Source organism: Neisseria sp. P0001.S007 (assembly GCF_051963655.1).
GTDB classification, from domain to species: domain Bacteria; phylum Pseudomonadota; class Gammaproteobacteria; order Burkholderiales; family Neisseriaceae; genus Neisseria; species Neisseria subflava_A.
The window spans coordinates 1-52,188 of the sequence record NZ_JBQCUB010000004.1; the positions used below are offsets into that span (position 1 = coordinate 1).

General features: G+C 48.8%; 47 protein-coding genes and 2 tRNA genes. 34 read left to right on the forward strand and 15 right to left on the reverse strand.

The window, feature by feature from the left end:
• Positions 1-16 precede the first annotated feature (16 nt).
• From ACTHRE_RS05160 to ACTHRE_RS05175, 4 genes are all read left to right on the forward strand, one after another.
• Entirely contained in the window at positions 17-3,112 is a 3,096-nt protein-coding gene (locus tag ACTHRE_RS05160; RefSeq protein WP_440345265.1) for a hypothetical protein, read from the forward strand.
• Between the two features lie 168 nt (positions 3,113-3,280).
• A complete protein-coding gene (locus tag ACTHRE_RS05165) occupies positions 3,281-4,543 on the forward strand; it encodes a TolC family protein (RefSeq protein ID WP_070645639.1) in 1,263 nt (420 codons plus the stop codon).
• A 27-nt stretch (positions 4,544-4,570) separates the two neighbouring features.
• Positions 4,571-6,769, forward strand: a complete 2,199-nt coding sequence (locus ACTHRE_RS05170; protein ID WP_377072637.1) for a type I secretion system permease/ATPase — start codon at positions 4,571-4,573, stop codon at positions 6,767-6,769.
• 1 nt (position 6,770) lies between these two features.
• A complete protein-coding gene (locus tag ACTHRE_RS05175) occupies positions 6,771-8,003 on the forward strand; it encodes an HlyD family type I secretion periplasmic adaptor subunit (RefSeq protein ID WP_070645637.1) in 1,233 nt (410 codons plus the stop codon).
• A 60-nt stretch (positions 8,004-8,063) separates the two neighbouring features.
• Here ACTHRE_RS05175 and ACTHRE_RS05180 read toward each other — a convergent pair whose 3' ends face one another.
• From ACTHRE_RS05180 to ACTHRE_RS05195, 4 genes are all read right to left on the reverse strand, one after another.
• Positions 8,064-9,317 (reverse strand): ABC transporter permease, encoded by a 1,254-nt coding sequence (locus ACTHRE_RS05180; RefSeq protein ID WP_377072635.1) that lies wholly within the window; start codon positions 9,315-9,317, stop codon positions 8,064-8,066.
• Positions 9,314-10,228 carry an ABC transporter ATP-binding protein gene (locus ACTHRE_RS05185; protein WP_377072633.1) on the reverse strand — a complete coding sequence of 305 codons (915 nt, stop codon included), beginning with the start codon at positions 10,226-10,228 and terminating at the stop codon, positions 9,314-9,316. Before ACTHRE_RS05185 ends, ACTHRE_RS05180 begins: the two co-directional genes overlap by 4 nt.
• A gap of 113 nt (positions 10,229-10,341) precedes the next feature.
• Positions 10,342-11,340: a BtrH N-terminal domain-containing protein gene (locus tag ACTHRE_RS05190; protein ID WP_377072631.1), complete on the reverse strand. Its 999-nt coding sequence runs from the start codon at positions 11,338-11,340 to the stop codon at positions 10,342-10,344.
• Positions 11,341-11,411: 71 nt separating this feature from the next.
• Positions 11,412-12,260: an RnfABCDGE type electron transport complex subunit B gene (locus tag ACTHRE_RS05195; RefSeq protein WP_377072642.1), complete on the reverse strand. Its 849-nt coding sequence runs from the start codon at positions 12,258-12,260 to the stop codon at positions 11,412-11,414.
• Between the two features lie 211 nt (positions 12,261-12,471).
• Between ACTHRE_RS05195 and ACTHRE_RS05200 the strand changes: the two genes are divergently transcribed.
• Positions 12,472-12,939: a YchJ family protein gene (locus ACTHRE_RS05200; protein ID WP_377072629.1), complete on the forward strand. Its 468-nt coding sequence runs from the start codon at positions 12,472-12,474 to the stop codon at positions 12,937-12,939.
• Between the two features lie 264 nt (positions 12,940-13,203).
• Here the strand turns inward: ACTHRE_RS05200 and ACTHRE_RS05205 are convergent, their stop codons facing one another.
• Positions 13,204-13,992, reverse strand: coding sequence for an inositol monophosphatase family protein (locus ACTHRE_RS05205; protein ID WP_003684681.1), 789 nt, complete (start codon positions 13,990-13,992; stop codon positions 13,204-13,206).
• Positions 13,993-14,156: 164 nt separating this feature from the next.
• On the opposite strand from ACTHRE_RS05205, the gene ACTHRE_RS05210 reads away from it, so the two are divergent.
• The 4 genes from ACTHRE_RS05210 (at position 14,157) to ACTHRE_RS05225 (ending at position 17,006) form a co-directional block, all read left to right on the forward strand.
• Complete coding sequence (locus ACTHRE_RS05210) at positions 14,157-14,882, forward strand: 16S rRNA (uracil(1498)-N(3))-methyltransferase (RefSeq protein ID WP_377072627.1); 726 nt, start codon at positions 14,157-14,159, stop codon at positions 14,880-14,882.
• Positions 14,883-14,989: 107 nt separating this feature from the next.
• Complete coding sequence (locus tag ACTHRE_RS05215; protein ID WP_063068421.1) at positions 14,990-15,280, forward strand: acyl carrier protein; 291 nt, start codon at positions 14,990-14,992, stop codon at positions 15,278-15,280.
• Complete coding sequence (locus ACTHRE_RS05220; RefSeq protein ID WP_070645622.1) at positions 15,277-16,335, forward strand: beta-ketoacyl synthase N-terminal-like domain-containing protein; 1,059 nt, start codon at positions 15,277-15,279, stop codon at positions 16,333-16,335. The genes ACTHRE_RS05215 and ACTHRE_RS05220 overlap by 4 nt, the downstream gene beginning before the upstream one ends.
• Complete coding sequence (locus ACTHRE_RS05225) at positions 16,317-17,006, forward strand: hypothetical protein (RefSeq protein ID WP_377072625.1); 690 nt, start codon at positions 16,317-16,319, stop codon at positions 17,004-17,006. Before ACTHRE_RS05220 ends, ACTHRE_RS05225 begins: the two co-directional genes overlap by 19 nt.
• A gap of 110 nt (positions 17,007-17,116) precedes the next feature.
• Here the strand turns inward: ACTHRE_RS05225 and ACTHRE_RS05230 are convergent, their stop codons facing one another.
• The 3 genes from ACTHRE_RS05230 to cyaY all read right to left on the reverse strand — a co-directional run bounded on the left by ACTHRE_RS05230 (position 17,117) and on the right by cyaY (position 19,499).
• Positions 17,117-18,430 carry a hypothetical protein gene (locus ACTHRE_RS05230; RefSeq protein WP_070645620.1) on the reverse strand — a complete coding sequence of 438 codons (1,314 nt, stop codon included), beginning with the start codon at positions 18,428-18,430 and terminating at the stop codon, positions 17,117-17,119.
• Positions 18,431-18,614: 184 nt separating this feature from the next.
• The gene (gene luxS, locus ACTHRE_RS05235) at positions 18,615-19,121 is read right to left on the reverse strand and encodes an S-ribosylhomocysteine lyase (RefSeq protein ID WP_377072623.1); all 507 of its coding nucleotides are present in this window, start codon (positions 19,119-19,121) and stop codon (positions 18,615-18,617) included.
• A gap of 54 nt (positions 19,122-19,175) precedes the next feature.
• Positions 19,176-19,499 (reverse strand): iron donor protein CyaY, encoded by a 324-nt coding sequence (gene cyaY, locus ACTHRE_RS05240; protein ID WP_070585221.1) that lies wholly within the window; start codon positions 19,497-19,499, stop codon positions 19,176-19,178.
• 50 nt (positions 19,500-19,549) lie between these two features.
• Here cyaY and lptM point away from each other — a divergent pair, with 50 nt between their 5' ends.
• Both lptM and lysA read left to right on the forward strand, forming a co-directional pair.
• Positions 19,550-19,741, forward strand: coding sequence for an LPS translocon maturation chaperone LptM (gene lptM, locus ACTHRE_RS05245; protein WP_003684659.1), 192 nt, complete (start codon positions 19,550-19,552; stop codon positions 19,739-19,741).
• A gap of 16 nt (positions 19,742-19,757) precedes the next feature.
• Positions 19,758-20,978 carry a diaminopimelate decarboxylase gene (gene lysA / locus ACTHRE_RS05250; protein WP_377072621.1) on the forward strand — a complete coding sequence of 407 codons (1,221 nt, stop codon included), beginning with the start codon at positions 19,758-19,760 and terminating at the stop codon, positions 20,976-20,978.
• A gap of 102 nt (positions 20,979-21,080) precedes the next feature.
• Here lysA and ACTHRE_RS05255 read toward each other — a convergent pair whose 3' ends face one another.
• Entirely contained in the window at positions 21,081-21,308 is a 228-nt protein-coding gene (locus tag ACTHRE_RS05255; protein WP_004518924.1) for a SlyX family protein, read from the reverse strand.
• A gap of 1 nt (position 21,309) precedes the next feature.
• Positions 21,310-22,683 (reverse strand): Na+/H+ antiporter family protein, encoded by a 1,374-nt coding sequence (locus tag ACTHRE_RS05260; RefSeq protein WP_377072619.1) that lies wholly within the window; start codon positions 22,681-22,683, stop codon positions 21,310-21,312.
• A 364-nt stretch (positions 22,684-23,047) separates the two neighbouring features.
• Between ACTHRE_RS05260 and ACTHRE_RS05265 the strand changes: the two genes are divergently transcribed.
• Both ACTHRE_RS05265 and adhE read left to right on the forward strand, forming a co-directional pair.
• The gene (locus tag ACTHRE_RS05265; RefSeq protein ID WP_377072617.1) at positions 23,048-24,367 is read left to right on the forward strand and encodes an MFS transporter; all 1,320 of its coding nucleotides are present in this window, start codon (positions 23,048-23,050) and stop codon (positions 24,365-24,367) included.
• Positions 24,368-24,684: 317 nt separating this feature from the next.
• Entirely contained in the window at positions 24,685-27,300 is a 2,616-nt protein-coding gene (adhE, locus tag ACTHRE_RS05270) for a bifunctional acetaldehyde-CoA/alcohol dehydrogenase (protein ID WP_377072615.1), read from the forward strand.
• A 262-nt stretch (positions 27,301-27,562) separates the two neighbouring features.
• Here adhE and leuS read toward each other — a convergent pair whose 3' ends face one another.
• The gene (leuS, locus tag ACTHRE_RS05275) at positions 27,563-30,193 is read right to left on the reverse strand and encodes a leucine--tRNA ligase (RefSeq protein ID WP_377072613.1); all 2,631 of its coding nucleotides are present in this window, start codon (positions 30,191-30,193) and stop codon (positions 27,563-27,565) included.
• 469 nt (positions 30,194-30,662) lie between these two features.
• Between leuS and dnaJ the strand changes: the two genes are divergently transcribed.
• From dnaJ to ACTHRE_RS05290, 3 genes are all read left to right on the forward strand, one after another.
• Positions 30,663-31,820 (forward strand): molecular chaperone DnaJ, encoded by a 1,158-nt coding sequence (dnaJ, locus tag ACTHRE_RS05280; RefSeq protein ID WP_107868007.1) that lies wholly within the window; start codon positions 30,663-30,665, stop codon positions 31,818-31,820.
• A 296-nt stretch (positions 31,821-32,116) separates the two neighbouring features.
• The gene (locus ACTHRE_RS05285) at positions 32,117-32,695 is read left to right on the forward strand and encodes a TMEM165/GDT1 family protein (protein WP_070843317.1); all 579 of its coding nucleotides are present in this window, start codon (positions 32,117-32,119) and stop codon (positions 32,693-32,695) included.
• Position 32,696: 1 nt separating this feature from the next.
• The gene (locus tag ACTHRE_RS05290; RefSeq protein WP_293203811.1) at positions 32,697-33,347 is read left to right on the forward strand and encodes a TIGR01621 family pseudouridine synthase; all 651 of its coding nucleotides are present in this window, start codon (positions 32,697-32,699) and stop codon (positions 33,345-33,347) included.
• Positions 33,348-33,422: 75 nt separating this feature from the next.
• Here ACTHRE_RS05290 and ACTHRE_RS05295 read toward each other — a convergent pair whose 3' ends face one another.
• Positions 33,423-34,349, reverse strand: a complete 927-nt coding sequence (locus ACTHRE_RS05295; protein WP_070504237.1) for a LysR family transcriptional regulator — start codon at positions 34,347-34,349, stop codon at positions 33,423-33,425.
• A 175-nt stretch (positions 34,350-34,524) separates the two neighbouring features.
• Here ACTHRE_RS05295 and ACTHRE_RS05300 point away from each other — a divergent pair, with 175 nt between their 5' ends.
• The 6 genes from ACTHRE_RS05300 to ACTHRE_RS05325 all read left to right on the forward strand — a co-directional run bounded on the left by ACTHRE_RS05300 (position 34,525) and on the right by ACTHRE_RS05325 (position 39,555).
• Positions 34,525-35,274 (forward strand): Nif3-like dinuclear metal center hexameric protein, encoded by a 750-nt coding sequence (locus ACTHRE_RS05300; protein ID WP_377072609.1) that lies wholly within the window; start codon positions 34,525-34,527, stop codon positions 35,272-35,274.
• Between the two features lie 122 nt (positions 35,275-35,396).
• Positions 35,397-35,978 (forward strand): ubiquinol-cytochrome c reductase iron-sulfur subunit, encoded by a 582-nt coding sequence (gene petA / locus ACTHRE_RS05305; protein WP_070459589.1) that lies wholly within the window; start codon positions 35,397-35,399, stop codon positions 35,976-35,978.
• 18 nt (positions 35,979-35,996) lie between these two features.
• Positions 35,997-37,520: a cytochrome b gene (locus ACTHRE_RS05310; protein WP_168167158.1), complete on the forward strand. Its 1,524-nt coding sequence runs from the start codon at positions 35,997-35,999 to the stop codon at positions 37,518-37,520.
• A gap of 14 nt (positions 37,521-37,534) precedes the next feature.
• The gene (locus ACTHRE_RS05315; protein WP_039864285.1) at positions 37,535-38,320 is read left to right on the forward strand and encodes a cytochrome c1; all 786 of its coding nucleotides are present in this window, start codon (positions 37,535-37,537) and stop codon (positions 38,318-38,320) included.
• 213 nt (positions 38,321-38,533) lie between these two features.
• Positions 38,534-39,139: a glutathione S-transferase N-terminal domain-containing protein gene (locus tag ACTHRE_RS05320; RefSeq protein ID WP_039861850.1), complete on the forward strand. Its 606-nt coding sequence runs from the start codon at positions 38,534-38,536 to the stop codon at positions 39,137-39,139.
• Positions 39,140-39,150: 11 nt separating this feature from the next.
• Complete coding sequence (locus ACTHRE_RS05325) at positions 39,151-39,555, forward strand: ClpXP protease specificity-enhancing factor (protein ID WP_377072606.1); 405 nt, start codon at positions 39,151-39,153, stop codon at positions 39,553-39,555.
• 140 nt (positions 39,556-39,695) lie between these two features.
• On the opposite strand, the gene ACTHRE_RS05330 is transcribed toward ACTHRE_RS05325, so the two are convergent.
• The 3 genes from ACTHRE_RS05330 to ACTHRE_RS05340 all read right to left on the reverse strand — a co-directional run bounded on the left by ACTHRE_RS05330 (position 39,696) and on the right by ACTHRE_RS05340 (position 41,112).
• Positions 39,696-39,771, reverse strand: a tRNA-Ala gene (locus ACTHRE_RS05330).
• Between the two features lie 6 nt (positions 39,772-39,777).
• Positions 39,778-39,854: transfer RNA gene (locus ACTHRE_RS05335), tRNA-Met, on the reverse strand.
• 106 nt (positions 39,855-39,960) lie between these two features.
• Positions 39,961-41,112, reverse strand: a complete 1,152-nt coding sequence (locus ACTHRE_RS05340; RefSeq protein WP_440344906.1) for a class I SAM-dependent methyltransferase — start codon at positions 41,110-41,112, stop codon at positions 39,961-39,963.
• Between the two features lie 402 nt (positions 41,113-41,514).
• Between ACTHRE_RS05340 and mraZ the strand changes: the two genes are divergently transcribed.
• The 12 genes from mraZ to ACTHRE_RS05400 form a co-directional block, all read left to right on the forward strand.
• On the forward strand, positions 41,515-41,970 hold the full coding sequence (mraZ, locus tag ACTHRE_RS05345; protein WP_003748265.1) for a division/cell wall cluster transcriptional repressor MraZ: 456 nt from the start codon (positions 41,515-41,517) through the stop codon (positions 41,968-41,970).
• On the forward strand, positions 41,967-42,929 hold the full coding sequence (gene rsmH, locus ACTHRE_RS05350) for a 16S rRNA (cytosine(1402)-N(4))-methyltransferase RsmH (RefSeq protein WP_070585193.1): 963 nt from the start codon (positions 41,967-41,969) through the stop codon (positions 42,927-42,929). The genes mraZ and rsmH overlap by 4 nt, the downstream gene beginning before the upstream one ends.
• 63 nt (positions 42,930-42,992) lie before the next feature.
• Positions 42,993-43,256, forward strand: a complete 264-nt coding sequence (gene ftsL, locus ACTHRE_RS05355) for a cell division protein FtsL (protein WP_003681879.1) — start codon at positions 42,993-42,995, stop codon at positions 43,254-43,256.
• 78 nt (positions 43,257-43,334) lie between these two features.
• Entirely contained in the window at positions 43,335-45,083 is a 1,749-nt protein-coding gene (locus ACTHRE_RS05360) for a peptidoglycan D,D-transpeptidase FtsI family protein (protein WP_440344905.1), read from the forward strand.
• 26 nt (positions 45,084-45,109) lie between these two features.
• Positions 45,110-46,588 carry a UDP-N-acetylmuramoyl-L-alanyl-D-glutamate--2,6-diaminopimelate ligase gene (locus ACTHRE_RS05365; protein ID WP_440344904.1) on the forward strand — a complete coding sequence of 493 codons (1,479 nt, stop codon included), beginning with the start codon at positions 45,110-45,112 and terminating at the stop codon, positions 46,586-46,588.
• Between the two features lie 180 nt (positions 46,589-46,768).
• Positions 46,769-47,290, forward strand: coding sequence for a M23 family metallopeptidase (locus tag ACTHRE_RS05370; RefSeq protein WP_440344908.1), 522 nt, complete (start codon positions 46,769-46,771; stop codon positions 47,288-47,290).
• A gap of 191 nt (positions 47,291-47,481) precedes the next feature.
• The gene (locus ACTHRE_RS05375; protein ID WP_440344903.1) at positions 47,482-48,213 is read left to right on the forward strand and encodes a hypothetical protein; all 732 of its coding nucleotides are present in this window, start codon (positions 47,482-47,484) and stop codon (positions 48,211-48,213) included.
• A gap of 50 nt (positions 48,214-48,263) precedes the next feature.
• Positions 48,264-49,628: a UDP-N-acetylmuramoyl-tripeptide--D-alanyl-D-alanine ligase gene (locus ACTHRE_RS05380; RefSeq protein ID WP_440344902.1), complete on the forward strand. Its 1,365-nt coding sequence runs from the start codon at positions 48,264-48,266 to the stop codon at positions 49,626-49,628.
• A 15-nt stretch (positions 49,629-49,643) separates the two neighbouring features.
• Positions 49,644-49,793: a hypothetical protein gene (locus ACTHRE_RS05385; RefSeq protein WP_049335337.1), complete on the forward strand. Its 150-nt coding sequence runs from the start codon at positions 49,644-49,646 to the stop codon at positions 49,791-49,793.
• A 101-nt stretch (positions 49,794-49,894) separates the two neighbouring features.
• The gene (gene mraY / locus ACTHRE_RS05390; RefSeq protein ID WP_004518887.1) at positions 49,895-50,977 is read left to right on the forward strand and encodes a phospho-N-acetylmuramoyl-pentapeptide-transferase; all 1,083 of its coding nucleotides are present in this window, start codon (positions 49,895-49,897) and stop codon (positions 50,975-50,977) included.
• 115 nt (positions 50,978-51,092) lie between these two features.
• Entirely contained in the window at positions 51,093-51,581 is a 489-nt protein-coding gene (locus ACTHRE_RS05395; RefSeq protein ID WP_070459561.1) for a group II truncated hemoglobin, read from the forward strand.
• A 61-nt stretch (positions 51,582-51,642) separates the two neighbouring features.
• Positions 51,643-52,188, forward strand: a 546-nt coding sequence (locus ACTHRE_RS05400) for a tetratricopeptide repeat protein (protein WP_440344901.1), incomplete at its 3' end; no start/stop codon positions are given.

Consider the following 52,188-nt stretch of genomic DNA (forward strand, 5'->3'; position numbering starts at 1 on the left):
TGACACCCCAGAAAAAGTGACCTTGACCAAACAGGCAGACGGCAGCTGGACATCAGACAAACCTGAAACAGTGCCAAACGTTGAAGCAGGCAAAGACAGCACCACTATTCCACAAGATAAAGTGAAAGATGGTTCTGAAGTGACTGCACAGGCGAAAGATCCGTCTGGTAACGACAGTGCACCGATAACAGCTCAAGCGGGTGAAAATGCAGATAAAACTGCACCTGGTAAACCAACTATTGAAGCGAAAATTAATGGTACTGTTGAAATTACCCCTCCAGCAGATGAAGATACTAAATCTGTTGAGGTGAACTACATCGATGAAGAGGGTAATCCACAAACAGTAACTATTATTAAAGATGCTAATGAGGGTTGGATACCATCTGAACCATTTGATCTCTTGACCAATCCAGATGTTATCTTGCCAGATTCAGAGACCGGCAAAATAACACTTCCAGCAGATAAAGTGAAAGATGGCTCTCTAGTGAAAGCCTCAGCAACTGATAATGCAGGAAACAAAGGCGAAGAAGCTACTGAACATGCGGTTAGTAATCCGGATCTTCCGCCAGGCATGCCGGAAGCGGAGGCATTAGAAGATCGTTCTGTAAGAGTAACAATGCCAAATGACGCTGAAGTTGGAGATTTTGTTGTAATTGAACGAAGAATTTATAAAGGTGATGGTTTTGAACCAGATACTGAGGCTTCTGCTGAGACTTTAGCTACTTTGACTAAACAACAGGACGGTAGCTGGATTTCAGATAAACCAGAGAATGTGCCGAGTGTTGATGTAGGTAATAATACTACTATTATTCCAGCTAATAAGCTTAAAGGATTTGCTGATGTACATGTTCAGGCGAAAGATCCTGCAGGTAATGAAAGCGCAGTACCGTTAGTTTATCTTTCTCCAGAAATGCCAGAAGTAACCGCAAAAACAGATGGTTCTGTAGAAATTACTCCTCCTGCAGCTCCATACGTTAAGTCTATGAAAGTACGTTATATCGATGAAGCAGGTAAACCAAAAACTGCAACCTTAACGAAAGGTGAAGATGGTACTTGGACTTCGGACAACCCAGATGTTGTGGTAGAGTCAGCAACTGGTAAAGCAACTATCCCAGCGGATAAAGTACAAGATGGCTCTGAGGTGGGAGCTAATGCAGCTAATGGTCGGGGTGTAGGCAGTAGAGAAAGCAAAGCTAATGCAGGTAACAACCCTGATACGACTGCACCGGATAAACCGACTGTTGAAGCAAAAGACAACGGTTCAGTAGAAGTGACTCCTCCTGCAGATGAGGATACCAAGTCTGTAGAGGTGAGCTACACTGATGAAGCGGGTACACCGAAAACTGTAACCATTACTAAAGGTACAGACGGCACTTGGACTTCGAATAACCCAGATGTTGCGGTAGAGCCAGCAACTGGTAAAGCGACGATTCCAGCAGATAAAGTGCAAGATGGTTCGCCAGTAAAAGCGAAAGCAACTGATAATGCAGGTAACATTAGTAATGAAGGTACGGCTAATGCAGGTAATAACCCTGATACTACTGCACCAAGTGCACCAGAGGTCACCCCATCTACAGAAGATGGTTCAGTCACTGTGAAAGTACCAAGCGATGCAGAAGTAGGTGATACTGTAGAAGTGACAGTCACTCCTGAAGGTTCTGATACGCCTGAAAAAGTGACTTTAACCAAAAACACAGATGGCAGCTGGACTTCAAGCAACCCTACAACGTTACCAAATGTTGAAGCAGGTCAGAGCAGCACAACCATTCCACAAGACAAAGTGAAAGATGGTTCTAATGTGACGGCTCAGGCGAAAGACCCTGCAGGCAACGAAAGTGCGGTTGTGACTCAACCGGCAGGTAACAATAAGGTTGTTAAACTTGAACTATCATTAGCTCAAGATACCGGTGCGTCTAATAACGATAACTATACTAGAAATGGTCAAGTTAACGTGTCTGGTATTCCATCAGGTTCTGAATGGGAATACAGTACAGACGGCGGTCAAACTTGGAATTCTGGTTCTGGTAACTCGTTTACCTTACCAAACAACACCAAAGTGGGTGGTATTGCATACAGCTTACAAGCTCGTGTGAAAGGTAATGCGGCATCAGCCAGCGACACCTTAAATATGACGCTTGACCAAAAAGCAGGTGAATTCCATGCGATTATTGATGGTAGTATGAATTTAATCGGAACAGCTGAGAAAAATTCAACAATTTCTATCAATAATAGAAGTGGTAAAGCAAATGCCAATGGTGAGTTTGAGTTTGCTACGGGTATTGCTTCAGGTGCAACAGCGAAGAAAGTACATTACTCTGTAGTTGAAACAGACTTAGCGGGTAACTCTGTGTCTAAGGATGTTGCTTACACTTACTACCGTCGTGTTGCTGGTGGTTCCCATGAAACTTACGGTAACGAAAATGATGTTATCTTAATTGGTACTAAAGGTGGTACTGGTGACTTGGGTGCGTTGATTAGATCTAGCCTAACTACTGGTAGCGGTGATGATTCTGTCTATGCAACTGGGGTTCAATACCGTAGCAATACACTTGATATGGGGGACGGTAATGACTTCGCGAGTTTCCAAAACATTGCTGGTACTATAAACATGGGGGCTGGTAATGATATCCTTGAAGCTCGTCAGACAGGCAATGGGTTCTTCTATTTAGCTGGTGGTAATCCAACAATCAATATGGGGGCTGGTGATGACATCGTGAGAACATCTAGTACGATTAATACCAGAGCATCTATTGATGGAGGCAGTGATTTCGATACACTTCAATTTGTGAACCGAGATGGCAAAGCGATTACAACCACTATTTCAATGATCTCTAATTTTGAGAAAATTGATATTACCGGCACGTCAAACAACTCAGTTACTATCAGCGCAAGCGATGTTGATAGAAACCACAGTGCTAAAGCAACTGTTGATGCAAGTGGTAAATCTCATAACAACGTGTTAATTGTTGATGGTGATGCGGGCGATAAAGTGACCTTAAGTGGTATTAGCAAAGCTGCAAGCTCACAAGTTACTCATGAAGGCAATACTTATAATGTTTACAACACTGGTTCTAATGAACTTTGGGTTGATTCAGATATCACCATTGCTTAATTTGTAACATCTATTAGAAAAACGCACCTTCGGGTGCGTTTTTTTATCTGCTTTACACATTGAGGCCGTCTGAAAACCTTGTATTTTGTACTTTATTTAACTAATTTGATTTATAATTTCTAGAGTGAAAAAGTCTTATTTTCTGCACTAAAAAAGAGAAATTTGTTTATGAAAAATCCCCATCAGAAGTTTATTGCATTGCTACTGTATGGCATTTTGCAATCACCTTCAGCTTTCGCAGTGGAATTGGTCGATATACTTCGTTATTCGCTGCAAAACGACCCGACATTACAGGAAGCTAATGCCAATACAGAGGGTGCCTATAATGACATGAAAGCCTCAAAGGCCGGGCATTACCCGACTTTTTCTTTAACAGGGCAAAATGTTTTGGCTCAGCGGCATACTTCAGACAATTCCAAAATGCGCGATGATTTAGGGATTAAATCGCGCTTGAATTTGTATGCTTGGGGCGGTATTCAGGCTGCTGTCGAACGCGACAAGCATAAAATGGCGTATTACCAATATAAATATTATGAGACCCGAGAGGAGTTAGCCAATACAATCAGTACGCTTTATCTGACTGCATTACGTGCGAAAGAGTCAATAGCGATTGCTAAGAGAAACATCAAACGCCATGAAAAATTTTTGGCTGACTTACGTATTATTAGTAAATATGATCCAGGTCGCCGTTCGGAAAAGACGCAAGCAGAATCGCGCTATTTGCAGGCTTTGTCTAATGAAGCTAATTTACAAAAAACTTTATCGGTAGCATTAAGTAAGCTGAATAAATACAGTGCTAAGATTTTGACAGAGAAAGATATTGTCGATCCATTTGGTAAACAGAATGCGGATCAGTTGATTGCTTCTTTTGATAAGGCGCAGGCAAAAGAACATCCAAGCGTGAAAGCGCAGGAGTCAGAATACAACAGCGCATTATCTGATATTAAGGTAAACAAGGCCTCAAGATATCCCTCTATTAATTTGGAAGGCAGTGCGACGCATCGCGATAGAAGTATTGCTGTAACAATGAGTTGGGATTTTTATAACAAATCTTCTGATTATGCTGTCAAAAAAAGCCATGCGGTGGCACTGTCGGCAAAATCGCGTTCAGATGAATTGTTACGAGATATTCAAGAGCGTGCAGAAACGGCAAAAGTGGATATGAAGCAGAATGAACATCGTGCCAAAATTGCGAAACTATTGATTGCAACTCAATCCAAAGTAGCCAAAGACTATGAGCAACAGTTTTATATTGCAAATCGAACATTGTTGGATGTCTTGGGTTCGTATGCTGAACTGGCGGCAACTGAAACCAACTATGTTGAGGCGCAAAACGACTACCGTGATGCAGCAGTTGCGTATCTGCTTGCCAAAGCTAGTTTGGCCAAGTGGGCTAAAGTGCCAGATTTTAATGCAAACGGCCGTTTTTGATTTGTCGTTATTTTGTAGATAGATTTTATGAATTCAATTATTAAACATTTAGCCATTGCAACAAAATTGCTTAATCAACCTGTTGCAGAAGAGGCTCTTGCAGCAAACATTGCCAGAGAACGAAATTTAAATGCCAATATCCAATCGCTGAGTGAAGTTTTACGCAGTTATGGGTTTGAAAACCATATTTCCCGTCGCAAACTGATTGAGATCCCTTCACTTGCGATGCCTGTAGTCATTATTCTCCATAATGATGAAGCTGCAGTTGTCAGTGAGGTAAAAGGGCGAGGAGAAGAGCGTGTTTATGTCATCCGTTCTGGGGATGCGCCAGCGCATGAAGTCAGCCATAAAGAGCTTGAAACTCAATATTTGGGGTTTTGTTGGTTCATTAAACCCAAGTTGACTGCAGACCACCGCTCTGAGTTGCCAGAGTACCATTTGCCTAAAGCATGGTTTTGGAAAGTGATTGGACGGTTTAAAAAGTATTATTACCAAGTAATCTTAGCATCGTTCCTTATCAATATTTTGGCATTGGTCAGTTCGCTGTATGTCATGAATGTATATGACCGTGTAATTCCAAATCAAGCTTACTCTACTTTGTGGGTACTGAGTATTGGCGTATTTTTGGCGATTGTCTTTGAGTTTATCGGTAAAATGATACGTTCGCGTCTGACAGATATTGCGGGTAAAAAGGCAGATTTAATTATTAGTTCTGCGTTGTTCAGACGTGTGATGGCGTTACGTCTGATTGAGCGTCCGATTTCATCCGGTTCATATGCCAATAATTTGCGGGATTTTGAAGCTGTACGTGAATTTATGACTAGTGCTAGTTTGTTGGTTTTGGTTGATGCGCCGTTTTTGTTACTTTTCTTGTTTGTAATATTCATTATTGGTGGAAAACTTGTAATCGTACCAATCATTACCTGTATTTTGGTAATTGTAGTTTCTTTTGCGGTTCAGCCTATGTTGGCTAAACGCATTAATGAAAGTATGAAAGAAAGCTCACAACGTCAAGGTTTGGCTGTTGAGGCCGTAGAAGGTATCGAAACACTTAAAGTCAACAATGCGACTAACTGGGCACAGCAGCGTTGGGATAAGTTGAATGCGGTGACGGCAGCCAGCTCAATGAAAGTTAAAGAAATCAACGAATTTGTATCCAACTTTACCGTAGGTCTGCAGCAGCTTAATACCGTGGGTTTGGTTGTTTTAGGTACTTATTTGATTCATGACAGCGTAGTTGAGGCACGTATTACGATGGGTGCGGTGATTGCATCAGTCATCCTTTCCGGTCGTGCACTCTCTTCATTAGGCAAAATTGCCGGATTGGCTATACGCTTCCAGCAAGCGAAAAATGCGCTTCATGGTATTAATGCGATTGTTGAAAGACCGATTGAGCGTGACCCTGAGCGTGCCTATGTAACACTTGATCAAGTTCAGGGACAGCTTACTTTTGACAATGTTGTATTCAAATACAATGAAGATACACAACCTGCTATCTCCAATCTTAATCTGATCATCCACCCTGGTGAGAAAGTTGCCATTTTAGGACGGATTGGTAGCGGTAAAAGTACTTTATTAAAATTGGCCAGTGGCCTGTATGATCCGACAGGCGGCAATATTTTGCTGGATAACGTGGACATCCGCCAAATTGATCCGAATTTTCTGCGTGATAAAGTTGCTTTGCTGAATCAATCTCCAAGATTATTCCTCGGTACATTGCGAGAGAACTTGGACTTGGGCCGTATGAATGGGTATTCAACTGATCAGGAATTGCTGGGGGCATTGCACAATTTCCATTTGGATCAGCTTGTTCGTAATCATCCTAAAGGTTTGGATATGCCTTTGGGTGAAGATGGTTTAGGACTTTCGGGTGGACAAAAACAAATTGTATCGTTGGCACGTTTGACGCTTTCTCACCCTCGCGTAGTATTGTTGGATGAACCAACAACTGGTTTGGATGAACAGACAGAGCGTCAGGCCTTGGGTGTCTTGGCTCAATGGGCGCATGATAAAACCGTTGTTGTTGTTACACACCGTTTACAAGTTCTACCTATGGTTAATCGCGTTGTGGTGGTTGATAACGGCCGCGTCATTATCGACGGGCCTCGCGATGCAGTGATTGCAAAATTGCGTGAGAACGAAGAACATCAAGCCCAAGCAGTACAGGCACAAGCTCAAAAAGCGGCACAGGTTGCAGCTGAAAAAAAAGAAGGAAAAGGGAAATAATATGTCAAATCAGCAACCGGAACATATCGATCAAGAAGATTTAAAGTTGATTAACGATTTGAGTGCAGCTTTACAGTCTGAAAAACATACAGGTTATTTTGCAGTTATCAGTTTGTTTCTGTCTTTTGTCATTGTTTTTATTGTATGGGCTTATTTCAGTCCGCTTGAAGAAGTGGCACAAGGACAGGGAAGGATTATTCCGAGTAGTCGTGAACAGATTGTGCAGAGCTTAGACCCAGGAACTGTTCAAGAAATGTTGGTTAAAGAAGGTGATACTGTTGAAAAAGGGCAAGTCCTCTTGAAGCTGGACGATACTAGAAGTTCGGCCATTTTGCGCGAAAGTCAGGCAAAAGTAGAAAATTTGGAAGCAATGGCTGCCCGTCTGAAAGCTGAAGCCTACAATAGTAAATTGACTTTTCCTGAAGGCATTTCTTCTGAGTTGAAAAAACGTGAAGAAGCTGCCTATATTTCTCGACGTAAGGCAATGGAAGAGCAAGTTTCCGGTTTGCGGCAAAGTAAGGCGGCTTTGGACAAACAGATTTCAATTGTCAGTCCTATGGTTCAAAGAGGTGTTATGTCTCAGGTTGAGCTATTGCGTATGCAACGTGATTCACAGGATTTGGCTGTACAAATCACTGAGCGCCAAAACCGTTATACGACAGATGCAAGTAACGAATTGGTTAAAACCGAAGCTGAGCTTGCACAAGCTAAGGAAAACATGGCCATGCGTGCTGACCCGGTTGATCGTTCACAAATTCGTGCACCGATGAAAGGTATTGTGAAAAATATCCGTATCAATACTATTGGTGGTGTGGTTAATGCTGGACAGGATATTTTAGAAATTGTACCAATTGAGGATAACCTTTTGGTTGAAGCCTATATCCGCCCGAATGACGTGGCCTTCATTCGACCAGGGTTACCTGCTGTAGTGAAATTAACGGCTTATGATTATGCTATTTATGGCGGTCTGGAGGGCAAAGTTATTTTGATTAGTCCGGATACATTGAGTGATGAGAAACGCAATACCGGTGATTTGAAATTGAATATGAATAATGTATATTACCGCATTTTGGTTCAAACTTCTGGCAGCAAACTATTGGATAAGGATGGAAAAGAAATGCCAATTATTCCAGGTATGGTGGCAACAGTTGACGTGAAAACTGGTGAGAAAACTGTATTCCAATACTTGATCAAACCGATTACTAGAATGAAGCAGGCATTGCGAGAACGCTAGAAGAAAAAGCAGTATGCTATGCATACTGCTTTTTTATTGGGTAAAAGGATATTAATAGGTTTAAAACCTTACCTGCGTCTGCAACTGCCTACGATAAACCAATACGGCAGCAGTCAGCGTGGCAAAAGAGAATGCAGACAATAAAAGCAGATAACGGCCGATTCCATCCAAGCCGCTGCGGTTGAGCAGCAATTCCTGAAAAGCCTTCAAGCCCCAAGCCATTGGGGAAATCCAAGTGAATTGCTGCATGGTTTCGGGCATGACGTGGGCGGGTACCATAATGCCGCCGATTGCCGCCATCAGGATAATGCCACCGCCACCGAGGACGACGGCGTGTTCGGTGGATTTGGCGCAGACGCTGATTAACAGTGCGTAGCCAAGTGCGGCGGCGCTGACGGCGGCGGACAGTAGCGCGTAGGGAACAAGGCTGCCGTTGAGTATGAGGGCGGGCACGCCGATTTCGGGCAGCAGGTAGCGGCCGAGCAACAGCATTCCGACAAACTGAAGCTGGTTAATCAGGAAATAGGGGATAAGTTTCGCAGCAATCAGGCCGGATGCGGAGGCGCGGGCGAGACGTAAGCGGGTAATGGTGTTGTTCTGGCGTTCCAGCGCCATGACGTTCGATAGCGGTATCATAATGAAAAACATACCGAAAATCAGCCATGCGGGGACGCTGTGCTGTACGGCGTTGGGTTTTTCCACTGTGCCGCTGCCTGCGCTCAGGTAATGTTCTTCCAGCATTTTCTTATCTAAAAAGCTGCGCACGGCGGCAAATTGTTCGTCGTTTTTTTCATCCACTTTTTTCTGGATGTCTTTGCGGATGGCGCGGGGCAGTTTTTTATTGTCGATTTTGATGCCGTCGTTGTTGTCGAAATAAGCGTCCAGCCGCGTTTCAGTGTAGTGCTGCTGCAAAACGCCTTTGACAGCCGCCAGCCATGAAGGCTCGGTATCGGGCGGTACATAGATTTGCAGGGCTTTGTCGTCGGCGATTTTGCCGGAAGCGGCATTCGGGTTGTACAGCACCAGTTGGAAACGTTTGTCGTGCAGGCCGTTTTGCGCGTCGGTCAGTTTTTCAGACGGCATCAGTGTGACATGGATTTGTTCTTTTTCCAGCGCAGCGGCCAGCGCGGTATTGATACTATCGTTTGCTATGCCAACCAGCGCGATACGGCTGTCGGTGTGCGGATCTTGGTCGCGGCTCAGCGCCAACGACATAATCAGCATGAAGGCGATGGGCATCACAAACAACACGGCCAAACCGTGCAGGTCGCGGCAGAGCAGTTTGAGTTCTTTGAGGAGGGAGGAAATCGTCATTGTGGATTTTGCTTATCTGTTGCCGGTTCGTCTTTGCGCAGGAAATCAAGGTAAAACGTTTCCAGCGAACCGTGTCCCTGCTGGAAGTAGCGGATTTGCGCGCCGCTTTGTTGCAGGGCGGCGTAAACGGCGGCGGCATCGTGCGCCGTTTCCATCATGCCGCGGCTGTCCACTTGCTTTGCACCCAAGGCGGCCATCGTTTGAGGCGGCAGCGGCGGTTCGACGGTAAAGCGCACGACACCTGTTTGCGTACTTAAAAGCTCGTCCAAACCGCCGTGGTACACCAGCTTGCCGTGCTGCAGCAGTGCGATTTTGTCGCAAAGCTGCTCAATTTCCGACAGATAGTGTGAGGTATAAACCACGGTTACTCCCTGCCGTGTCAAATCCGCCACGCTGTCGAGGATAAAGCGGCGCGACTGAGGGTCGATGCCGACCGTGATTTCGTCGAGGAACACTAGTTGCGGCGTGTTAATCAGGCCGATAGCAAAATTCAGACGACGTTTAAGCCCGCCCGAAAGATGCTTCGCCGCCTTGTTTTTGTGGGCGGTCAGGTCGGTCTGTTCCAACAGCGCGTTCAGACGACCCTTGTCATGCACTTTATAAAGCGAGGCAAAAAACAGCAGGTTGTCCCACACAGAAAGCTGAGGATAAAACGCAAAATCCTGCGGCACCAAACCGATTTTCTGCCGTTCGCTGCGGCTCAACAGGCGCAACGGCTTGCCGTCAAACAAAATCTCGCCCTGCCGTACTTCCTGCAAGCCGGCCAAAAGCGACATCAGCGTCGTTTTCCCCGCACCGTTGTGGCCGAGCAGCCCCAAACATTCGCCGTCGGCAATATCGAACGACACATTGTCCAGTGCGGCAGTTTCGGCTTTGGGATAACGGTGGGAGAGGGATTGGATGTGAATCATGGTTTCAGACGGCCTTAGTATGGATGGAGCATAGTGAAATCATTGACAAAGGCGGCATTAGGTCATCTGTGTACAAACGGGCACAGAAAATTTCTCGCTACCGCATAACCCCATTATTTCAATAATCCCCGCCATAACGCTTCTTCATCATCCGCAATTTTGCGCAGAAATTCAGCGATGTTGCGGCAGCCGTTTTCAGACGGCTTTTTGCACTGCTTCACGCACATGGCTGCGAATTGACGCCATTGGTCGCCGATGGAGGTCATTTGTTCCGAGGCCGTCTGAAACGCAGATTCGTTGCAGATATGGGCGGCTTGTTCGAGGAAGTAGGCGTAGATATAGCGGAAACCTGCGCCGCCGGTACCGATTTCTTCCTGCATCCGCACCAAATGGCCGAGAAACAGTTTTTGGTATTTGTCGTTTTGTTTGGCAGGCAGGGATTCGATTTTTTTGGCCAGCGTACGGATGCCTTTTACGCCGATAAAAAAGACTGGCGCGAGCATATGTTTGGCGTTTTTGCGTATGGCCTTGCGGATAATGGCGGGCAAGTCTGCCATGATTTTTTCAGACGGCCTGTTGTCTTCCAAGGTGTACATCATGCCTTTTGCCGCCAATATGCCTTTGGCGAAGCGCGCACGCTGCAAATCTTCGGCGGCGCAGCGTTGTACGTTTTCAAATACGGGGTCGCTGATGAGGTAGTCGTTGTCGTCTTTGCCGTATACCAAAAGATTGTGTGCGTTAAAATGGAAACGCATTTGCGGCGGGAAGTAGGGCAGCCAGAAGACGGAGGTTTGCAAACCGGCCAGTTTGCCTGAGGACAGCGCGGCATCCAATGCGGCTTGTCCGCTTTGTGCGTCGGAAAATTTGCGGACGGATAATTTCAGCCCCAATGCTTTGCAGGTGTTTTTGATGATGCTGCGCGGCGCGGTACGGTAGGAAACCAGCGGCATGCCGTTTAATTTGATCAGCGGCATCCAGACAAATGTCAGCGCGTGGGCAATGCCGAAAATCATGGCTTCGTCTAAATTGTGGCCATGGTATTTGAGCAGGGTGGACATCACACCGCTTTCGCAATGGGCGGTATGTTGGTGTGGAAATTCTTGTATGGTCATAAAGTTATTGGTTTTCGTGCAATGTTTTCAGACGGCTTGAAGCGGTCGGAATGGGTTTGTTGTTTTAGAAATCAGCGGGCTTCTTTAGCCGCTTCCTGCTCGGCTTTGTGGCGGCGCAGAAATTCGATGGCGGCGGCTTTTTCGGCTTCGTTGCCGTATTTGGCATCACGTTGGGCGCGGCGCAGTTCGGCGCGTTCTTTGGCTTCTTCGATTTGGCGCGCTTTGAAGTCTTCGCGGTTGTCTGAGGAGACGAGTTTGTCCTGTTGCAATTGCGCTTTTGCCATGGCTTTGGCAATCAAATCCATGGGGTTGAATGCGGCGCTTGGTGCGGCTGTTTGGGCTTGTGCCTGTGCGGCCTGTTTGGCTTTGACGGCGGCTTCGCGTTGCGCCAGTAGGGCTTTGCGTTCGGCATCATCGCGCTGTTTGCGCGCGGTATGGCGTTCAAAACGGCTTTGCGCGTGTTCGGCGGCGGCAAAGCGCGGTTCGGCAGAGGTGCTGAAACGGCGTGCGGACGGCAGGAAGGGCTGCGATACGGGAACCATGTCGATGCAGTCGACGGGGCAGGGGGTAACGCACAAGCCGCAGCCGGTGCATTCGTCGCTGATGACGGTGTGCATCAGTTTGGACGCGCCCATAATGGCATCGACAGGGCAGGCGCGGATACAGGCGGTACAGCCGATGCAGACGGCTTCGTCAATCAGGGCTACGGCTTTGATTTGTGTTTTTGCCGGGGCGAGGTAGGGTTTGCCCAACAGGTCGGCAATATCTTTCATGACGGTTTCCCCACCCGGCGCGCACAGGTTTACCGGCGCTTCTCTTGCCGACAGGGCGCGCGCATAGGGTAAGCAGCCTTCATAGCCGCACTCACGACATTGGGTTTGCGGCAACAGGCGGCTGATGCTTTGGATGGGAATGGTCATCATGGATAGTCAAAATCGAAAAGGCGCATTATATCAGATTGTTGCGTTTATTTTGGCGAAACCCGCTTTGCTTATTTTAGCGAAACTCTCTACGCTCGTTTTAACGAAACGCGCTACGCTTGTTTTAGCGAAACTCGCTACGCTCGTTTTCAGACGGCCTGAGTCGGGTTTGCGTTATAATTTTGAAATGGATTTATTCGGGTAATTAAGAATGACGGCTACACTTTGCCCCTGTCAGTCGGGGCGTGTTTATATGGAATGTTGCGCACCGTTTCATGCGCGTGAGGCGGCGGCCTCGACGGCGGAAGAGTTGATGCGTTCGCGTTACAGCGCGTATGTTTTGCAGGAAATCGACTATATCGTGGACACGACTGCCCCTGCGCAGCAGAATTTGTTGGACAAGCAGGATTTGGCGGCATGGAGTAGGCAGACTCAGTGGTCGGGATTGAAGGTTATCCGTCATGTGCCGTTTGGTAAGCTGCATGCTTTGGTCGAGTTTGAGGCGTATTTTGAAGAGAACGGGCAAACCGAGTGCCATCATGAATTGTCGGCGTTTGTGAAAATAGACGGGCGTTGGTACTTTATTGATCCGACCGTTGCTTTGCCGACGATGAAACAGCCTTGTTTGTGCGGTTCGGGCAAAAAGTTTAAGGCGTGTTGCGGACAGTTTTTCAAATAGTAGTGTAAACAGGCCGTCTGAATGTTCAGACGGCCTGAGCTGTTTTTGCAGATAAAAAAAACCATTCATACTAAGGGAGAAGTATGAATGGCCAATACATTGCGGGAAAACGTCTTACTTGCTGCACCGCCCAAAAGGGATGAAAGAGCGGTGTTGTGTCAGCGATTAATATTCTACCGTTTTTAGTATTAAATGCTGTTAAGAAGTGAAATAATTTCAATAAGTTGCAAGATAATCGTGATTTTTTGAAGATAAACGGTATTTTTACTGATTTTCTCGAATCCATTTCACCCATTGCTGAAACAGCTCGGGTTGCAATGCGGCGATGACGGAACGCTTGAATACATGTTCGCCGCTCCAAAAATCGTCGCCTTCCAAAGTGGTCAGGCAGCCGCCGGCTTCTTCAAAAATTAATGCGCCGGCAGCGTAGTCCCACAGCTTTTGTCCGCCATGGATGTAAATATCGTAGCGGCCGCTGGCAAGGTAGCACCAATCGAGCGTGCTGCTGCCCATGCTGCGGATTGTGCCGAATGGGGCAAGGGTATTCATGCGGCTGGCGAGTTTGCCCGAACGCAGGTATTTGATTTCTACGCCGGCAATGGATTCGTTGAGTTTTTTGTTTTCCGAACGCAGCGGCAGCGGCGTGCCGTTGAGAAATGCGCCTTTACCGCGTTCGGCATAGAAACATTCGCCGCTGACCGGATTGTAAATCACGCCCAATTCGGCGTGACCGTTTTTAACCAGCGCGACGGATACGGCAAAATGCGGCAAACCGTTGACGAAGTTGTTTGTGCCGTCGATAGGGTCGACAATCCACAGGCCGTCTGAATGTTCGTTCCACAAACGGGTTTGCTCCTGAACGCTCATCTCCTCGCCCAGCATCGGACAATCCTCCAATAAGGGCAGGGCGGCGGCAAAAGCGGTTTGCGCGGCCAAATCTGCTTCACTCAAAACTGAGCCGTCTTCCTTGCGTCGTGACGGCGTGTTCAGAAAACGCGGCATGACTTCGGTTTGGGCGATGTGGCGGACGACTTTCTGTAAACGATATAGCACGGCGTATCCTTGTTTTTTGCAGTTTTGCGTGACAGTGGATTAAAATTCGGAAAGTTTTCAAATTATAGTGGATGAAATCGAAATCAGGCAGACAAGAGTATGTCGCCGTGTTTCAACTTCGTTCACGAAAGTTCAAATTATATACATGAATAAAGCAGGAAACCATGCCCCGATTTTATGTTGATTTTGCCTTAAGCCCCGACAGCGTGGTCGAATTGCCCGATAATGTGGTGCGCCATCTGAATGTATTGCGCGTGAAAAACACGGAAGAAATCGTGTTGTTCAACGGCAATGGCAAGGCATATCCGGCTTTGCCCGAAGTTTTGGAAAAACGCCGCGCCAGCGTGCGGATTTTGCGGGAAGAGGCAACGGACAACGAATCGCCGCTGAACATTACGTTGGTACAGGCGGTATCCGCCGCCGAGCGCATGGATTTCACTTTGCAGAAAAGCGTGGAGTTGGGCGTGGCAGAAATTCGCCCGGTCATCAGCGAACGCTGTGTCGTCCGCTTGAGCGGCGAACGCGCTGAAAAGCGGGTGGCGCGTTGGCAGGAAATCGTCGTTTCGGCGTGTGAACAAAGCGGCCGCAATATTGTGCCGAAGGTTTTACCGCTGACGACTTATGCACAGGCTCTGCAACAGTTGCCGCAGGAAACGACCAAACTGTTAATGAGTTTGAACCGCGCACAAAAACTGAGCGATATTCGGCCGCAATCCGGCAAAGTCGTGTTTATGGTCGGCCCAGAAGGCGGCTGGACGGAGAAGGAAGAGCAACAGGCATTTGATGCCGGTTTTCAATCCGTTACGCTTGGCAAACGGGTGTTGCGTACCGAAACCGCCTCACTTGCGGCCATTGCCGCCATGCAGACACTTTGGGGCGATTTTGCATAAAGTTCAGGCCGTCTGAAAGCGAGCGTAGCGAGTTTCGCTAAAACGAGCGTAGCAGGTTTATCTAAAACAAGCTGTTGCTTCATGAGATCAAAATGGGAGTTTAAAAAATGTCTTACACCTTTACACTGGCCGAGCACGAGCTGGAAGCGGAATTGAAAAAGCTAATCGTGCAAGAGGCCGATAAGGCCGACGATGTGGATATGGATGATTTCACCGACGATGCACTTTTGTTTGGCGATGGCAGTCCGGTCGGTTTGGATTCGCTTGATGCGCTGCAAATCAGCGTTGCCTTGCAACAGTATTTCCAAGTGCGTCTGCAGGGCGACCGGATGGTGCGCAAACATATGATGTGCGTACGCGATTTGGCGGCGTTTATCCGTGCGGAGCATGGCGCGTGAGTTGGGTTTGCGGTACGGCGGCCACTTCTGCCTTGAATCCGCAAACGGATTTCAGACGACCTGATGCGGTGTCTTATACGTTTTTAAACCAACCGCAGCAGGCTGCTTATTTTCGTGCATTCGCCGGCGACAGTTTGGGGCGGAAGGAATTTGCGGATATCGCCGAACAACATTTGCGCCGAGCCGCCGAAAATGCAGGCTGGCCGTCTGAAAGCTGGCACGATACGCCGGTGTTTATCGGTTCCAGTTCCTATTCCATCTCCGAATATGAAAACCGCCATTTTGCGGGTAATAGGGCGGTAGAGGAACACAATCTGCTTTATCTTGCCGAAGATTTGCGCCGGCGTAGCGGTAATCGGCAGATTTTCAGTTTCGCTACTGCCTGCACTTCATCTGCCCATGCGCTGATTCAGGCGGATAATTGTTTGCGCGGCGGGGCGGAGCGCGCCTTTGTGCTTGGTATTGAAAACCTCAACCGGCTGACTTTGCTGCATTTTCACAGCTTGGGTTTGCTGGCCGAGCAGTATCGGCCTTTTGGCGGAAATGGTTTGATTTTAGGCGAAGGTGTTGCCGCGCTTGCTTTATCTTCCGCTGCTCCCGAATCTTCTTCAGGCCGTCTGAAACTTATCGGACACGCCGCCAATACAGGCAATGACCTGATTCAAAGCGATGGCCAAGCACAAGAGCAGGTGATGCGACGCGCTTTGGGTGTTGCAGGCATCGCTCCTGAAAGCATTGCGGTCGTTAAAACACACGGCATCGGCACGGCTGACAGCGATGCCGCCGAATTGGCCGCACTGGAAAATATATTCGGTACACTGCCCCCTTTGATGGCATTCAAGCCGCAAATCGGACACACGCTTGGCGCAACGGCAGCCCTTGAAACAGCCCTGCTTTTATCCGCTTTAAAACAAGGTGGAAGCAGCGATTATCAGGGGTGGAAAATTCGTTTTTCCGAATGCGCGGCTTCACAAAAAGGCGGTTTTTTTTGTTTGGCCAATCAATTTGGTTTTGGCGGCAGCAACACATCTTTGGTATGGCAATGGCAACCGTAAATTCTAATATCCGTATTACTGCCACTGTGCGTTTTGATACTGACGCCGGCACCAGCGGCAAAATCCTCAAACAAACCTTAAAGCAGCAAAGCGGTATAGATACCCGCCGCCTCAGCCGTTTGAGTTTGATTGCCGCGCTTGGTGCAGGGCAACTGAAGGAACAAAGCGAAATCTGCTCTGATTGCGCTGTTTTTCTCGGTACGCCGTTTTCTTCGCCATCCGTGTTTGAAAAAATGGCAGACAATGTGCTGAACCATCACGCCGCGATGCCGTTTGACTTTATTGCCAACCTGCACAACTCCCCCGTTTTTCATGCCGCGCAAGCTTTAGGCACGCATGGTGCAACTTTGGTCGTTGTTGCCGACAATAATATGGATACTTGCTTTCATCCATTATTACTGGCGATGCAATCTGTGCAAAATGGCGGACAAGCTGCGGTTGGTTGGGCATATGAACATCAAGCAGTCCGTGCCGATACCCATGAAGGCAGTATTTGGATTTTGCTTGAAAACGGTGCAGAGCAGGGTGTTCCCGTTGTGTTGAATGATGAAGGTACTCAGACTGATAGGCCGTCTGAAAAGCCGCAATATTATTGGCAAAATATCGCCGATTGGCTAGAAGCAGTAATGGCGCACGAGGGTAGGGATGTGAAGAAATATACTTTGGCGTGATGGGGAAAATGATTTTAGAGAATGAGTTTGTTTGTTGAAGTAAATAGGTTATAAGCCATTAAAAAGGCCGTCTGAAAATATTTTCAGACGGCCTTTTGTATAAAAACCAATCAACGAGACATCTCACCTTGAATAGCGCGGATATTCGCTTGACGGGCGTTGATGGTACGGGTCAGTTGTTGGATTTTAATTTGATCGCCTTTTTGTTTGGCCGCATTCAGCTGTGTTTGAAGGCGGATGATAGCGGTCTGTTCGTTGCGAATTTCCCCTTGTAATACCTGTTTACGTGTTTCTTTAGGTTTGGGTTGTGGTGCAGCAATGGTTGCAGGAATGGTACGAATCGGTGCTTTGCGGCGGATGTCTTGCTGGCTATTTTGCTTGGCCTGGCGTTTCTGTATGCTGTTGCGTAGGAGGATATTCAGACGCGGATTAGCAGCTGCGGCAGTATTGGTAACGCCACCGATCGGACCATTTAGCAGAATTTTGATGTCGTTATCGACATCTTTATCGCTGAAGAGTGCATCAGTGGTTGGTCCATATGCTTTGGGCAATGGGGTTTTGGTAGGCTTCGTTGGAGTTGCTGCCGCTGGTATGGGTTCGGTCGGCTTGACCGAGTCTGTCAGTGCGAAAATCTCGGTTGTAGATCCTGTTAATATATTGGTTTTGTCGGACGATGCAGAAGAGTTTTCAGCGTTAAGTGGTTTGGTTACTGTTTTTTTAATATTGGTTGTGCGGTTTATCGATGTTTTGGAAACAGTTTGTTCTGTGTGTGTAACTTCAGTTTTGGCCGGTTCTTCGGCCGTTGTACTTTTTGCTGTCTTGTTGTCCAATGGCTCCAAATCTAGAGAATGATTCAGGAATTGGGTGGTGGTAGCTTGGTCAGTGTGCACGTTCGGGGCGGCGAGAGTTTGGGTAGATGTCTGCTCAGTATGAGGAGAGAAAAAGCTATCCGATCTATGACTTTCCTGAGGGGTAGTTTGTGTCTGAGCGATAGGTGCAGAGGGGTATATTTGAACAACAGGTGTGGTATTGAATATGGCGAAAGTATTAACGGGATATTGCTTGGTTTCAACAGGAGCTATTGCCGTTTGTGTTTCTATAACAGGAACATAGTGATCAGCTGTTGATCTAGTAGTTTTTTGGTTTGTTACTCCTGTTTTATCGAAAATGTTCTGTGTTCCAACCAATTTCGGATCTGTTTGTTGCTCTGTAAGAGTCGAATTCAAATTTAGCTGCTCAGCGTTTGTTTGAAATACATTTGTTTCTACTGGACTGTACGAATCGGTAACGCGGCAGGTATTGTTGATCTGGTGTGAGGTATAAACGGTGATGCCTTCAACATTGCAGACATACTCGGCAGCATTAGCGGCGGCGGGGAGGGTCAGGCTGAGGGCAATGGCGGTTTTGCAGAAAAACGGTTTCATAAAGGCAATAGAATCAGGTTGTTTGTTTAAAGTGTAATTATACTATGTACACTGTCAGCATCCGCCAACTTATTTTTAGGCAGTGTAAAACTGTGGCTGAAAGGTTGAAAATTGGAATAAAAGGTTTTAGGCCGTCTGAAACTTGTCATATAGAGTTTCAGACGGCCTTTGCTGTCATGGCGGATTAAGCGTTCAACAGACTTTCGTCCAATGTCAGCTCGTCGTTTTTATTGACGGCGACTTTGCGTGCCAAAACGTTTTGGGCGATTTCGTGTGCTTCGGCAAGCGAGTGCATCAGGTAAGTACCGCATTGGTATTCGTTCAGCTCGGGGATTTTGCTTTGGTCTTGAACGGTCAAAACATCCTGCATTGAAGCAAGCCATGCGTCGGCTACTTTTTGCTCGTCAGGCGTGCCGATGAGGCTCATGTAGAAACCGGTACGGCAGCCCATTGGGGAAATATCGATGATTTCAACGCCGTTGCCGTTTAAGTGGTCACGCATAAAGCCTGCGAACAGGTGCTCCAGCGTGTGAATGCCTTTTTCAGGCAGGATTTCTTTGTTGGGAATGCAGAAACGCAGGTCAAACACGGTAATGGTGTCGCCTTTGGGCGTGGTCATGGTTTTTGCCACGCGTACGGCAGGGGCATGCATACGGGTGTGGTCAACTTTGAAACTGTCTAGTAGGGGCATTTGGGTGTCCTTTGAGGTAAATAGATTTTTAGCTAGGGATATTTGAAGACTGAATCACAATTCCGCAATCTCAACTGCTTCGCCCGAAGCCGCGCTCAGTGCTTCGTTTAAAACGTCGTAGAAATCGCGGCTGTCGCGTGTTGCCAGCCATTTGCCGTTTTGCTCGGCGAAATGGTAGCCGCCGCTTTTGGCGGCAATCCACAATTCTTGGTTGGGCGTGTGGCGGTTGACGATGATTTGCGTGCCGTCTTCGGCTTCGATGGTCAGTACGTTTCCGGCAAACTGGCAGTCGAAATCCCAGCCGTTTTCGTCGATTTGGTCTTCGATGTGTTCGAACAATTCTTCGCTCATGCGGATGAATTCGCTTTCGGTCATCATGGCTTTTTGTGTGGTTTTTGTTTAAGATACCGAATCTTGCCACATTCGTAATGATGAAGAAAGTTTTACTGATGAAATACGGCGTATTTTTTGCAGCGGCAACGGCTCTGCTGCTTTCTGCCTGCGGTTACAAAGGCGATCTCTACCTGCCCAAAGAAGGCGACAAGGCGCGCTTCGGCGTGATTCAGACCGGCTTGAAATTCGATACGGCTAAAGAGCCGACCACTCAAACTAACGATTAAAAAAGACTTCATAAACATGACCTTATCCTGCGAACAAATCCCTTATTCCCACCTTGCAGAGGAATTCGGCACGCCGCTTTATGTGTACAGCAAATCTGCGCTGACCGAGGCGTTTGAAAACTACCAAACCGCATTTGCCGCTTTAAATCCGCTTGTCTGCTATGCAGTGAAAGCGAATGGCAACCTGAGCATCATCAAGCACTTTGCTTCTTTGGGGAGTGGTTTTGACATTGTGTCCGGCGGCGAGTTGGCGCGTGTTTTAGCGGCAGGAGGCGATGCGGCGAAAACGATTTTTTCCGGTGTGGGCAAGAGTGAAGCAGAAATTGAATTCGCACTGAATGCAGGCGTGAAATGCTTCAATATGGAGAGCATTCCCGAAATCGACCGTATTCAGAAAGTTGCCGCGCGTTTGGGTAAGGTCGCTCCGGTTTCCCTGCGCGTTAACCCCGATGTCGATGCCAAAACCCACCCTTATATCTCCACCGGTTTGAAAGCCAATAAATTCGGTATTGCTTATGCCGATGCGCTTGAGGCCTATCGTCATGCTTCCCGACAAAGCCATTTGAAAATCGTCGGTATCGACTGTCATATCGGCTCGCAACTGACCGACCTCAGCCCGCTGGTCGAAGCCTGCGAACGTATCTTGGCCTTGGTCGACCAACTGGCAGACGAAGGCATTGTGTTGGAACACTTGGACTTGGGCGGCGGTGTCGGTATTGTTTACCAAGACGAAAATGTGCCTGATTTGGGTGCGTATGCCCAAGCCGTTCAAAAACTGATGGGTACACGCCGTCTGAAACTGGTCCTCGAGCCAGGTCGTAGTTTGGTTGGCAATGCAGGTGCGTTGTTGACGCGCGTTGAATTTGTCAAACATGGCGAAGAGAAAAACTTTGTGATGGTCGATGCGGCGATGAACGATTTGATGCGTCCGGCGCTTTATGATGCCTATCATCACATCGAAGCGGTCGAAACCAAAGACATTGAGCCTTTGACGGCCAATATCGTTGGCCCGATTTGCGAAACCGGCGACTTTCTCGGCAAAGACCGCACCATCGCCTGCGAAGAAGGAGATTTGCTGCTTATCCGCAGCGCCGGTGCGTATGGCTCAAGCATGGCGAGTAACTACAACACGCGCAACCGTGCGGCGGAAGTATTGGTTGACGGCAGCGGATACAAACTTATCCGCCAACGTGAAACCGTCGAGCAGCAAATGGCCAACGAATTGGCTTGTTTGTAAGGTTTGATTGTTTAAAAGGCCGTCTGAAAGCTTGATTGACTTTCAGACGGCCTTTGTTATGAAAGAAAAGGGCATGTATCAAACACGCCCTTTTTTAGCTAATCAATAATGCGGCGGAATCTCGTCGCGTAGGCTGTACGGTTCGCGTTCGCCGTTTGCGCCTTTGTCCTGCATCCGTTGATACAGAAGCCGTAGCTGGCCTTGTTGCAAATCCAAAGCCTGCTGCATCTTGGCGATGGTGTCGTTCAGGCTGCCGATTAAATCTTCCTGCAAGGCCGTCTGAATTTCCAGCTCCGTGACGCGGTGTTCCAATTCCTGAATATCGCTCATATTACAGCACCATCGCGGCAATCCAGCCGGCAGCCATCAGCGGGATATTGTAGTGGATAAAAGTCGGGATAACCGAATCGCGGATGTGGTCGTGTTGACCGTCGGCGTTCAGACCCATGGTCGGGCCGAGCGTCGAGTCGGAAGCAGGGGAGCCTGCATCGCCCAGCGCACCAGCCGTGCCGACGATGGCCACGGTAGCCATTGGGGAGAAGCCCAAGCTGATGCACAAAGGCACATAAATTGCGGTAATAATCGGCAAAGTGGAGAAAGACGAACCGATGCCCATGGTTACCAGCAGGCCGACAAACAGCATGGTAAAGGCGGCCATGCCTTTATTGCTTCCGAACAAAGCCATGCTGCGTTCGACCAAAGGCTGAATGTCACCGGTCGCGTTCATGACGGCGGCGAAACCTTGTGCCGCAATCATAATAAAGCCGACCATGGCCATCATTTTGATGCCTTCGCCGAACACATCGCTGGCGGCGGAACGGTTCATCACGCCCAACATCATAAACACGGCAAAGCCCAACATCGCGCCCAATACCAATGAGTTTTCATACAAAAGCTGAATGGCAAAGCACACGGCAATCGCTACGGCCGCCACCAAGCTGCGATAGGTTGACGGCTCTTGCTGCTGCACCGCTTCACGATTGTCTTCCGTATCGGCGGCGTTGTTTTGATAAATGCGCGGCTTGCGGTAGTGCAAAAAGGCCAGCAGTAAGCCGGACACCATGCCCAAAGCCGGAATCGCCATTGCGTGCATCACATTGATGTTGCCGGTGTCCATGCCTGCCGAGCGGATATTGCCCAACATGATGTCGTTCAAGAAGATGGCGCCGAAACCGTAAGGCAGGAACATATAAGTCGTTACCAAGCCAAACGTAATCACGCAGGCCACCAGGCGGCGGTCGAGTTTCAAACGGTTGAACACCAACAGCAGCGGCGGAATAATCATCGGGATAAACGCAATATGAATCGGCACAACGTTTTGGCTCATCACGCCCATGCACAAAATAATCGCCAGCAGCATCCATTTGACCGCGCCTTCGCCTTTCGCATTGCCTTCGCCGCCGTTGAGCTTGCGGATAATCACGCCGGCGAGCTGTTGCGGCAGGCCGGAATGCGTGATGGCCATGGCAAATGCGCCGAGCATGGCATAAGACAGCGCGATTTGCGCCCCGCCTTTCAGGCCTTCGTTAAAAACAGGAATAATCCCTTGCTGCACCACATCGCCGGCCGCGTTGGTTACATTCTCCAAAGGCATACCGGCCACCAAGCCGCCGACAAACGCGCCGACAGCCAAGCTGAGCACCACATGCACGCGCGATAAAGACAGCGCCAGCATGATGATGACCGCAATTACAACCGCATTCATATCGTTCTCCGTTGTTTCAGACGGCCTGTTATGTAAAAACAGGCAATCGTCTGTTTACATATTACAAATAAACATCATAACCCAAGCATGAAGCCTTTGCAAAAAACGGCAGGCCGTCTGAAAACCAAATAATCGGCTTTCAGACGGCCTGAAGTGATTTCTTGTTTCATGTTTTAATATGGTATGCGGTTTATCGCCGAGATGAATATATTCAAAAATAGCCAAAAAACACGCGCTTCCTATTCTTTGCATAGGGTACCAATGTTAAAATCGACACAATGCCCCGGTTTCAGATTTGTCACTGAAATTAAAGCATTTATTGCTAAAACCTAATTCAATCATACACAAACAAAGGAAAGAAGTGATGGATATTCTGACGCGGCTGCACAATCTGCCGCCCTCCCGCTTTCATTACAAACTTCTGGTTTTGGTCGGCATAGGTTGGCTGTTTGATGCCATGGATACAGGCTTGGTGTCGTTTGTATTGCCGGCTTTGGGCAAAGATTGGGCGCTGGCTCCGGCGCAGTTGGGTTGGATTGTCAGCATTGCCTTTGTCGGCATGGCTCTGGGTGCGGTATTCAGCGGCTGGCTGGCGGACAGGTTCGGACGGAAAACCGTTTTTGCCGGCACGATGGTGGTGTACAGCATTGCCACAGGTTTGTGCGCGCTTGCGCCTGATTTGACGGTTTTGTTGGTGTGCCGCTTTTTTGTCGGCGTCGGCTTGGGCGGCCAACTGCCCGTCGCCGTGTCGCTGGTCAGCGAATATGCACCGCCGAAAGTACGCGGCCGTTTTATTGTATTACTGGAAAGCTTTTGGGGCTTGGGCTGGCTTTCGGCCGCGCTGGTGTCTTATTTCTTTATTCCGCAAACCGGCTGGCACAGCGCATTTTTATTCGGCGCCTTGCCCCTGTTTTATGTGCCGTTGGTGTTGAAATTCGTTCCCGAATCCGTGCCTTACCTGCTTTCCCGCGGCAAAACCGATGAAGCGCACCGTTTGGTATCTGCGCTGGAAATTCAGTCGGGCATCACGCCGCCGACACAAGCCGTTGCCGCACCGGCCGCCCCGCGCGAACGCATCCGCTTCGTCCAACTTTGGCAACATCCGTTTGCACGGCGCACGCTGATGCTGTGGCTGGTTTGGTTCGGCATTGTGTTTTCGTATTACGGCATTTTTACTTGGTTGCCCAAATTGCTGGTCGAGCAGGGCAATACCGTGGTCAAAACCTTTGAATATGTGCTGGTGATGATTGTTGCGCAACTGCCCGGCTATATTGCCGCCGCGGCTTTGGTGGAGATAATCGGCCGTAAAGCAACGCTGGCAGGCTTTCTGGCCGTTTGTGCCGCGTGCGCATGGTTTTTCGGGCAAAGCACGACTGCGGCCGAAGTCATGATCTGGGGCAGCCTGATGTCCTTCTTCAACTTGGGCGCATGGGGCGTTTTGTACACCTACACCCCCGAGCTCTACCCCTTGCGCTTCCGTGCCTTCGCATCCGGCTGGGCAGGTGCCATCGGCCGCGTCGGCGGCATACTCGCGCCTATGGTGGTGGCGGCGATGGTGGGCAACAGCGGCGGCTTCGGCAATATCTTTATGATGTTTGCGCTGGTTATGCTGCTGATTGTGGCGGTAATCTTGGTATTGGGTGAGGAAACCAAAGGCCGTACGCTGGAAGACATCAGCCAATAAAAGATAGACATGAAAAAAGCCGTCTGAAAAATATTTTCAGACGGCCTTTTTCATTTATGTTTGTAATTTTAATACATCGATTTTCTGTTTTTATCTTAATTATCGAGGAAAGCGACGAAGAATAACCGTCTTTGTTTTTGTCTAGATAAAAATATTATACTTCAAAGAATTAAAATGAATAAACGATAAAATAGCCGTCTGAAAAGTTCAATCATGGTTTGTGATGTAGGTCAAAGCAAAATGTAACTAAACTACCTATAGTTATCGTAGTGAAAATTTATTGACCTTATTGCCACCTTTTATTAAGGAGATACACCATGAACGCATCAGCCGACAACGTCGTCAGCCCAGCCGTAGCCGAGGTAAACAGCCTGGTTGAAAAGGGTTTACGGGCGTTGGATGAGTTTCTTAAGTTGGATCAGGAGCAGATTGACTTTATTGTTGCCAAAGCCTCCATTGCCGCGCTGGACAAACATGGTGTGCTCGCCATGCACGCGGTGGAAGAAACGGGACGCGGCGTGTTTGAGGATAAGGCGACGAAAAACCTGTTTGCTTGCGAAAACGTCGTGCGCCGCCTGCGCGATTTGAAAACCGTGGGCGTCATCAGCGAAAACGATGTAACCGGTATTACTGAAATTGCCGATCCGGTCGGCGTGGTTTGCGGTATTGTGCCGACAACCAATCCGACTTCCACCGCCATTTTCAAATCTTTGATTGCGCTGAAAACCCGCAATCCGATTATTTTCTCGTTCCACCCGTCCGCCCAACAGTGTTCCGCCCATGCAGCGCGTATTGTGCGCGATGCGGCGATCGCGGCCGGTGCGCCGGAAAACTGTATTCAGTGGATTGAAAAGCCGTCTATGGAAGGCACTTCCGCGCTGATGAAGCATCCGGGCGTGGCAACGATTTTGGCGACCGGCGGCAATGCAATGGTGGAAGCCGCGTATTCTTGCGGCAAACCTGCGCTCGGCGTCGGGGCGGGCAACGTACCTGCTTATGTTGAAAAAACGGCGGACATCAAACAGGTGGCACACGATATTGTGATGTCAAAATCTTTCGACAACGGCATGGTGTGCGCCAGCGAGCAAGCGGTGATTGCCGATAAAGAGATTTACAAAGAGTTGGCCGAAGAGTTCAAATCTTACGGCGTGTACTTTGCCAACAAAAAAGAAAAAGCCATGCTCGAAGAATTTATCTTCGGCGTAACGGCGAATTGCGCCAGCTGCGGCGGGGCGAAACTCAATTCTGCGGTAGTGGGCAAACCGGCGGCATGGATTGCCGAACAGGCTGGGTTTAAAGTGCCTGAAAAAACCAATATCATCATCGCCGAATGCCGCGAAGTCGGCCCGAACGAGCCGCTGACCCGCGAAAAACTTTCGCCTGTTTTGGCCATGATTAAGGCAGATTCGACCGAACAAGGTTTGAAGTTTGCCGAAGAAATGGTTGCCTTTGACGGCTTGGGACACTCCGCCGCCATCCATACCGCCGACGAAGAATTGGTCAAAACGTTCGGCTCCCGCGTCAAAGCGCTGCGCGTGATTTGGAATTCGCCTTCCACCTTCGGTGGCATCGGCGACGTGTACAACGCCTTCCTGCCTTCTCTGACCCTCGGTTGCGGCTCTTACGGTAAAAACGCCGTCGGCGGCAACGTCAGCGCAGTCAATCTGTTAAACATCAAAAAAGTAGGCCGTCGGAGAAACAACATGCAATGGTTCAAAGTGCCCGCCAAAATCTATTTTGAACGCGATTCCATCCAATATCTGCAAGACATGAAAGACTGCGAAAAAGTCATGATTGTGACCGACCGTTCGATGGTTGATTTGGGCTTTGTCGATAAAATCACCCACCAACTGCATCAACGCAAAAACAAAGTGACCATCCAGCTGTTTACCGACGTCGAAGCCGATCCGAGCGTCCAAACCGTCTATAAAGGCACCGATTTGATGCGCAGCTTCCAACCCGACACCATCATCGCACTGGGCGGCGGTTCGCCAATGGACGCGGCCAAAGCCATGTGGCTCTTCTATGAGCAGCCGCAAGTCGATTTTGAAGATTTGGTGCAAAAATTCATGGACATCCGCAAACGCGCGTTCCGCTTCCCTGAATTGGGTCGTAAAGCCAAATTTATCGGCATCCCCACCACGTCGGGTACCGGCTCCGAAGTAACACCGTTTACCGTCATCAGCGACGGCGACAAAAAATATCCGATTGCCGACTACTCGCTGACACCGACCATTTCGATTGTCGATCCTGCGTTTACCATGACTGTGCCGGCAGGCGTAACCGCCGATACCGGTTTGGACGTACTGACCCACGCCGTAGAAGCATACGTTTCCGTACTGGCAAACGACTTTACAGACGGCCTTGCCCTGCAAGCCATTAAGCTCGTGTTCCAATACCTCGAACGCTCCTACAAACACGGTGCGGCCGATCCAGAAGCGCGCGAGCATATGCACAATGCCTCCACCATCGCAGGCATGGCGTTTGCCAATGCGTTCTTGGGCATAAACCACTCGATGGCACACAAAATCGGCGGCAAATATCATGTTCCGCACGGCCGTGCCAACGCCATCTTGTTGCCGCACGTCATCCGCTACAACGGCACGCGTCCGCAGAAAACCGCCACTTGGCCGAAGTACAACTACTACAAAGCCGACCTGAAATATCAGGAAATCGCCCGTACTTTAGGCCTGCCGTGCAGCACACCGGCAGAAGGCGTCGAATCCTTCGCCCGAGCCTGCCATGAGCTGGCGGTCAACGTCGGCATCAAAATGTCGTTGAAAGAGCAGGGAATCGATGAGAAAACCTTCCTCGACGGCAGAAAAGAGCTGGCCATGATGTCTTTTGAAGACCAATGCACCCCGGCCAACCCACGCCTCGCGATAGTGGCCGATATGGAAGAAATCCTGACCAAAGCCTACTACGGCGAATAAAATCGGGCAGTTAAAAAGGCCGTCTGAAACCTGAATATAGGGTTTCAGACGGCCTTTCTTTATTCGGCTAAACCTTGTTTTTATCAAAGCTAAGGTTTTCATTTGAATACGATAGTCCAAAAAATATCTTTATAACTTTGATTTAATGGTAAACCTTACGTTTAAATGAAATAAAGGTTGGAATTGAAAGCCAAAATAAAAGGCCGTCTGAAACTTGGTTTTCAGACGGCCTTTATCCGTATGGCTAAACCTTAAAAGCGGCTTAGACGACGATATTCACCAAGCGTCTGGGAACGACGATGATTTTCTTCGCAGGCTTGCCTTCCATGAATTTCACTGCGCCTTCGTTGGCAAGGGCGGCGGCTTCGAGGTCGGCTTTGGATGCGTCGGCGGCAACGGTGATTTTGCCGCGCAGTTTGCCGTTGACTTGAACCATCACTTCGATTTCGGATTTGACCAAGGCGGCTTCATCGACTGTCGGCCAGCCTGCTTCCCACAGTTTTGCGCCGTTCAATTCGCTCCACAGGGTTTCGCAGATGTGCGGCACGATGGGCCACAACAGGCGTACGGCAGCTTCCAATACTTCTTGGGCGACGGCGCGGCCTTGTTCGCCGCTAGTGTCGGTTTTGTCGTATTGGTTGAGCAGTTCCATCACGGCGGCGATGGCGGTGTTGAACTGCTGGCGGCGGCCGTAGTCGTCGCTGACTTTGGCGATGGTGGAATGCAGTTTGTGGCGCAGGTCTTTGAGTTCTTTAGACAAACCGTCTTGGCTGCCTGCAAACGCTTTGACCGCGCCGCCTTGTTTCAGGTATTCGTAAACGGTGCGCCACAGGCGGCGCAGGAAGCGGTGCGCGCCTTCGACGCCGCTGTCGCTCCATTCGAGGGACTGTTCGGGCGGTGCGGCGAACATCATGAACAGGCGGGCGGTGTCCGCGCCGTAGGCGTTAATCAGTTCTTGCGGATCGACGCCGTTGTTTTTGGACTTGGACATTTTTTCCGTGCCGCTGATGACGACGGGCAGGCCGTCGGCTTTGAGGACGGCGGAAACGGGGCGGCCTTTGTCGTCGAAAGTCAATTCGACATCGGCGGGATTGATCCAGTCTTTGCCGCCGTTGGCGTTTTCACGGTAGTAGGTTTCGCAGACGACCATGCCTTGAGTGAGCAGGCGTTCAAACGGTTCGTCAACATTGACCAAACCTTCGTCGCGCATCAGTTTGGTGAAGAAGCGCGCGTACAAGAGGTGCAAAATTGCGTGTTCGATACCGCCGATGTATTGGTCGACCGAGCCCCAGTATTTCGCGGCTTCAGCCGATACCATGCCTTCTGCGAACTTGGGCGACATGTAACGGAAGAAATACCAGCTCGATTCCATGAAGGTGTCCATGGTGTCGGTTTCGCGTTTCGCCGCGCCGCCGCAGCATGGGCAGGTGGTTTCGTAAAACTCGGGCATTTTTGCCAGTGGTGAACCCATGCCGTCGGGTACGACGTTTTCGGGCAAAACGACGGGCAGTTGGTCGGCTGGGACGGGGACGTCGCCGCATTTTTCGCAATGGACGATGGGAATCGGGCAGCCCCAGTAGCGCTGGCGCGAAATACCCCAGTCGCGCAGGCGGTATTGGGTTTTCGGTTCGCCTGCGTCTTGGCTTTGCAGCTTGGCGGCGATGGCGTCGAAGGCCGTCTGAAAATTCATGCCGTCCAAGTCGCCGCTGTTGACCAATACGCCGTTTTCTTTGTCGGCATACCATTCTTGCCATTGGTTTGCGTCGAATGCGTTGTCGCCGACGGCAATGACTTGTTTTTTAGGCAGATTGTATTTGGTGGCAAACTCGAAATCGCGTTCGTCGTGCGCCGGCACCGCCATCACTGCGCCGTCGCCGTAGCCCCACAATACATAGTTGGCAATCCACACTTCCAGCTTGTCGCCGTTAAGCGGGTTGACGACGTAGCGGCCGGTCGGCACGCCTTTTTTCTCCATCGTAGCCATATCGGCTTCGGCAACGGAGCCGGCTTTGCATTCGGCGATAAATGCCTGCAATTCGGGTTTGTCGGCAGCTGCGGCGGTTGCCAGCGGATGTTCGGCGGCAACGGCAACATAAGTCGCGCCCATCAGCGTGTCGGGACGGGTGGTATAAACTTGCAGGAATTTCGCGTAATCGCCTTCCAAGCCTTGTTTGCTGTCGTCTGAAACGGCGAAGCGCACGGTCATACCGCGTGATTTGCCGATCCAGTTGCGCTGCATGGTTTTGACCTGTTCCGGCCAGTGTTCCAGCTTGTCCAAATCGTTGAGCAGCTCTTCGGCGTAATCCGTGATTTTGAAGTAATACATCGGGATTTCGCGTTTTTCGATCAACGCGCCCGAACGCCAGCCGCGCCCATCGATGACTTGCTCGTTGGCAAGGACGGTTTGGTCGACAGGGTCCCAGTTTACCGTGCCGTTTTTGCGATACACGATGCCTTTTTCAAACAGCTTGGTAAACAGCCATTGTTCCCAGCGGTAGTATTCGGGTTTGCAGGTGGCGACTTCGCGCTCCCAGTCAATCGCAAAACCCAGGCTTTTGAGCTGGGTTTTCATGTATTCGATGTTGTCGTAAGTCCATGCGGCGGGGGCGACGTTGTTTTTCATCGCCGCATTTTCCGCAGGCATACCGAACGCGTCCCAACCCATAGGCTGCATGACGTTGAAGCCGTTTAAGAGTTTGAAGCGGCTCAATACGTCGCCGATGGTGTAGTTGCGCACATGCCCCATGTGCAGCTTGCCGCTGGGATAGGGGAACATGGAAAGGCAGTAGTATTTGGGTTTGGAAGCGTCTTCGGAGACGTTGAAAATACGGGCGTCATCCCATTTTTTCTGCGCCGCAGGCTCGATGGCGGCGGGTTGATATTGTTCTTGCATGATGTTTTGCTTTATACAAAAGGCGTTGGAAAATAAAATCAAACGCAGATTATAGCGGATTCAGAAGCGGATTGCTTGTGTCGTAACATCATGTCAAACCGCTTTGGCATTGTTGTTTCCCGTTTGTTTTGACGTGGAAGAACGCAAACAATCAAAAGGCCGTCTGAAAACAGGGTTTCAGACGGCCTGAGTATGAAACGGTTAACGGTAAGTCTGGCAGCGGTCATCATCAGCATCAGGCATAAAAAGGAAGCAATTTTTTGTATCATGGAAGAAAACCTTTCTAATACAAAACAGCGATATAGAGTCAAATCTTCTTTCACTTTAAGGCCATCATCATGCTTTGACAAGGCGAGGGAGGCCGTCTGAAACAAAATTTTCAGACGGCCTTAAAAATATCGACTTGAGTTTTTTGCCTTTCGCCCACATATCCGACCCAGTTCAAACTTATTCAAAACACTATCAAATTATGAGTACCCAAGATTATTACGAAACCCTTGGTGTTGCCCGCAGCGCTAGCGACGATGAAATCAAAAAAGCCTACCGCAAGCTGGCAATGAAATACCATCCAGACCGCAACCCTGACGACAAAGAAGCGGAAGAAAAATTTAAAGAAGTCCAAAAAGCTTACGACACCTTGTCTGACAAGGAAAAACGTACCATGTACGACCAATACGGCCATGCCGCGTTTGAACAGGGCGCAGGTGCGGGCGGGTTCGGTGGCTTTGGCGGTTTCGGCGGCCAAGGCGGATTCGGTGGTGCGCAAGGCTTCGATTTTTCCGATATTTTCAGCCAAATGTTCGGCGGTGGCGGCAGCGCAGGTGGCCGTCAGCCGGATTACAGCGGCGCGGACTTGCAGGTTGGCATAGAGATTTCGCTTGAAGAAGCCGCCAAAGGCGTGAAAAAACGCATCAACATTCCGACTTACGAAGAATGTGATGTCTGCCACGGCTCAGGTGCCAAACCGGGCACATCCGCATCGACTTGTTCGACCTGTCACGGCTCAGGTACGGTACACGTCCGCCAAGCCATTTTCCAAATGCAGCAGACTTGTCCGACTTGTCACGGCACAGGCAAAGAAATCAAAGATCCTTGCGTCAAATGCCGTGGCGAAGGCCGCACCAAAACCAGCAAAACGGTTGAAGTCAACATTCCGGCAGGCATCGACGACGGTCAACGCATCCGCTTGAGCGGCGAGGGCGAGCCGGGTCAACACGGCGCACCGGCAGGCGATTTGTACGTCAATGTCCGCGTAAGACAGCACAAAATCTTCGAGCGCAACGGCTTGGACCTGCATTGCGAACTGCCGATCAGCTTTGCCATTGCCGCATTGGGCGGCGAAGTCGAAGTGCCGACTTTGGACGGCAAAGTCAAACTGCACATTCCGAAAGAAACGCAAACCGGCCGCCGTATGCGCGTAAAAGGCAAAGGCATCAAGTCTCTGCGTTCCAGCTCGACCGGCGATTTGTACTGCCACATTTTGGTTGAAACACCGGTTAACCTGACCGACCGTCAGAAAGAGTTGCTGGAAGAATTTGAAAAAATCTCCTCCGGCCTTGACCTCAGCCAAACCCCGCGCAAAAAATCGTTTTGGGAAAAAGTAGGAGATTTGTTCTCCGATAATTAATCGCTGTAGAAAGGCCGTCTGAAACATGTTTACATTGGGTTTCAGACGGCCTTTTGTTTTTCTTTTTGTTGCTTCAAGCCATGGTTTGCCTTATAATTCGCGCCTCACTCTTACGGGAGTAGCCATTCGGCGCAATGCCGAAACCGTTGTCAACATAATCGGCTTGTGCGGCCGTGGCAGCGGTATCTTCTCTGCTTTATCGGAAGACAGGCAAGACGTAAGCGTTGTCCATACCCTTGCGGGCGGTATGCACAGCGCTTTTTGTTTGCCCGCTTTTCGGTTGAGTATCTTAAATCATGGAAGCTTTTTTCTCCTCGACGCTGGGCGTTGCCATTGCCGAAATCGGCGATAAGACGCAATTGCTCGCGCTCTTTTTGGCAGCACGTTTTGCCCACAAAAACGCGATTGTTGCCGGTATCTTTATTGCAACCCTGTTGAACCATCTTGTTTCAGCCGCACTCGGTGTCTGGCTGGCATCCGCTATTTCGCCCGAAGTCATGAAATGGGTGGTCGGCGGCAGTTTTATTGCGGTTGGATTATGGCTGCTGTTGCCGGATAAAGACGAAGACCCTGACGGCAAGTGGCTGAAATACGGCGCATTTACGGCGACGGTTGTCCTGTTTTTCTTGGCTGAAATCGGCGATAAAACGCAAATTGCGACGGTTCTTTTGGCGGCAAAATACCAATCTATCCTGCTGGTCGTGGTCGGCAGTATTGCCGGTTTGATGATTGCTTCTGTGCCTGCCGTGTATTTGGGCGAAATGCTGATGCGTAAAATTCCGGCCAAAGCAGTGCGCATTGCCGCATGTATCTTGTTCTGCCTGCTGGGTATTTTGACCCTGCTTGGCGACAGTATTGTGTTGAAGGCCGTCTGAAATGTGGGACATTGTTTTTGAACACAAAGATTTTGTGGTCATCAATAAGCCTTGCGGCGTATCGGTGCACAGCGAATCGGAAGGGAATGTTTGCCTGACTGCTTCGCTGGCGCAACAGCTCGGCGTTGAGCGCGTGTGGCTGGTTCACCGTTTGGACAAAGCCACCAGCGGCCTGTTGCTGTTTGCGCTCAACCGCGACAGCGCGACGGCTTTGTCGGCGCAATTTGCCGAGAAAACCATGCGTAAAACTTATTTGGCACTCGGTACGCACAAGCCGGCGAAAAAGCAGGGTTGGGTGAAAGGCAGTATGGCGCGTTCGCGGCGCGGTACATGGAAGCTGACGCGAGACGAGGATAATTTTGCCGTTACCCGTTTCAGCAGCCAAAGCCTGAAGCCCGGTTTGCGCCTGTTTGTGTTGCAACCGTTTACCGGCAAAACCCATCAGCTGCGCGTGGCCATGAAAAGCATAGGCAGTCCGATTTTGGGCGATACGCTGTATGGCGGCGATGAGGCGGGACATCTGTTTCTGCACGCTTGGCGTTTGGTTTTCGACTATCGCGGCGAGCATTTCGATATTCGGGTTGCGCCTGATAAAACATGGCCGTCTGAAATCGATTTGTCGGCGTGTTTAGGTTCGGATGAATCCGAATAGAAGCAGTGAGATTTTTGTGTATATTAAAAAAAGGCCGTCTGAAATTGTTCAGACGGCCTTTTGATTGTTTCAAGTTTACATTTCCAATTCGCTCAAACCCGGCAAGTCGGCAAAACAGCGGTCATGCGTGATTTGGCAGAAGTTGTCCAGATAGCCTTTGTTGGCATCTTCCGTACGAATGGCGGCATAAAGTTTGCTTTGTAGGCCGTCTGAAGTGATTTTGCGGTGGACGACGTAGCCTTTTTCCAAATACGGCATGACCGTCCAATAGGGCAGGGCGGCGATGCCGCGTTTGCTGGCAACCAGCTGGATAATGGCAATGGTCAGCTCGCTATGGCGGCGTGGCGGATTAATGCCTTTGGGCAGCAGCACTTTTTTGGGCAAATCCAGCATTTCGTCGGGGACGGGATAAGTGATCAAGGTTTCGTCGATAAAGTCTTCGGCTTCCCAAATGTCTTTGTCGGCAAGCGGGTGGTCTTCTGCGCAGATGCCGACCATTTCATAGGCAAACAGGGGGCGGTAGCTGATGCCGTTGAGCGGCTCGGCTTCGGAAACGATGGCAAGGTCGGCGCGGTGTTGCAGCAGCAGCCCGACCGGATCGGCTTGGAAACCGGAAACGATGTCTAATTCAACTTGCGGCCATAAGGGGCGGAACTCGCCCATGGCAGGCATCAGCCAGTCAAAGCAGGTGTGGCATTCGACGGCAAGCCTGAGTTCGCCGGCTTCGCCTTCAATAATCCGCACCAAATCACGTTCGGCGGCGGCAACCTGCGGCAACAGCTCGCGTGCCAGTTGCAATAGGCGCATACCGGCCGGAGTGAAGCGCAGTGGTGTGGATTTGCGTTCAAACAACGGCGTTTCGTAATAATTTTCCAAGGCGCGGATTTGGTGCGACAGGGCGGATTGGGTCAGGAAAACCCGTTTGGCGGCAAGGGAAACGCTGCCGGTTTCTTCTAAAGCCAGCAAGGTTTTGAGATGACGCAATTCGATAATAGAGTCCATATGTTTTCAGACGGCCTGTGGGTAAGGTGGTGTATATTAAAATAATTCATAATGATGTGCAATTGATTAATGTTGGGAATGATTGCTGAAATCGGAATGTAAGAATTTGAGGCATAAACAGATTTTGCGGTTAGAATGCGAAGCTGTTTTTGAAGATAGATATAAGGAGCGGAATATGGCTTTACGCCGCGAAATTCTGGCTTGGTGCGATGAGACATTGCAGGTCGGGCTGTTTAAGGACTATGCGCCCAACGGTTTGCAGGTCGAAGGCAAAGAAGAAATTGCCAAAATCGCCACTTCGGTTACCGCCAGCAAAGCTGCAATCGATTTTGCCGTAGAGCAGGGGGCGGATATGCTTTTGGTTCACCACGGCATGTTTTGGAAAAGCGAGCCTGTCACGATTACCGGTTGGAAAAAAGCACGCATTGAAACCTTGCTGCAACACCAAATCAATATGGCGGGCTACCACCTGCCGCTGGATGCGCACCCTCAACTAGGCAATAACGCACAGTTGGCCGAGAAACTCGATTGGGTACTCGAAAAACAATTCGGCGAGCAAAATCTGTTGAATACAGGCCGTCTGAAAACCACGCAAACATTGGCGCAGTTGTCTGAACGCATTGAGGCGGTGTTCGGCCGCAAACCGACCGTTATCGGCGATTTTGAACGCGAAATCAAACGTATTGCCTGGTGCAGCGGCGGTGCGCAGGGATTTTTTCAGATGGCCGTAGACGAAGGTGTCGATGCGTATCTGACAGGTGAGATTTCCGAAGCGCAATATCATCTTGCCAATGAGACAGGTGTAGCGTTTATTAGCGCCGGTCACCACGCGACAGAACGTTACGGCGTACGCGCCTTAGGCGATGCCGTGGCAGAAAAATTTGGTATCAAAGTAGTTCACTTTGATGAAAACAATCCTGCTTGAGTATTGAGAAATATCATAAAACTTTACCTTATTTTAAATAATGCTTTGAGTATTACAACAAACTAGGTAGAATTACGCTGTTTAATGGCTCGGTATTCCCAAAATTTTAGGACGACTGAATAATGGATAATCAAGAAATCAACAACGGTCGCCGCCGTTTCCTGACACTGGCTACTTGCGGTGCAGGCGGTGTGGCGGCTCTGGGCGTAGCTACGCCTTTCGTGGCCAGCTTCTTCCCATCGGAGAAAGCTAAGGCTGCCGGTGCTGCTGTCGAAGTAGATGTCAGCAAAATCGAAGCAGGCCAAATGCTGACTGCCGAATGGCAGGGCAAACCGATTTGGCTGGTCAACCGCACAGATCAACAGCTCAAAGACTTGAAAAGTTTGGATGGCGCAGTTGTCGATCCCAATTCCGAAGTGGATCAGCAACCGGAATACGCTAAAAACGAGACCCGTTCGATCAAGCCGAACCTCCTCGTCGCTATCGGTATCTGTACCCACCTGGGTTGCTCTCCGACTTACCGTCCCGATATTGCTCCCGCCGACTTGGGCGCAGACTGGAAAGGCGGTTTCTTCTGCCCTTGCCACGGTTCGAAATTCGACATTGCAGGCCGAGTATACAAAGGTGTTCCTGCACCGACCAACTTGGTTGTACCGCCTTACAAATATCTGAGCGATACGACTGTTTTGGTGGGCGAAGACTAAAAATAAGGAACGATAATTATGGCAAACCAAACCAATAGCAAAGCAAAAGCATTGTTAGGCTGGATGGACGATCGCTTCCCTCTGTCTAAAATGTGGAATGAGCATTTGGCTCAATACTATGCGCCGAAGAACTTCAACTTCTGGTATTACTTCGGCTCTTTGGCTCTGCTCGTCCTGGTAATTCAAATCGTCAGCGGTATTTTCCTGACCATGAACTACAAACCGGACGGCAACCTTAACGCCTACCATCTGCCTGCTGCCTTTACCGCAGTAGAGTACATCATGCGCGACGTGTCCGGCGGCTGGATTATCCGCTACATGCACTCCACCGGCGCATCTTTCTTCTTCATTGTCGTTTATCTGCACATGTTCCGTGGTCTGATTTACGGTTCATACAAAAAACCTCGTGAATTGGTGTGGATTTTCGGTTCCCTGATTTTCTTGGCATTGATGGCAGAAGCCTTTATGGGTTACCTGTTGCCTTGGGGTCAAATGTCCTTCTGGGGTGCGCAGGTAATTATTAACCTGTTCTCCGCCATCCCTGTTATCGGTCCTGATTTGTCCACCTGGATCCGCGGTGACTTCAACGTTTCCGACGTTACTTTGAACCGCTTCTTCGCCCTGCACGTTATCGCTGTACCTCTGGTATTGCTCGGCTTGGTTGTGGCTCACATCATCGCCCTGCACGAAGTGGGTTCTAACAACCCTGATGGCGTTGAAATCAAGAAAAACAAAGACGAAAACGGTATTCCACGCGATGGTATCCCATTCCATCCTTACTATACCGTTAAAGACATCTTGGGCGTTGTTGTATTCCTGATTGTCTTCTGTTCTGTGTTGTTCTTTGCACCTGAAGGCGGCGGCTACTTCTTGGAAGCGCCAAACTTCGATGCAGCAAATGCGTTGAAAACACCTCCGCACATTGCGCCGGTATGGTACTTCACTCCGTTCTACGCAATTTTGCGTGCGATTCCTTCGATGGCAGGTACTCAGGTATGGGGTGTAATCGGCATGGGTGCAGCAGTTGTGTTGATTGCCTTGTTGCCTTGGCTGGATAAGTCACCTGTAAAATCTGTTCGTTACCGCAACAACTCTTTCAAAGTAATGTTGGCGTTGTTTGTTGTATCTTTTATCGGCTTGGGAATTTTGGGTGCATTGGTAGCAGATGATACTCGTACAGCTTTTGCTCGTGCATTCAGTTCATTCTATTTCTTGTTCTTCATCGGTATGCCTTTGCATACAAATCCTAAATGGTTGGCTGAAAAAGCTGGTGGTATTAAATATTTAATTAGTCTGTTTGTTTATGCAGCTTTAATTATTTATAACCTGTATTTAGTTGCAGTCTTGCCAAATTACATCGTTAAGGCGTTCGTTTTGGCTTACACTGTTTTCTTTGCAGCTATTCCATTCCTGAATGCGTTTAATAGCGAAAAAGCTACGCCTGAACGCGTAACCATGAGCACTACTAAACAAAAAATTATGTTCTTTGTTTACATCGGTATTACCGTTGTCGGTGCTTACTTGTTTGCAACCAATATCTGATGAGGGCAGCGAAAATGAAACAAACTCTGAAAAACTGGTTTGCTGCCTTATTGCTGGCAGTACCTATGAGTGCAGCCGTCGCCAGCGGCGGCGGACACTACGAAAAAGTCGATATCGACCTGCGTGACCAAGTCAGCCTGCAGCATGGTGCGCAAATCTTTACAAACTACTGTTTGTCTTGTCACTCTGCAAGCGGTATGCGCTTCAACCGTCTGAAAGACATCGGTTTGACTGAAGATGAAATCAAGAAAAACCTGATGTTTACAACAGACAACGTTGGTGATGTCATGGTAGCGGCAATGGATCCGAAAGATGCCTCCAAATGGTTGGGTGCGCCTCCACCGGATTTGACCCTGATCGCCCGTTCTAAAGGCGCAGACTACCTGTACGCCTATATGCGCGGCTTCTATAAAGACCCAACTCGTCCGACCGGTTGGAACAATACTGTTTTGGCCGGTGCGAGTATGCCTCACCCACTGTGGGAACAACAAGGTGTTCAGGCTGTTGAGTTGGATGCCAAAGGTCAGCCCGTTATGATTAAGGACGAGCATGGCAACCTGACTCCTAAGCTGTATTGGGAATCTACCGGTCTGCACAGCCGTCGCCTGCCTAACGGTAAAGTGATCCAAAAAGAGTACGATACTTATGTACGCGATTTGGTGAACTACTTGGTGTACATGGGTGAGCCTGCTCAGTTGCAACGCCACCGCATCGGCTACATGGTTCTGGCATTCCTGTTTGCGGTAATGCTGCCATTGGCTTACTTCCTGAAAAAAGAATTCTGGAAAGACGTTCACTAATTCTTTTGAATCAAAAAGGCAAACCTGTTTCAGGTTTGCCTTTTTGTTTGTGAAATCGGTTTATGCGGAAATAATGTAAATTTTAAAATTACTTAATATAAACAATGTGATATGTGAAATTTCTGGATTAAGTGTTTGAAATTATGTATAATTCTGTCTGAATTTTTATAAGGCTTAAGGCCGTCTGAAAAGATTTATCAGGAGTAAAAGATTATGATGACATTGTATTCAGGTATTACTTGTCCATTCAGCCAACGTTGCCGTTTTGTGCTGTACGAAAAAGGCATGGATTTTGAAATCAAAGATGTGGACGTGTTCAACAAACCTGAAGACTTGGCTTTGATGAATCCGTATAACCAAGTACCGGTTCTGGTTGAGCGTGATTTGATTTTGCACGAATCAAACATTATCAACGAATACATTGACGAGCGTTTCCCTCATCCTCAGTTGATGCCGGGTGATCCTGTTATGCGCGGTCGCGGCCGTTTGGTGCTGTACCGTATGGAAAAAGAATTGTTCAGCTTGGTACAAGTGTTGGAAAACCCTGAATCTACCAATAAAGAACAAGCTAAAGCGCGTGAAGCCATTGGCAATGGTTTGACACTGTTGGCACCGTCTTTTACTAAAAACAAATATATCTTGGGCGACGACTTTTCCATGATTGATGTTGCCTTGTCTCCGCTGTTGTGGCGTTTGGACTATTACGACATCAAACTGGGTAAATCTGCTGCGCCTTTGCTGAAGTACGCCGAGCGGATTTTCCAACGCGAAGCCTTTATTGAAGCATTGACGCCGGCTGAAAAAGCCATGCGTCGTTAAGGGACAGATCTATGGCAACTTCAACCAAACCGTATTTGTTGCGTGCTTTGTATGAATGGTGTTTGGATAATAACCAAATACCGCATATCGTAGCTTGGGTAAATGAACATACCCGTGTGCCGATGCAGTATGTGCGTGACAATGAAATTGTTTTAAATATTGGTCCTACCGCCAGCCATAACTTGAATATCGACAATGAATGGGTCAATTTCTCTGCACGTTTTTCCGGTGTAGCGCACGAGATTTGGATTCCGGTCGGTCATATTGTCAGTATATTTGGCCGCGAAAGTGGAGAGGGTATGGGTTTTGAGATAGAACCATATCAGCCTGCTTCTGTTGAAGCTGCGGAGGCCGAAGATAAAAAAGTTGAATCTGCGGAAGAAAAACCAAAAAAAGTATTGAAGCTTGTGAAGTAATTAAAAGATAAAAGGCCGTCTGAAATATTTCAGACGGCCTTTATTGATTGGGTATTGAAATGGCTTAATGAATGAGCAATCAGTTATTAATCAAACCAAACAAAAAAGCTCTTGCGTTTAACAAGAGCTTTTTTGTTTAGTGGTGGAGGTAAGCGGGATCGAACCGCTGACCTCTTGCATGCCATGCAAGCGCTCTACCAACTGAGCTATACCCCCGAAATTTGGTGGCGAATCAGGGACTCGAACCCCGGACACAAGGATTATGATTCCTCTGCTCTAACCGACTGAGCTAATTCGCCGTTTCGTGAAGTCGCTATTATAGTTTTTTTTGAATATTTGGCAAGCGCTAATTTTGATTTTTTTTATTTCTTATTGTTTTTAAAAAATAAAAAGTAGGTTGTCAGGCTATAGCTTATGGCAAATATCGCCGTGGCTGAAGCCTGTCCAATCGATATCGATGTCTTTGCCAAAAGCGGTTACTTTAAAAAGTTCGCCCATTTCGTGCTGATGTATCAGTTTCTGTACTGCGGCGGCGGCTTGGATATATTCAATCGAATCCGGGCTGCCGATTTGTGCCAGCAAATCGGTGATGCCGAGATTGAGCAGGAAATAAGATTGGGGCAGGTAGCCGATTAAATCCAAACCTGATTCTGTCCCTGCGCGTGCGATATCGGTGAAATTGACGTGCGCAGTCAAATCGGTCAGGCCGATATTGAAAAACGGATCATGGATAGTGTGGTGGCGATAGTGGCCGATAAATGTGCCTTCCTTACGTTGCGGATGGTAATACTGAGCGGCGTCGAAGCCGTAATCGATAAATATCATGCCGCCGCGCTGCAATTTGGCGGCCAGGGTTTGGATAAAGGCATATTGTGCTGGATGCAGCTCACTTGTGTATGAAGGGAGGGGAGGGAAATACAAGGCGGCTGTTTGTATCAGTTCGGCTTGGGCCAATGGTCTGATGGCTTCGATTAGCTCGTCATTCTCTAGGCTGACGCCGATTTGTTGAAATCCTTCATCTTGATAAATTAAGCGTTCAACCGGCATGGCATCCAATACTTCGTTGCCGATGATGATGCCGTCAAAGTGTTCGGGTAATGTGGTGAGGTGGATGACTTTTGCGGCTGCTTCGGGAGATGTGTGCTCAAGAATGTGTTGACGTTGTCTCTCTGCAAGCTCTGCCGATAGCTCGATAATGTAGTAATGATTCAGGCCGTCTGAAAGATTTTGCAAGAGTGTGGTGGCGAGATGGCCTGTGCCTGCACCAAATTCATAGATATTGCCTGCTGTTTGCGGCAGTAATTCGGCAAGTTGTTTGGCAAGGGTTTGTCCGAATAGGGGGGAGAGGGTGGGGGCAGTAATGAAGTCGCCGTCTGTGCCGATTTTATGGCTGCCTCCGCTGTAATAGCCGTATTGAGGTGTGTAAAGGGCAAGTTCCATAAAACGGGAGAAAGGTATCCAGTTTTGATGTTGTTCAATTTCGTCTTTTATGAGCTTAGTCAGGTGTGCTGAAGAGGCTTGTGCATCAGTGGAAGGAAGGGGGAGTTGTGGCTTCATGACTGTTAGATAATGTAAAAAATTTGAATTTGTTTGTATATTATAGCCTCTTGTGAGAGGGGTGGTAATCGGGTGTAAAAATACTATATGTAGTACTTTAAAAACATAAACAATACTAGATATGGTGTTTTATGCCGTATAAAATAGCTGGCATATTAATTTGTCATGCATTTTTATATATATAAGCTATTGAATTTTAAGTATTTAGTGTTTCATTTCAGATAAAGGGTTGATTTGACCTGATTGCCAAAATTTCTTATAGTGTCGGTTAGTGGGGCATAGTGGGTGAAAGTGGTTACTTTTTCCTAAAAAGTGTTCCGTAGAAGTGAAAACGAAATATTTTAGGAAGGTGGGATTTTTAATCCCACTCTAGTTTTATTTTAATCGAATTTGGGGTGTGATGTGTTTGGCGGTGCTCATGAATTGAGTATGGACAGTAAAGGGCGGTTGGCGATTCCTGCCAAATTCCGCGATATTTTGCTGCGCCGTTATACGCCTGCAATTGTGGTCACACTGGATTCCCGAAAAAAATTATTGATGTACCCCGAGCCCGTTTGGGAAGAAAAAGCCGAGCAGATTCTGAAGTTGAAAGTAGCCGGCAATGAATCTTTGCAACGGTATCAAAATCTGCTGCTGCACAATGCTGAGATTTTGGAGTGGGACAGCGCCGGACGCGTTTTGATTCCGGCCAATCTGCGTAAACGTGTGGATTTTGAAAAAGAAGTTACTTTGGTTGGCCGTGCAAACCGTATGGAGTTGTGGGGCCGCGAACATTGGGAAGAGGAAATGAATCAGGCTTTGGATATCGATCCTGATGAATTGGCTTTCCAATTGAGTCAAACGGATTTGCAATTGTGAGTAAAGTTGAAAATTATCAGCATGTTACTGTCTTGTTGCATGAGGCAGTGGACGCGTTGGCAATCCGTGAAGACGGGATTTATGTGGACGGTACGTTCGGTAGGGGAGGGCATTCCCGGCTGATTTTGTCGCGTTTGGGTGAGCAGGGTCGTTTGGTTGTTTTTGATAAAGACCCCGAGGCGATTGCGGTAGCAAATGAGCTGGCGGCGCAAGATAAACGTGTCAGTGTCGTACACAATGGTTTTGAAACATTTCAGACGGCCTTGGATGAATTAGGCATCGATAAGATTGACGGTGCGCTTTTTGATTTGGGGATTTCGTCGCCGCAAATTGACGATGGCAGCCGCGGATTCAGTTTCCGCTTTGATGCGCCGTTGGATATGCGGATGGATCCGACTCGCGGGATGTCTGCGGCAGAATGGATTGCAACCGCATCCGAACAGGATTTACACGAGGTAATTAAGAATTATGGTGAAGAGCGGTTTAGTCGCCAGATTGCGCGCGCCATTGTTGCGCAACGCGAGGAGAGTCCCATCGATACAACCCGCAAGCTGGCGCAGCTTGTGGCGCAAAACGTCCGTACTCGTGAGCGCGGACAAGACCCTGCAACGCGCACCTTCCAAGCAGTTCGCATCTTTATTAACCGCGAGCTCGAAGAGGTAGAGGCAGTTTTGCCGCAGGTTGCAGGCCGTCTGAAAGAGGGTGGGCGCTTGGCTGTCATTGCGTTCCATTCGCTGGAAGACAGAATTGTGAAACAGTTTATTAAAAAATATTCGCAACATGCGCCATTGCCCCGTTGGGCAGTGGTTAAGGAAGCGGATTTGCCTCAGCCGCCTTTGAAGGCTGTGGGCAAAGCAATCAAACCGGGTTCGACAGAGACTGAAGCCAATCCGCGTGCGCGCAGTGCAGTTTTGCGTGTGGCGGAGCGCAGTAGCGGCGAATTTTCGGTTATTGAGTAGGGGATGGCGTCTAAACGCTGTCGTAAGAGATAATCCTGTTGACAGGCCGTCTGAAAGTTTGAGATGGGTAAGTTGAATATTTTATTGCTGGTTTTGGTGACGGTCTCAGCCTTTGCCGTAGTGTTTAAGCAAAACCAGTCCCGTTTGCATTTTATCGAGTTGGATAAGGCACAAAAACGGGAAATTCAGTTGGAACAGGATTACGCGCGCTTGAAATTGGAGCAAGCAAGATTGGCAAACCACAAACTGATTAAAGTGGCGGCCGAAAAGCAACATCTGCTTCCACCGGGTGCGCATAATACGGCTATGCTGGAACGCAAAAAATAAGAATATAGAGCCTTGCATTGGTGCAAGATTTACGGGATTTGATGGCTCACTGAGCAGCTAAGTCATGAGAAGTTCAACATGTTAATTAAGAACGAATATAAACCTCAAATGCTGTCTGGAACAACAAAAACGAAAAAGCCGCTGACAAGTAACGGGCGAATCGGTTTGGTGCTGGGCGCTGTTGCGCTGGCATTTACCGGTCTGTTGGTACGCGGGGTTTATTTGCAAACCAGTCAGCATGAATTTTTGAAAAATCAGGGCGACCAACGTTTTGTGCGTACGCTTCCGCTGCCGGCATCACGCGGTATGATTACCGACCGCAATGGTGCCACATTGGCTTTGAGTGCGCCTACCGAATCATTGTATGCCATGCCTTCCGGTATGGAGGAAATGCCGACTGACGAGCAGTTGGAAAAATTGTCGGCCATTGCCGATGTCCCTGTTGAAGTTTTGAAAAATAAATTGTCTAAAAAAGACAAAGGTTTTATCTACCTGAAACGTCAACTCAGCTACGAGAAAGCAGAAGAAATCAAAGCATTGGGCATTAAAGGCATTGCATTCCAAAAAGAATTGAAACGCCATTACCCGATGGGCAATCTGTTTGCGCACGTTATCGGTTTTACCAATATCGACGGCAAAGGTCAGGAGGGCTTGGAGCTTTCCCGTGAAGACAGCCTGCGCGGTGAAGATGGTGCGAAAGTTGTATTGCGTGACAACAAAGGCAATATCGTAGACAGCCTCGACTCTCCACGCAACAGCGTGCCTAAAAACGGCCAAGACATGATTTTGTCTTTAGATCAGCGTATTCAGACGCTGGGGTATGACGAGTTGAACAAGGCTGTGGCTTATCATAAAGCCAAAGCGGGTACGGTTGTGGTATTGGATGCGCAAACCGGCGAGATTTTGGCGTTGGTCAACAGCCCGGCTTACGATCCGAATCAACCGGGTCAAGCCAATAGCGAACAGCGCCGCAACCGCGCCGTAACCGACATGATTGAACCCGGTTCTGCCATGAAACCGTTTACCATTGCCAAAGCATTGGATTCCGGAAAAGTGGATGCAACCGACACATTTAATACCCTGCCGTACAAAATCGGTCCGGCTACCGTACAAGATACCCACGTTTATCCTACTTTGGATGTTCGTGGCATTATGCAAAAATCTTCCAACGTCGGTACCAGTAAACTTTCTGCCATGTTTACGCCTAAAGAAATGTACGATTTCTATCATGATTTAGGTGTGGGCGTGCGTATGCATTCAGGCTTTCCTGGTGAGACTGCAGGTTTGTTGAGAAGCTGGCGCAGATGGCAAAAAATCGAACAGGCAACTATGTCTTTCGGTTATGGCCTGCAATTAAGCCTATTGCAATTGGCGCGAGCTTATACTGTCTTGACCCATGACGGCGAATTGTTGCCGGTCAGCTTTGAAAAACAAGCGGTTGCACCTAAAGGCAAGCGCGTGATCAAAGCCTCTACTGCGAAAAAAGTGCGCGAGTTGATGGTTTCCGTTACTGAAGCCGGCGGTACTGGTACTGCCGGTGCTGTGGATGGTTTCGACGTAGGTGCGAAAACCGGTACGGCGCGTAAACTGGTCAATGGCCGTTATGTGGACAACAAACACGTCGGTACGTTCATCGGTTTTGCTCCGGCTAAAAATCCACGCGTGATTGTGGCCGTTACCATCGATGAACCGACTGCCAACGGCTATTACGGCGGCGTGGTTGCCGGTCCCGTATTCAAAGAAGTTATGAGCGGAAGCTTGAACATCTTGGGCGTTTCCCCGACCAAGCCTTTAAGTAATACCGCTACTGTCAAAGTACCGTCATAATCCAAACAATCAAAGAGATATTGTTTATGTTCAGCAAGCTAACCCCCTTGGCTGAAACCAACTTTCCGCCTCTGCTGTGTGAAAACGCAGCAGGGCGTTTGTTGCATTCAGACAGCCGACAAATTAAACAGGGTGACATTTTCGTTGCCTGTCAGGGCGAATATACAGACGGCCGCAGCTATATTCCTGCCGCCATTGCCAACGGTGCCACCTTTGTTTTTTGGGATGATGACGGCAAATTCACATGGAATCCTGAATGGAAGGTTCCTAATCAAGGCATTAAAGATCTGAAACATCGTGCCGGTATGTTGGCGGCACAGGTTTACGGCAATGTTTCAGACGGCCTTAAAGTTTGGGGCGTAACCGGTACCAACGGTAAAACCTCTATCACACAATGGCTGGCGCAAGCTGCTGATCTGTTGGGCGAAAAAACCACTATTATCGGCACAGTCGGCAACGGCTTTTGGGGCGCATTGGAAGAGACCACGCATACCACGCCTGCCCCTGTCGATGTCCAAACTCTGCTCTACCGCTTCCGTCAGCAAGGCGCAACAGCCGCTGCGATGGAAGTTTCCAGTCACGGCCTTGACCAATCGCGCGTCAACGGCGTGCCATTCCGCAGCGCAATCTTCACTAATCTTACCCGTGACCACCTCGACTATCACGGCACCATGGAAGCCTATGGTGCCATCAAATCGCGCCTGTTCTACTGGCATGGTCTGCAACACGCCATCATCAATGTCGATGATGAATACGGCGCAGAACTCGCAGGCCGTCTGAAAAAAGACTGTCCCGATTTAGCCGTTTACGGCTATGGTTTCAGCGAACACGCTGATATCCGCATTACCGATTTCACCGCTTCATCAGACGGCATGGAAGCCGTATGCCAAACACCATGGGGCGAAGGAAAATGCCGTACCCGTCTGCTCGGACGGTTCAACGCGCAAAACCTCGCCGCCTGCATCGCCTTATTGTGTGCCAACGGCTATCCGCTTGATAAAGTATTAGATGTGCTGGCAAAAATCCGTCCCGCCTCAGGCCGCATGGACTGCATCATGAACAGCGGAAAGCCCTTGGTCGTCGTCGATTACGCCCACACGCCTGACGCATTGGAAAAAGCACTTTCCACTTTGCAGGAAATCAAACCGCAGGGCGCGGCTTTGTGGTGCGTATTCGGCTGCGGCGGCAACCGAGATCGCGGTAAACGCCCATTGATGGGCGCGGCAGCAGTTCAGGGTGCCGATAAAGTGGTGGTTACCAGCGACAACCCGCGCTTGGAAAATCCGCAAGACATCATCAACGATATTCTGCCTGCCGTGCCTAATCCTGAACGCGTCGAAGTTGATCGCGCTATTGCCATCCGTTATGCGGTTGAGCAGGCTGCCACGAACGACATCATTCTAATTGCCGGTAAAGGGCATGAAAACTATCAGGATGTACAAGGCGTGAAGCACCATTTCTCCGATTTTGAAATCGCAGAAAAAGCATTGGCAGAGCGCGGTTAAGCCATAACGCAAATATTCAGACGGCCCGAAACCTCAAGGCTGTCTGAAAAAGATTTAAACCTATACAATAAAAGCAATACGACACACGCATTACGGCACGTCAGCCATTAAACCCATCACAGTTGTTTGTTCCAGAAGACTTTTTAACAAGGCCGTCTGAACAACAAGGAGACCGATTTGATGCTGAAAATGCCGACAAAAACCTTATTAATCAGTGCAGCCGTAGTTTTATTCGCAGGCTGTACAACCAAACAACTTCCGCGCCCCGGTGCCGAAATTGAACAATTGAGGGCGCAACAGCCTCCGGCCGAGCAAAGCCTGCCCAATCCTGTTAAAGGCAAACGTTTTGACGATACTTGGGGCGCAGCGCGCAGTCAGGGGCGCAGGCATGAAGGTGTGGATATTTTTGCTAAGAAAAACACGCCGATACGCAGTACGACGCCCGGCATCGTCACCAAAATTGGGCGCAACCGATTGGGTGGTAAAGTTATCGGTATTCAAGGGCCGGGTGCGTGGCATTACTATGCCCATCTGAATAAATTTGCCCGTATCCGCCTGTATGAGCGAGTAAAAGAAGGGCAGGTCATCGGCTATGTCGGTAAAACCGGCAACGCCAGGACTACACCGGCCCACCTGCATTACGGCGTGTATCTGCCAAGCGGTGCGATTAATCCGTATCCGTTAATTAATCAGGACAAATAGGTCGTCTGATAAATAAGGTGCGCAATATAAGGGAGGCGCTTTTGGGTATTTTCAAAGGTTGATGTGTTTTTTCAGACGACTTCTTGCTCGTTATGCTGTTCTCCGACTGTTATACGCAGGTTCAATCTCGGTATCTCATGAGTAAAACTGTGGTATGACAAGGCTTTTTTAATATTACAGAAATAAATTAAATGATTGATTTTCAAGAAGCTTTGCTGAAGAAATATGTGGAGATTTTAAACAAGCCGGAGTATCAGGATTTGTTGCATGCAATTAACAATAAGGACAATAAATTGTCCAATATCCATTTGGGCTTTGTCCCTGAACATTATGAAAGCGCAGAACACAAAATTTTGATTGTCGGCAGAGAAACACGCAGTTGGTACGATAGTAAGAAATTTGATGAATATCATGCCGAAAATGTAAGGCAACTGATGTCGTTAAGCAAAGATTTTATTTGGCGGAATTTGACTGGAGATTTAAAAAGAAACACAAGAGGGGCTACATTTTTCAATTTCGTCCGCAGGGTTGCCAAGCGAAGTGGGAACGAAGGCATCTTATGGGCTAATATTTTTGCGGTGGACTATAAAACTAAACATCCTAAGCATTCGGATTGGTTCGAAGATATAAAAACACTTTTCTGTAAATTACTGCGTGCCCAAATTGAAATTTTAAAGCCACAGATTATTCTTTTCGTAAGCGGAGACGGCGGCGTAGCGGCGCGGAGGGAGTGCTTTCCTGATTTGTCCGGCTCGGGTCAAGGCATAAACGGCTTGAATAAGGGAAAACTGGAAAAATTTTCTTTTGAAGGTGATAAGGAAATAATATGTTACCGAGCACCTCATCCCAGTACCAGAAATCGAGAAGGAAGGCACGCTTTAAAGGTGCTTGTCGAAGAGTTGCTGCCTTCTGCCAAAATGTAAAATGCCTTTACAATAAAATGCCTGTTTGAAAAAAACAAACGAAAGAAACCATGAAACCACTAGACCTAAATTTCATCTGCCAAACTCTCGGCCTTCCGATGCAGTCTGAAAATCAATCCGTTTCGCGTATTGTTACAGACAGCCGTGATATTCAGGACGGCGATGTATTTTTCGCGCTTGCCGGTGAGCGTTTTGACGCGCATGACTTTGTTGAAGATGTGTTGGCAGCGGGGGCAACGGCAGTTGTGGTTTCGCGCGAAGATTGTGCGGCTTTGAAAGGCGCGTTGAAGGTTGACGATACACTTGCGGCTTTGCAAAAACTGGCGAAGGCGTGGCGTGAAAATGTGAATCCGTTTTTCTTTGGCATTACCGGCTCTTCCGGTAAAACGACGGTTAAAGAGATGTTGGCCGGCGTATTGCGTCATCGATTCGGTGATGAAGCTGTGTTGGCGACAGCCGGCAATTTCAACAATCATATCGGCTTGCCACTGACTTTGTTGAAGTTGAACGAAAAACACCGCTATGCCGTCATTGAAATGGGTATGAACCATTTTGGCGAATTGTCTTTGCTGACCCGAATTGCCGGTCCGAATGTTGCTCTGGTCAATAACGCCTTGCGTGCGCATGTCGGTTGTGGTTTTGATGGCGTCGGCGATATTGCTAAAGCAAAAAGTGAAATCTACGAAGGTTTGCTTTCAGACGGCATTGCGCTGATTCCGTGCGAAGATGCCAATATCGCTACATTTGAAGCTGCTACTGCGCAATTGAACGCTCAGACTTTCGGCGTTGCCAGTGGCGATGTCCATGCAGAAAATATTGAGTTGAAACCGTTGTCCTGCGAATTTGATTTGGTGCGTGGCAATGAACGTGTTGCCGTGGTGTTGCCAGTCCCCGGCCGTCACAATGTGCATAATGCCGTAGCAGCGGCTGCTCTGGCTTTGGAGGCAGGTTTGAGCCTTGCCGAAGTTTCAGACGGCCTGAAAAATTTCAGCAATATCAAAGGCCGTCTGAATATCAAGCAAGGCATTAAAGATGCAACTTTGATTGACGATACTTATAATGCCAACCCCGACAGCATGAAAGCCGCCATTGATGTGCTCGCCGCTATGCCTGCGCCGCGTATTTTTGTGATGGGCGACATGGGCGAATTGAGCGAGGACGAAGCCGCCGCCATGCACGCCGAAGTTGGTGCGTATGCACGGGATAAAGGCATCGAGGCCGCATATTTTGTCGGCGACAACAGCGTTGAAGCAGCGGAAACGTTTGGAGCGGAAGGTTTGTGGTTTGCTGACAAAGATCCGCTGATTCAAGTGTTGAGCCACGACTTGCCTGAACGCGCTACTGTATTGGTTAAGGGCTCGCGCTTTATGAAGATGGAAGAAGTGATTGAGGCGTTGGCAGCAACAACCGCGTAAATGGCCGTCTGAAATATGAAAAAGATTTTACTATTGACTGGTTTGCTGATTGCCGCGTTTTATGCCGGAATGAAAGTACAGGCATTTATCTATGAAGATACCTGCTTGGATTTAGGCGGCGGAAAGAATCCCGGAAACTATCCGATTTGCGTGGTAGAGAAATAATCTTACTCAATAAGGCCGTCTGAAATTTCAGACGGCATACCGATTTATTTTTAATTGGGCAATAAGCCCACTGTAACAACAAAAACAAAAAAGGAAGCCCCATGTTTTTATGGCTCGCACATTTCAGTAACTGGTTAACCGGTCTGAATATTTTTCAATACACCACATTTCGTGCCGTGATGGCTGCGCTGACTGCTTTGGCGTTTTCTCTATTGCTTGGTCCGTGGACCATCCGCAAGCTGACTGCGCTTAAAGTCGGCCAAGCCGTCCGTACCGACGGCCCTCAAACCCACCTGATCAAAAACGGTACGCCAACCATGGGCGGCTCGCTGATTTTGACCGCCATTACCGTGTCCACAATCTTGTGGGGCAACTGGGCAAATCCTTATATCTGGATTCTCTTAGGCGTCTTGCTTGCTACCGGCGCACTCGGTTTTTACGACGATTGGCGCAAAGTGGTTTATAAAGACCCTAACGGCGTGTCTGCCAAATTTAAAATGGTGTGGCAGTCCAGCGTTGCCATCATTGCCGGTTTGGCGTTGTTCTACCTAGCGACAAATTCCGCCAACAATATCCTGATTGTTCCCTTCTTCAAACAAGTTGCCTTGCCGCTTGGCGTAGTCGGCTTCTTGGTATTGTCCTACCTGACCATCGTCGGCACATCCAATGCCGTTAACCTGACCGATGGTTTGGACGGCTTGGCCGCATTCCCCGTTGTACTTGTCGCAGCCGGTCTTGCCATCTTTGCTTATGCCAGCGGACACTCCCAATTTGCACAATACCTGCAATTGCCTTACGTTGCGGGTGCGAACGAAGTGGTGATTTTCTGTACCGCCATGTGTGGCGCGTGTCTCGGCTTTTTGTGGTTTAACGCTTATCCGGCACAAGTCTTTATGGGCGATGTCGGCGCACTCGCGCTTGGCGCGGCACTCGGTACCGTTGCCGTCATCATCCGCCAAGAATTTGTCCTCGTCATCATGGGCGGCCTGTTTGTTGTTGAAGCCATTTCCGTTATGTTGCAAGTCGGTTGGTACAAACGCACCAAAAAACGCATCTTCCTGATGGCGCCGATTCATCATCATTACGAACAAAAAGGCTGGAAAGAAACCCAAGTCGTCGTCCGTTTCTGGATTATCACCATCGTCTTGGTGTTAATCGGCTTGAGTACCCTCAAAATCCGCTAAATCTCCAAAGGCCGTCTGAAACTTTCAGACGGCCATTATGTAAGGTAAGCATGCTTGCCTGAATCCTACGTCTCAAAATAAATCCCGTAATAATCCACACAGAAAGTCCCCAAACATGTACCAATCTTTTGGTGGTGCAACCGGCATCCGCACCCTGACCGACCGTTTCTACGACTTGATGGAACTCGAACCGCAATACCGCGCCCTGCGCCAGATGCACGGCGAAGACATGACCCTGATACGCGAAAAGCTCTACGAATTTTTTAGCGGCTGGCTCGGGGGACCGCAACTTTTTGTCGAAAAATACGGCCATCCTCAACTGCGCGCCCGCCATATGCCTTTTGCCGTCAACGTACAAGTCCGCAACGAATGGATCGCCTGCTTTGCCCAAGCCATGAGCGAACTGGACATCGACAAAGTACTTGCTGAGCCGGTGTTAATCCAAGTTTTTGCCATGGCAGATTGGTGCCGTAACCAAAACGAAGACGGTATCGAACCGCCTATGCCGCCGATGGCGGTTGACCCATGGGTGCGCGCACCGGAATTGCAGCAGATTTTGAGTAGCTACGGTGTAAATAGCTTTTTTAAGGAATTTGCTGGCTAAAGGCCGTCTGAAACTTCTTGGATAAAACAGAAACAATAATTTGAAAGAAATGGATTTTAGAATGAATAAATTATTAAAAAAAATGATGGTAGCCCTGTTATCTTTTGGCTTGGCGCAGGCAGTTTGGGCGGATAATATGCCGAATTTTCAGAAAACGCTTCAAGCTGCGAAGCAAGGGAATGTCGATGCCCAATATAATTTGGGCGTGATGTATGCCATCGGGCAAGGCGTCCCTCAAGACGATGCACAGGCAGTGCAGTGGTATCGGCAGGCTGCAGAACAAGGGGATGCCCAAGCCCAAAGTAATTTGGGTCTGATGTATTACAAAGGTGAAGGCGTCCGTCAAGACTATGCCGAAGCGTTCAGATGGTATCGTAAGGCAGCGGAGCAGGGATTAGTCCAAGCACAATATAATTTGGGTGATATGTATAACCAAGGGCGAGGCGTCCGTCAAGACTATGCCGAAGCGTTCAGATGGTATCGTAAGGCAGCGGAGCAGGGATTAGTCCAAGCCCAAACCGATTTGGGCAATGGGTATGCACAAGGGCAAGGCGTCCGTCAAGACTATGCACAGGCGGTGCAGTGGTATCGCAAGGCGGCAGAACAA

Excerpts from the sequence above, each read along its gene's own strand:
- ACTHRE_RS05165 (WP_070645639.1), top strand. The coding sequence starts at position 3,281 with ATGAAAAATCCCCATCAGAAGTTTATTGCATTGCTACTGTATGGCATT.
- ACTHRE_RS05170 (WP_377072637.1), top strand. The coding sequence starts at position 4,571 with ATGAATTCAATTATTAAACATTTAGCCATTGCAACAAAATTGCTTAAT.
- ACTHRE_RS05175 (WP_070645637.1), top strand. The coding sequence starts at position 6,771 with ATGTCAAATCAGCAACCGGAACATATCGATCAAGAAGATTTAAAGTTG.
- ACTHRE_RS05180 (WP_377072635.1), bottom strand. The coding sequence starts at position 9,317 with ATGACGATTTCCTCCCTCCTCAAAGAACTCAAACTGCTCTGCCGCGAC.
- ACTHRE_RS05185 (WP_377072633.1), bottom strand. The coding sequence starts at position 10,228 with ATGATTCACATCCAATCCCTCTCCCACCGTTATCCCAAAGCCGAAACT.
- ACTHRE_RS05190 (WP_377072631.1), bottom strand. The coding sequence starts at position 11,340 with ATGACCATACAAGAATTTCCACACCAACATACCGCCCATTGCGAAAGC.
- ACTHRE_RS05195 (WP_377072642.1), bottom strand. The coding sequence starts at position 12,260 with ATGACCATTCCCATCCAAAGCATCAGCCGCCTGTTGCCGCAAACCCAA.
- ACTHRE_RS05200 (WP_377072629.1), top strand. The coding sequence starts at position 12,472 with ATGACGGCTACACTTTGCCCCTGTCAGTCGGGGCGTGTTTATATGGAA.
- ACTHRE_RS05210 (WP_377072627.1), top strand. The coding sequence starts at position 14,157 with ATGCCCCGATTTTATGTTGATTTTGCCTTAAGCCCCGACAGCGTGGTC.
- ACTHRE_RS05215 (WP_063068421.1), top strand. The coding sequence starts at position 14,990 with ATGTCTTACACCTTTACACTGGCCGAGCACGAGCTGGAAGCGGAATTG.
- ACTHRE_RS05225 (WP_377072625.1), top strand. The coding sequence starts at position 16,317 with ATGGCAATGGCAACCGTAAATTCTAATATCCGTATTACTGCCACTGTG.
- ACTHRE_RS05230 (WP_070645620.1), bottom strand. The coding sequence starts at position 18,430 with ATGAAACCGTTTTTCTGCAAAACCGCCATTGCCCTCAGCCTGACCCTC.
- luxS (WP_377072623.1), bottom strand. The coding sequence starts at position 19,121 with ATGCCCCTACTAGACAGTTTCAAAGTTGACCACACCCGTATGCATGCC.
- cyaY (WP_070585221.1), bottom strand. The coding sequence starts at position 19,499 with ATGATGACCGAAAGCGAATTCATCCGCATGAGCGAAGAATTGTTCGAA.
- lptM (WP_003684659.1), top strand. The coding sequence starts at position 19,550 with ATGATGAAGAAAGTTTTACTGATGAAATACGGCGTATTTTTTGCAGCG.
- lysA (WP_377072621.1), top strand. The coding sequence starts at position 19,758 with ATGACCTTATCCTGCGAACAAATCCCTTATTCCCACCTTGCAGAGGAA.
- ACTHRE_RS05255 (WP_004518924.1), bottom strand. The coding sequence starts at position 21,308 with ATGAGCGATATTCAGGAATTGGAACACCGCGTCACGGAGCTGGAAATT.
- ACTHRE_RS05260 (WP_377072619.1), bottom strand. The coding sequence starts at position 22,683 with ATGAATGCGGTTGTAATTGCGGTCATCATCATGCTGGCGCTGTCTTTA.
- ACTHRE_RS05265 (WP_377072617.1), top strand. The coding sequence starts at position 23,048 with ATGGATATTCTGACGCGGCTGCACAATCTGCCGCCCTCCCGCTTTCAT.
- adhE (WP_377072615.1), top strand. The coding sequence starts at position 24,685 with ATGAACGCATCAGCCGACAACGTCGTCAGCCCAGCCGTAGCCGAGGTA.
- leuS (WP_377072613.1), bottom strand. The coding sequence starts at position 30,193 with ATGCAAGAACAATATCAACCCGCCGCCATCGAGCCTGCGGCGCAGAAA.
- dnaJ (WP_107868007.1), top strand. The coding sequence starts at position 30,663 with ATGAGTACCCAAGATTATTACGAAACCCTTGGTGTTGCCCGCAGCGCT.
- ACTHRE_RS05285 (WP_070843317.1), top strand. The coding sequence starts at position 32,117 with ATGGAAGCTTTTTTCTCCTCGACGCTGGGCGTTGCCATTGCCGAAATC.
- ACTHRE_RS05290 (WP_293203811.1), top strand. The coding sequence starts at position 32,697 with ATGTGGGACATTGTTTTTGAACACAAAGATTTTGTGGTCATCAATAAG.
- ACTHRE_RS05295 (WP_070504237.1), bottom strand. The coding sequence starts at position 34,349 with ATGGACTCTATTATCGAATTGCGTCATCTCAAAACCTTGCTGGCTTTA.
- ACTHRE_RS05300 (WP_377072609.1), top strand. The coding sequence starts at position 34,525 with ATGGCTTTACGCCGCGAAATTCTGGCTTGGTGCGATGAGACATTGCAG.
- petA (WP_070459589.1), top strand. The coding sequence starts at position 35,397 with ATGGATAATCAAGAAATCAACAACGGTCGCCGCCGTTTCCTGACACTG.
- ACTHRE_RS05310 (WP_168167158.1), top strand. The coding sequence starts at position 35,997 with ATGGCAAACCAAACCAATAGCAAAGCAAAAGCATTGTTAGGCTGGATG.
- ACTHRE_RS05315 (WP_039864285.1), top strand. The coding sequence starts at position 37,535 with ATGAAACAAACTCTGAAAAACTGGTTTGCTGCCTTATTGCTGGCAGTA.
- ACTHRE_RS05320 (WP_039861850.1), top strand. The coding sequence starts at position 38,534 with ATGATGACATTGTATTCAGGTATTACTTGTCCATTCAGCCAACGTTGC.
- ACTHRE_RS05325 (WP_377072606.1), top strand. The coding sequence starts at position 39,151 with ATGGCAACTTCAACCAAACCGTATTTGTTGCGTGCTTTGTATGAATGG.
- ACTHRE_RS05340 (WP_440344906.1), bottom strand. The coding sequence starts at position 41,112 with ATGAAGCCACAACTCCCCCTTCCTTCCACTGATGCACAAGCCTCTTCA.
- ftsL (WP_003681879.1), top strand. The coding sequence starts at position 42,993 with ATGGGTAAGTTGAATATTTTATTGCTGGTTTTGGTGACGGTCTCAGCC.
- ACTHRE_RS05360 (WP_440344905.1), top strand. The coding sequence starts at position 43,335 with ATGTTAATTAAGAACGAATATAAACCTCAAATGCTGTCTGGAACAACA.
- ACTHRE_RS05365 (WP_440344904.1), top strand. The coding sequence starts at position 45,110 with ATGTTCAGCAAGCTAACCCCCTTGGCTGAAACCAACTTTCCGCCTCTG.
- ACTHRE_RS05370 (WP_440344908.1), top strand. The coding sequence starts at position 46,769 with ATGCTGAAAATGCCGACAAAAACCTTATTAATCAGTGCAGCCGTAGTT.
- ACTHRE_RS05375 (WP_440344903.1), top strand. The coding sequence starts at position 47,482 with ATGATTGATTTTCAAGAAGCTTTGCTGAAGAAATATGTGGAGATTTTA.
- ACTHRE_RS05380 (WP_440344902.1), top strand. The coding sequence starts at position 48,264 with ATGAAACCACTAGACCTAAATTTCATCTGCCAAACTCTCGGCCTTCCG.
- ACTHRE_RS05385 (WP_049335337.1), top strand. The coding sequence starts at position 49,644 with ATGAAAAAGATTTTACTATTGACTGGTTTGCTGATTGCCGCGTTTTAT.
- mraY (WP_004518887.1), top strand. The coding sequence starts at position 49,895 with ATGTTTTTATGGCTCGCACATTTCAGTAACTGGTTAACCGGTCTGAAT.
- ACTHRE_RS05395 (WP_070459561.1), top strand. The coding sequence starts at position 51,093 with ATGTACCAATCTTTTGGTGGTGCAACCGGCATCCGCACCCTGACCGAC.